Origin of the sequence: Streptomyces sp. WM6378, from assembly GCF_001279695.1 — a bacterium.
In the GTDB taxonomy this organism is placed as follows: Bacteria; Actinomycetota; Actinomycetes; order Streptomycetales; family Streptomycetaceae; genus Streptomyces.
Map to the genome: position 1 here is coordinate 115,111 of NZ_LGDD01000328.1, position 55,583 is coordinate 170,693.

At 71.2% G+C, this 55,583-nt stretch carries 57 protein-coding genes (2 of these 57 only partly in view); 24 read left to right on the forward strand and 33 right to left on the reverse strand.

The genetic code is table 11. The annotated features are described in order from the left end of the window. Window positions 1–850 carry the 3' portion of an alpha/beta fold hydrolase gene (locus ADK54_RS35575; RefSeq protein WP_053729928.1) on the forward strand. The gene continues 35 nt to the left of window position 1, outside the view, so 850 of the gene's 885 nt are visible here — the last part of the coding sequence; its start codon lies off the left edge, out of view; it ends in the stop codon at window positions 848–850. A gap of 151 nt (window positions 851–1,001) precedes the next feature. Here ADK54_RS35575 and ADK54_RS35580 read toward each other — a convergent pair whose 3' ends face one another. Continuing rightward, complete coding sequence (locus ADK54_RS35580; RefSeq protein ID WP_053729929.1) at window positions 1,002–1,931, reverse strand: NYN domain-containing protein; 930 nt, start codon at window positions 1,929–1,931, stop codon at window positions 1,002–1,004. Window positions 1,932–2,206: 275 nt separating this feature from the next. On the opposite strand from ADK54_RS35580, the gene ADK54_RS47005 reads away from it, so the two are divergent. Further along, window positions 2,207–2,359 (forward strand): hypothetical protein, encoded by a 153-nt coding sequence (locus ADK54_RS47005; protein ID WP_199827104.1) that lies wholly within the window; start codon window positions 2,207–2,209, stop codon window positions 2,357–2,359. A gap of 105 nt (window positions 2,360–2,464) precedes the next feature. Here ADK54_RS47005 and ADK54_RS35585 read toward each other — a convergent pair whose 3' ends face one another. From ADK54_RS35585 to ADK54_RS35595, 3 genes are all read right to left on the reverse strand, one after another. Further along, entirely contained in the window at window positions 2,465–3,070 is a 606-nt protein-coding gene (locus ADK54_RS35585; protein ID WP_053729930.1) for a MarC family protein, read from the reverse strand. Window positions 3,071–3,237: 167 nt separating this feature from the next. Then, the gene (locus tag ADK54_RS35590; protein WP_053729931.1) at window positions 3,238–4,098 is read right to left on the reverse strand and encodes a PHP domain-containing protein; all 861 of its coding nucleotides are present in this window, start codon (window positions 4,096–4,098) and stop codon (window positions 3,238–3,240) included. 112 nt (window positions 4,099–4,210) lie between these two features. Further along, on the reverse strand, window positions 4,211–4,849 hold the full coding sequence (locus ADK54_RS35595; RefSeq protein WP_053729932.1) for a DUF6758 family protein: 639 nt from the start codon (window positions 4,847–4,849) through the stop codon (window positions 4,211–4,213). A 240-nt stretch (window positions 4,850–5,089) separates the two neighbouring features. On the opposite strand from ADK54_RS35595, the gene ADK54_RS35600 reads away from it, so the two are divergent. Continuing rightward, on the forward strand, window positions 5,090–6,331 hold the full coding sequence (locus ADK54_RS35600) for an MFS transporter (protein WP_053729933.1): 1,242 nt from the start codon (window positions 5,090–5,092) through the stop codon (window positions 6,329–6,331). 91 nt (window positions 6,332–6,422) lie between these two features. On the opposite strand, the gene ADK54_RS35605 is transcribed toward ADK54_RS35600, so the two are convergent. Beyond that, window positions 6,423–7,007, reverse strand: coding sequence for a suppressor of fused domain protein (locus ADK54_RS35605; protein WP_053729934.1), 585 nt, complete (start codon window positions 7,005–7,007; stop codon window positions 6,423–6,425). Between the two features lie 468 nt (window positions 7,008–7,475). Here ADK54_RS35605 and ADK54_RS35610 point away from each other — a divergent pair, with 468 nt between their 5' ends. Beyond that, window positions 7,476–8,600, forward strand: coding sequence for a magnesium and cobalt transport protein CorA (locus tag ADK54_RS35610; protein WP_053729935.1), 1,125 nt, complete (start codon window positions 7,476–7,478; stop codon window positions 8,598–8,600). Between the two features lie 4 nt (window positions 8,601–8,604). Here the strand turns inward: ADK54_RS35610 and ADK54_RS35615 are convergent, their stop codons facing one another. After that, a complete protein-coding gene (locus ADK54_RS35615; RefSeq protein ID WP_053729936.1) occupies window positions 8,605–9,510 on the reverse strand; it encodes a DMT family transporter in 906 nt (301 codons plus the stop codon). 68 nt (window positions 9,511–9,578) lie between these two features. Between ADK54_RS35615 and ADK54_RS35620 the strand changes: the two genes are divergently transcribed. Then, entirely contained in the window at window positions 9,579–10,088 is a 510-nt protein-coding gene (locus tag ADK54_RS35620) for a hypothetical protein (RefSeq protein WP_053729937.1), read from the forward strand. 16 nt (window positions 10,089–10,104) lie between these two features. On the opposite strand, the gene ADK54_RS35625 is transcribed toward ADK54_RS35620, so the two are convergent. Next, a complete protein-coding gene (locus ADK54_RS35625; RefSeq protein WP_053729938.1) occupies window positions 10,105–10,863 on the reverse strand; it encodes a hypothetical protein in 759 nt (252 codons plus the stop codon). A 194-nt stretch (window positions 10,864–11,057) separates the two neighbouring features. On the opposite strand from ADK54_RS35625, the gene ADK54_RS35630 reads away from it, so the two are divergent. Genes ADK54_RS35630 through ADK54_RS35640 form a run of 3 tightly spaced genes read left to right on the forward strand, consistent with a single transcriptional unit; the run spans window position 11,058 to window position 14,075 of the window. Further along, window positions 11,058–12,335 carry a magnesium transporter MgtE N-terminal domain-containing protein gene (locus ADK54_RS35630; RefSeq protein WP_053729939.1) on the forward strand — a complete coding sequence of 426 codons (1,278 nt, stop codon included), beginning with the start codon at window positions 11,058–11,060 and terminating at the stop codon, window positions 12,333–12,335. Then, the gene (locus tag ADK54_RS35635; RefSeq protein ID WP_053729940.1) at window positions 12,322–12,897 is read left to right on the forward strand and encodes a DUF1003 domain-containing protein; all 576 of its coding nucleotides are present in this window, start codon (window positions 12,322–12,324) and stop codon (window positions 12,895–12,897) included. Before ADK54_RS35630 ends, ADK54_RS35635 begins: the two co-directional genes overlap by 14 nt. Before the next feature lie 44 nt (window positions 12,898–12,941). Further along, window positions 12,942–14,075 carry an Mrp/NBP35 family ATP-binding protein gene (locus ADK54_RS35640; RefSeq protein ID WP_053729941.1) on the forward strand — a complete coding sequence of 378 codons (1,134 nt, stop codon included), beginning with the start codon at window positions 12,942–12,944 and terminating at the stop codon, window positions 14,073–14,075. A gap of 43 nt (window positions 14,076–14,118) precedes the next feature. On the opposite strand, the gene ADK54_RS35645 is transcribed toward ADK54_RS35640, so the two are convergent. From ADK54_RS35645 to sigE, 6 genes are all read right to left on the reverse strand, one after another. Beyond that, the gene (locus ADK54_RS35645) at window positions 14,119–15,861 is read right to left on the reverse strand and encodes an FAD-dependent monooxygenase (RefSeq protein ID WP_053729942.1); all 1,743 of its coding nucleotides are present in this window, start codon (window positions 15,859–15,861) and stop codon (window positions 14,119–14,121) included. 252 nt (window positions 15,862–16,113) lie between these two features. After that, window positions 16,114–16,791: a hypothetical protein gene (locus ADK54_RS35650; RefSeq protein ID WP_053729943.1), complete on the reverse strand. Its 678-nt coding sequence runs from the start codon at window positions 16,789–16,791 to the stop codon at window positions 16,114–16,116. 151 nt (window positions 16,792–16,942) lie between these two features. After that, complete coding sequence (locus ADK54_RS35655) at window positions 16,943–17,395, reverse strand: sec-independent translocase (protein WP_053729944.1); 453 nt, start codon at window positions 17,393–17,395, stop codon at window positions 16,943–16,945. Between the two features lie 181 nt (window positions 17,396–17,576). Further along, window positions 17,577–19,424, reverse strand: coding sequence for a trypsin-like peptidase domain-containing protein (locus ADK54_RS35660; protein WP_053729945.1), 1,848 nt, complete (start codon window positions 19,422–19,424; stop codon window positions 17,577–17,579). 90 nt (window positions 19,425–19,514) lie between these two features. Then, the gene (locus ADK54_RS35665; RefSeq protein WP_053729946.1) at window positions 19,515–20,486 is read right to left on the reverse strand and encodes an anti-sigma factor family protein; all 972 of its coding nucleotides are present in this window, start codon (window positions 20,484–20,486) and stop codon (window positions 19,515–19,517) included. Beyond that, window positions 20,483–21,259, reverse strand: a complete 777-nt coding sequence (gene sigE / locus ADK54_RS35670) for an RNA polymerase sigma factor SigE (RefSeq protein ID WP_199827105.1) — start codon at window positions 21,257–21,259, stop codon at window positions 20,483–20,485. Before sigE ends, ADK54_RS35665 begins: the two co-directional genes overlap by 4 nt. Before the next feature lie 166 nt (window positions 21,260–21,425). Here sigE and ADK54_RS35675 point away from each other — a divergent pair, with 166 nt between their 5' ends. Next, the gene (locus ADK54_RS35675; RefSeq protein WP_053729948.1) at window positions 21,426–22,091 is read left to right on the forward strand and encodes an O-methyltransferase; all 666 of its coding nucleotides are present in this window, start codon (window positions 21,426–21,428) and stop codon (window positions 22,089–22,091) included. Window positions 22,092–22,202: 111 nt separating this feature from the next. Here ADK54_RS35675 and ADK54_RS44190 read toward each other — a convergent pair whose 3' ends face one another. Continuing rightward, window positions 22,203–22,370, reverse strand: coding sequence for a DUF3117 domain-containing protein (locus ADK54_RS44190; protein ID WP_003966491.1), 168 nt, complete (start codon window positions 22,368–22,370; stop codon window positions 22,203–22,205). Window positions 22,371–22,690: 320 nt separating this feature from the next. Between ADK54_RS44190 and ADK54_RS35680 the strand changes: the two genes are divergently transcribed. Beyond that, window positions 22,691–23,491, forward strand: a complete 801-nt coding sequence (locus tag ADK54_RS35680; RefSeq protein WP_053729949.1) for an enoyl-CoA hydratase/isomerase family protein — start codon at window positions 22,691–22,693, stop codon at window positions 23,489–23,491. A 28-nt stretch (window positions 23,492–23,519) separates the two neighbouring features. On the opposite strand, the gene ADK54_RS35685 is transcribed toward ADK54_RS35680, so the two are convergent. After that, window positions 23,520–24,101, reverse strand: coding sequence for a DNA-3-methyladenine glycosylase I (locus tag ADK54_RS35685; RefSeq protein WP_053729950.1), 582 nt, complete (start codon window positions 24,099–24,101; stop codon window positions 23,520–23,522). After that, window positions 24,098–24,493, reverse strand: coding sequence for a DivIVA domain-containing protein (locus ADK54_RS35690; RefSeq protein WP_053729951.1), 396 nt, complete (start codon window positions 24,491–24,493; stop codon window positions 24,098–24,100). The genes ADK54_RS35685 and ADK54_RS35690 overlap by 4 nt, the downstream gene beginning before the upstream one ends. Before the next feature lie 113 nt (window positions 24,494–24,606). Here ADK54_RS35690 and folP point away from each other — a divergent pair, with 113 nt between their 5' ends. Next, entirely contained in the window at window positions 24,607–25,491 is an 885-nt protein-coding gene (gene folP / locus ADK54_RS35695) for a dihydropteroate synthase (protein WP_053729952.1), read from the forward strand. 7 nt (window positions 25,492–25,498) lie between these two features. On the opposite strand, the gene ADK54_RS35700 is transcribed toward folP, so the two are convergent. Together ADK54_RS35700 and dapE are read right to left on the reverse strand one after the other, a co-directional pair. After that, window positions 25,499–26,260 carry a TIGR00730 family Rossman fold protein gene (locus tag ADK54_RS35700; protein WP_053729953.1) on the reverse strand — a complete coding sequence of 254 codons (762 nt, stop codon included), beginning with the start codon at window positions 26,258–26,260 and terminating at the stop codon, window positions 25,499–25,501. A gap of 114 nt (window positions 26,261–26,374) precedes the next feature. Further along, window positions 26,375–27,454, reverse strand: coding sequence for a succinyl-diaminopimelate desuccinylase (gene dapE / locus ADK54_RS35705; protein ID WP_053729954.1), 1,080 nt, complete (start codon window positions 27,452–27,454; stop codon window positions 26,375–26,377). Window positions 27,455–27,581: 127 nt separating this feature from the next. On the opposite strand from dapE, the gene ADK54_RS35710 reads away from it, so the two are divergent. After that, window positions 27,582–28,481, forward strand: a complete 900-nt coding sequence (locus tag ADK54_RS35710) for a hypothetical protein (RefSeq protein WP_234392349.1) — start codon at window positions 27,582–27,584, stop codon at window positions 28,479–28,481. A 301-nt stretch (window positions 28,482–28,782) separates the two neighbouring features. After that, window positions 28,783–29,238 carry a hypothetical protein gene (locus ADK54_RS35715; RefSeq protein ID WP_053729956.1) on the forward strand — a complete coding sequence of 152 codons (456 nt, stop codon included), beginning with the start codon at window positions 28,783–28,785 and terminating at the stop codon, window positions 29,236–29,238. Between the two features lie 77 nt (window positions 29,239–29,315). On the opposite strand, the gene dapC is transcribed toward ADK54_RS35715, so the two are convergent. Then, window positions 29,316–30,413 carry a succinyldiaminopimelate transaminase gene (dapC, locus tag ADK54_RS35720; RefSeq protein WP_053729957.1) on the reverse strand — a complete coding sequence of 366 codons (1,098 nt, stop codon included), beginning with the start codon at window positions 30,411–30,413 and terminating at the stop codon, window positions 29,316–29,318. 105 nt (window positions 30,414–30,518) lie between these two features. Continuing rightward, on the reverse strand, window positions 30,519–30,839 hold the full coding sequence (gene fdxA, locus ADK54_RS35725) for a ferredoxin (protein WP_018845645.1): 321 nt from the start codon (window positions 30,837–30,839) through the stop codon (window positions 30,519–30,521). A gap of 141 nt (window positions 30,840–30,980) precedes the next feature. Here fdxA and ADK54_RS35730 point away from each other — a divergent pair, with 141 nt between their 5' ends. From ADK54_RS35730 to ADK54_RS35750, 5 genes are all read left to right on the forward strand, one after another. Continuing rightward, window positions 30,981–31,976: a GNAT family N-acetyltransferase gene (locus ADK54_RS35730; protein WP_053729958.1), complete on the forward strand. Its 996-nt coding sequence runs from the start codon at window positions 30,981–30,983 to the stop codon at window positions 31,974–31,976. Window positions 31,977–31,993: 17 nt separating this feature from the next. Continuing rightward, on the forward strand, window positions 31,994–32,824 hold the full coding sequence (locus ADK54_RS35735) for a transglutaminase-like domain-containing protein (protein WP_053729959.1): 831 nt from the start codon (window positions 31,994–31,996) through the stop codon (window positions 32,822–32,824). Between the two features lie 304 nt (window positions 32,825–33,128). After that, window positions 33,129–33,776, forward strand: coding sequence for a C39 family peptidase (locus ADK54_RS35740; RefSeq protein ID WP_053729960.1), 648 nt, complete (start codon window positions 33,129–33,131; stop codon window positions 33,774–33,776). Window positions 33,777–33,932: 156 nt separating this feature from the next. Next, a complete protein-coding gene (locus ADK54_RS35745; RefSeq protein WP_053729961.1) occupies window positions 33,933–34,421 on the forward strand; it encodes a DUF11 domain-containing protein in 489 nt (162 codons plus the stop codon). Between the two features lie 101 nt (window positions 34,422–34,522). Then, the gene (locus ADK54_RS35750; protein ID WP_053729962.1) at window positions 34,523–35,023 is read left to right on the forward strand and encodes a hypothetical protein; all 501 of its coding nucleotides are present in this window, start codon (window positions 34,523–34,525) and stop codon (window positions 35,021–35,023) included. A 19-nt stretch (window positions 35,024–35,042) separates the two neighbouring features. Here the strand turns inward: ADK54_RS35750 and ADK54_RS35755 are convergent, their stop codons facing one another. From ADK54_RS35755 to ADK54_RS35790, 8 genes are all read right to left on the reverse strand, one after another. Next, entirely contained in the window at window positions 35,043–35,648 is a 606-nt protein-coding gene (locus tag ADK54_RS35755; protein WP_053729963.1) for a response regulator transcription factor, read from the reverse strand. Then, on the reverse strand, window positions 35,645–36,778 hold the full coding sequence (locus tag ADK54_RS35760) for a sensor histidine kinase (RefSeq protein WP_053730042.1): 1,134 nt from the start codon (window positions 36,776–36,778) through the stop codon (window positions 35,645–35,647). The genes ADK54_RS35755 and ADK54_RS35760 overlap by 4 nt, the downstream gene beginning before the upstream one ends. 68 nt (window positions 36,779–36,846) lie before the next feature. Continuing rightward, complete coding sequence (locus ADK54_RS35765; protein WP_053729964.1) at window positions 36,847–37,587, reverse strand: ABC transporter permease; 741 nt, start codon at window positions 37,585–37,587, stop codon at window positions 36,847–36,849. Continuing rightward, entirely contained in the window at window positions 37,584–38,519 is a 936-nt protein-coding gene (locus tag ADK54_RS35770) for an ABC transporter ATP-binding protein (protein WP_053729965.1), read from the reverse strand. Before ADK54_RS35770 ends, ADK54_RS35765 begins: the two co-directional genes overlap by 4 nt. A 219-nt stretch (window positions 38,520–38,738) precedes the next feature. Beyond that, the gene (locus tag ADK54_RS35775) at window positions 38,739–40,862 is read right to left on the reverse strand and encodes a hypothetical protein (RefSeq protein WP_053729966.1); all 2,124 of its coding nucleotides are present in this window, start codon (window positions 40,860–40,862) and stop codon (window positions 38,739–38,741) included. A 168-nt stretch (window positions 40,863–41,030) separates the two neighbouring features. Beyond that, window positions 41,031–41,420: a DUF6113 family protein gene (locus ADK54_RS35780; protein WP_053729967.1), complete on the reverse strand. Its 390-nt coding sequence runs from the start codon at window positions 41,418–41,420 to the stop codon at window positions 41,031–41,033. Between the two features lie 14 nt (window positions 41,421–41,434). Next, a complete protein-coding gene (gene mshB, locus ADK54_RS35785; protein WP_053729968.1) occupies window positions 41,435–42,322 on the reverse strand; it encodes an N-acetyl-1-D-myo-inositol-2-amino-2-deoxy-alpha-D-glucopyranoside deacetylase in 888 nt (295 codons plus the stop codon). A 70-nt stretch (window positions 42,323–42,392) separates the two neighbouring features. Continuing rightward, window positions 42,393–42,587, reverse strand: coding sequence for a DUF2304 family protein (locus ADK54_RS35790; protein WP_053729969.1), 195 nt, complete (start codon window positions 42,585–42,587; stop codon window positions 42,393–42,395). Window positions 42,588–42,778: 191 nt separating this feature from the next. On the opposite strand from ADK54_RS35790, the gene ADK54_RS35795 reads away from it, so the two are divergent. From ADK54_RS35795 to ADK54_RS35820, 6 genes are all read left to right on the forward strand, one after another. After that, the gene (locus ADK54_RS35795) at window positions 42,779–44,944 is read left to right on the forward strand and encodes a S9 family peptidase (RefSeq protein WP_053729970.1); all 2,166 of its coding nucleotides are present in this window, start codon (window positions 42,779–42,781) and stop codon (window positions 44,942–44,944) included. Window positions 44,945–45,290: 346 nt separating this feature from the next. Further along, complete coding sequence (locus ADK54_RS35800; RefSeq protein ID WP_053729971.1) at window positions 45,291–46,328, forward strand: ABC transporter permease; 1,038 nt, start codon at window positions 45,291–45,293, stop codon at window positions 46,326–46,328. Window positions 46,329–46,356: 28 nt separating this feature from the next. Next, complete coding sequence (locus ADK54_RS35805; protein ID WP_053729972.1) at window positions 46,357–48,138, forward strand: ABC transporter substrate-binding protein; 1,782 nt, start codon at window positions 46,357–46,359, stop codon at window positions 48,136–48,138. 70 nt (window positions 48,139–48,208) lie between these two features. Next, window positions 48,209–49,186, forward strand: coding sequence for an ABC transporter permease (locus tag ADK54_RS35810; RefSeq protein WP_053729973.1), 978 nt, complete (start codon window positions 48,209–48,211; stop codon window positions 49,184–49,186). 28 nt (window positions 49,187–49,214) lie between these two features. Then, entirely contained in the window at window positions 49,215–50,282 is a 1,068-nt protein-coding gene (locus tag ADK54_RS35815) for an ABC transporter ATP-binding protein (RefSeq protein ID WP_053729974.1), read from the forward strand. A gap of 20 nt (window positions 50,283–50,302) precedes the next feature. Then, the gene (locus ADK54_RS35820; RefSeq protein WP_053729975.1) at window positions 50,303–51,433 is read left to right on the forward strand and encodes an ABC transporter ATP-binding protein; all 1,131 of its coding nucleotides are present in this window, start codon (window positions 50,303–50,305) and stop codon (window positions 51,431–51,433) included. Between the two features lie 154 nt (window positions 51,434–51,587). Here ADK54_RS35820 and ADK54_RS35825 read toward each other — a convergent pair whose 3' ends face one another. The 5 genes from ADK54_RS35825 to ADK54_RS35845 form a co-directional block, all read right to left on the reverse strand. After that, window positions 51,588–52,628 (reverse strand): ABC transporter ATP-binding protein, encoded by a 1,041-nt coding sequence (locus ADK54_RS35825; RefSeq protein WP_053729976.1) that lies wholly within the window; start codon window positions 52,626–52,628, stop codon window positions 51,588–51,590. Next, window positions 52,621–53,595: an ABC transporter ATP-binding protein gene (locus ADK54_RS35830; RefSeq protein ID WP_053729977.1), complete on the reverse strand. Its 975-nt coding sequence runs from the start codon at window positions 53,593–53,595 to the stop codon at window positions 52,621–52,623. Before ADK54_RS35830 ends, ADK54_RS35825 begins: the two co-directional genes overlap by 8 nt. Before the next feature lie 11 nt (window positions 53,596–53,606). Then, entirely contained in the window at window positions 53,607–54,581 is a 975-nt protein-coding gene (locus tag ADK54_RS35835; RefSeq protein WP_053729978.1) for an ABC transporter permease, read from the reverse strand. Beyond that, window positions 54,574–55,497: an ABC transporter permease gene (locus tag ADK54_RS35840; protein WP_053729979.1), complete on the reverse strand. Its 924-nt coding sequence runs from the start codon at window positions 55,495–55,497 to the stop codon at window positions 54,574–54,576. The genes ADK54_RS35835 and ADK54_RS35840 overlap by 8 nt, the downstream gene beginning before the upstream one ends. 83 nt (window positions 55,498–55,580) lie before the next feature. Further along, on the reverse strand, window positions 55,581–55,583 hold the final stretch of the coding sequence (locus ADK54_RS35845; RefSeq protein WP_053729980.1) for a peptide ABC transporter substrate-binding protein. It continues 1,626 nt past the right edge of the window; 3 of the gene's 1,629 nt are visible here — the last part of the coding sequence; its start codon lies off the right edge, out of view; its stop codon occupies window positions 55,581–55,583.

Consider the following 55,583-nt stretch of genomic DNA (forward strand, 5'->3'; position numbering starts at 1 on the left):
TACGCGTGCGTACCGACTGGCCACCCCCCGCCAGGAGTTCGCCGTCCTGGACTCACGGCCCGACGGTGCCATGCGCGGCACTGTGCTGCTGGTGCCCGGGTACACCGGGAGCAAGGAGGACTTCCTCGGGCTCCTCGATCCGCTCGCGGACGCCGGGTACCGGGCCGTGGCGGTCGACGGGCGCGGGCAGTTCGAGAGCCCGGGGCCGCAGCGCATGTCCGGCTACACCCCGCGCGCCCTCGGCGGCGACGTACTCGCACAGGTCGCGGCGCTGGGCGACGGCCCCGTGCACCTCGTCGGCCACTCCTTCGGCGGCTTCGTGGCCCGGTCCGCGGCCCGCCTCGACCCGTCCCCGTTCCTCTCTCTGACGCTGCTGTCGTCCGGCCCCGGCCGGGTCGGCCCCGAGCAGCGCACCAAGATCCGGATGCTCCGGGCGGCGCTGCCGGTGCTTCCGCCGTCGTGGGTGTGGGCGGCGACGCAGTGGCTGGACGGCCGGGACCCGGCGTACGTTCCGGACCCGCCGGAGATCGAGGCGTTCCTTGAACGGCGCTGGTTCAGCACGCAGCCCGCCCAACTCATCGCGACGGGGCGGCAGTTGAGGGTGGAGCCGGACCGCACGGAGGGCCTCGCGGCGCTGCCGCTGCCCCTCCACGTGGCGTACGGGTCCGGCGAGACGGTGTGGGCGGTGAGCGAGCTGGCCCACATGGCCCGCAGCGTGAACGCGCGGCACACGGTGATCCGGGGCGCGGACCACTCCCCCAACGTCTCCCATCCGGGGGTGCTGGTGGGGGCGATGACGGAGTTCTGGTCAACGGTGACAACCGGCCCCACCGCGCCGGCGGCCCCCTGAGCGCTCCCGCGTCTTTGCCGTCCGCCTGCGGACCGCACCACGCGGCGGAGCCGCGATGGGGGTCCCCCCTGTTCGAGCGAAGCCGAGAACTTGGGGAAGCGACCAGCCCCTCGACGGGCCGCGGTCGAAGCGACCGCACCCCGCAGAACGCCTAGTACTGCGACTGAAGGTGCTGCCAGAACCCGTCCCGCAGGGCACGGCGCAAATCCGCATGCCCCCTCAGCGAGTACTGGAGAAGCCGCTCCGCCTCGATGAGCAGGTCCTGGTCCACCGGGCCGGGCAGGTACGGGTGGCCGGGCAGGAGCTCGGCAAGCGCCGCGCGGCCCCGCTCGGAGAGCCACGTCGCGGCGATCCGGGCGCCCACGAACCGCACGTCCTCGCGCGACGGCGCCGGCCCCTCCTGCTCGTACATCGTGACCGGCCGCCGAGTGACGTACGGCTTGCAGAAGTCGAGGTCGAAGGTGCGCTGACTGTCGACCTCCCAGAGCAGCGGTTCCGCCTGGTTGCGCCCCTCGGCGGCCTCGATGCCCCAGAGGTGGACGCGCGCGCCGTAGCCCTGCGCCGCCTCGACCGCCGAGACGAGGTCCTCGTCGCCGCCGATGAGCGCCGCGTCGCTGATCGCGCGGTGCCGGGCCAGCGACTCCAGGTCGGAGCGGATCAGGGAGTCGACGCCCTTCTGCTGGTTGTTGGCGTTGAGGTTGCCGAGCCGGACCTTGACGTCGGGGAGCTCGGCGATCGACTGCTGTTCGGGGGTGTGGATGCGGCGCCGGGCGCCGTCGTACCAGTAGACGCGCAGCAGCCGGCTGTCCGCGAAGATCGTGCGCGCCTTGTCGATGAAGGCCTCGATGAGCCCCTCCGCGTCCAGGTCGAAGGAGCGGCGGTCCTCGGTGCCGGTGACGAGGAGGCCGGCGGCCGCGTAGACATAGCCCGCGTCGACGAAGATCGCGTGCGTGGAGGGTGTCTTCGCGACTTCGGCGAGCATGCGCTGGAGCAGCTCGTTGGTGGCGTCCAGCTTGCGGTCCAGCTGTGCGGCGCGGTCGTCGGGCGCCTGGTCCGGCTGTGGTTCCTGGGAGTCGTCCATACGTTTTCCATTGTCGAGGTCGTGACGCGCGGGACACAACCGGGCACAACCGGTCGCCATCAGAGCCATATCCTTAGCAACTCGAAAAATTTCCTTAGCGTAGGGAATGTTTGCTGGAGGCAACCCGTTGAACAGGGCGGAACGCGTTGCACCGTAGCCACGCAATCCACTCTTAACGGGTGGGCAACCGCCCCGACGCCTCGTGGGAGCAGGCTGTTCTCAGCCCCCCGCACCAGTAGTTCTCCTAGCAGGAGGATCAGACGAAGGGAGAAGCCATGCGCTTCGAAATCATGCGCCTGGACGACGTCGACGGTATCGCCGTTGACAGCACCGTCGTGGACGCCGCCTCCGTCAACCGGATTGTGCAGCAGGCCGCCGCAATGGGTCAGCGCATCTACATCCGCCCGGCCACGTCCGTGGCCTCGTAACGCGTTAGAGGTAGTGCTCCCGCGAGCCGGTCGAACGGCCGCGGGTGCCGTACGTAAAGCGCCCCCGTACAGATCCGTACGGGGGCGCTTCGGCGTGTCAGGGGCTCAACTGCCGTGAATCACCTGGGTGATGCCGTTGATGATCTGCTGCACCGCGAGGGCCGAGAGCATCATGCCCGCGAGCCGGGTCACCAGGACGACGCCGCCGTCCTTGATGACGCGGATGATCAGCAGCGAGTACCGCATGGTCACGTACAGGACGACGTGGATCGCGATGATCGCCGCCCAGACCGAGACCTGCCCGGACACCGAGTCGTGGTTCTGGACGGCCAGGATGACCTGGACGATCGCGCCGGGTCCGGCGAGCAGCGGCATGCCGAGCGGCACGAGCGCGACGTTGACGTCCTTGGTCTGCTTGGGCTCGTCGGTCTTGCCGGTGAGCAGGTCGAGCGCGATGAGGAGCAGCAGCAGACCGCCCGCGATCATCAGCGCCGGGACGTCGATGTGCAGGTAGGTCAGGATCTGGTGCCCTACGAGGCCGAAGAGCGTGATCACTCCGAGCGCGACGGCGGCGGCCTGCCAGGCCATCCTGCGCTGGACCTTGGCGGCCCGGCCGGCGGTCAGCGCGAGGAAGATCGGCGTGATCCCGGGGGGATCCATGATGACGAACAGGGTGAGGAAGAGGGAGCCGAAGACGGCAGCGTCGAACACGGTGAGCCTTGCGAGGTGAGGGGCGTACAGAAGAGGGCCGGTGTGCTGCTGCGCAGGTCGGCCGGGCCCGGCCCCCGGGGCCGCGCGGACGTGCCGGGCGGGGGTTCGAGGAACGGGGATGCGGGGGCGGCGCCCCCGGGGTCGGGAGAGGCGCGCTCTCCCTGCGGTCAGGCGCTTCCGCCCGCACCCGGCACGGGGAAGGCCCCAGTGGCGCGGCGGGTGATCTCGCCGTAGATCTCGGGGTCGGTGGTGCACTCCCCGAGCCGTACGGGCTTGCGGCTGCCGTGGTAGTCGCTGGAGCCGGTGGCGAGCAGCCCCAGCTCGCGGGCGAGGCCGCGCAGCCGCTCCCGGGTGGGGGCGTCGTGGTCGGTGTGGTCGACCTCGATGCCGTCGAGCCCGGCGGCGGCCAGTTCGGCTATCGCCGACTCGGGCACCACCTGGCCGCGCTTGACGGCGAGCGGGTGGGCGAAGACGGTGACGCCGCCCGCGGCCTTGACCAGGCGGATCGCGTCGAACGGGTCGAGCTCGTGCTTGCCGACGTAGGCGCGGCCGCCGTCGGCGAGCCAGTCCGGCACGAAGGCGTCCGAGACGGAGTCGACGACGCCGAGTTCGACGAGCGCCTCGGCGACGTGCGGGCGGCCGACCGAGCCGTCACCGGCGATCCGTGCGACCTGTTCCCAGGTGACGGGCACGCCGAGCTCCTGGAGCTTGGCGACCATGCCCTGGGCGCGCGGCACCCGGTCGTCCCGCACGAGTTCGCGCTCGCGGGAGAGCTCGGGCTCCTCGGGGTCGAAGAGGTAGGCCAGCATGTGCAGGCCGACGCCGTCGATGCGGCAGGAGAGTTCGGCGCCGGTCACGAGGGTGAGCCCGGCGGGGAGCGCGGCGACGGCCTGCGCGTAGCCGCGGGTGGTGTCGTGGTCGGTCAGCGCGACGACGTCGAGCCCGGCGGCCGCCGCGTTGCGGACCAGCTCGGCGGGGGTGTCCGTACCGTCCGACGCCGTGGAGTGGGTGTGCAGATCGATGCGCACGACGCGTACTCCAGGGCATAAGGGGCGGATCAGGGGACAGTCAAGGATAACCGCCCGCCCACGCCTCCCCGCCCGCCCGTGAGCGGACCCGCCATCAGGACCGTCCGGACCGTCAGGACAGGATGCGCGGGGTCAGGGCCCCGCACGGCACCAGTTCCGTTTCGGAGCCCGCGTCGCGCAGATCGGTCAGGACGAGCTCGTCGTACATGAGGAGCCCGGACTGTTCCGGCCACACGATCGCCCACAGCCACAGGCCGCGCGCTTCGCCCGCGAAGACCGCGCGGTCGTCCGGGGTGCCCGTGACGTGCCACAGCGGGGTCGGCCGGCCGGCCGCGAGGAGCTTGGTGTGCGCGGGCTTGTCGACGCTCATGAACGGGCCGGGGTCGGGCGCGTCGATGCCCGCGTACCGCGCACCGAGCCCCACGCCCAGCTCCTCGGCGACCAGGATCAGCTCGCCGATGCCGCCGAGCGGGCCCGGGCCGGAGCAGGCGACGGCGGTCGCACGGCCGCCGCTGCGGTCGTCACCGGCGTACGCGACGCCCGTGAACAGCCAGCCGACGGGCAGCGGCCAGGGCATCCACACCGGCACCTGCGCCCGGCGCACGACGACCTCCAGGGCCTCGACACTGGGCGGGACCACCGGCTGGAGCGGAAAGACGGGCCCGTGCACATCGCACTGCCAGGTGTCGGCAAAGAGACCGGGCGCCCTGACCCGGCCTCCGCACTTCGGGCAACTGGGTTCGCCCCTCATAGAGCCCCACGGTCCTCCCCGGCCGTCGCCCCGTCAAGGACGATCACCCGTCCGGAGTGCGGTCCGCCTGTCGAGGCAGGCGCGGCACGGGCAGGGAGGCCTGGCGGTACGGGCCCGGAGGCCGCCCGGCGCCGCCACGGAGAAAGTAGTTTCATCTTGCACTCATTAGTGCTCCCTAAGTTATTGTGTGTATTGCACAACGATCTTGTGCCCACCATCCAACGGGAAGCGGGAGCAGCCATGCGGCAAGGAAAGGACCCTCTCGACGAAGGCGCAGGAGCCGGCAGCCTGCTGCGTCAGCCCAAGGCGGTCTGGGCGACCGCGGGCGCGTCCGTCGTCGCCTTCATGGGCATCGGCCTGGTCGACCCGATCCTGCCGTCCATCGCCAAGGGCCTGGACGCCACGCCCAGCCAGGTGTCCCTGCTCTTCACCTCGTACTTCCTGATCACCGCCGTCGCGATGCTGGTCACCGGCTTCGTGTCCAGCCGGATCGGCGGCAAGAAGACGCTTCTGGCGGGGCTCGCCCTGGTGGTCGTCTTCGCCGCTCTTGCCGGCACCTCGAACTCGGTCGGCGAGCTCGTCGGGTTCCGGGCCGGCTGGGGACTCGGCAACGCGCTCTTCGTCTCGACCGCGCTCGCCGTCATCGTCGGCGCCGCGGCCGGCGGCAGCGCGGCGGCGATCCTGCTGTACGAGTCCGCCCTGGGGCTCGGCATGGCGTGCGGCCCGCTGCTCGGCGCGGTCCTCGGGGACATGAAGTGGCGCTACCCCTTCTTCGGCACCGCCGCCCTCATGGCGATCGGCTTCATCGCGATCACCGCGTTCCTGAAGGAACAGCCCAGGCCCGCGCGCAAGACCTCGCTGCTCGATCCGATCAAGGCGCTCGGCCACGGCGGGCTCGCCTCGGCCGCGGCGTCCGCCTTCTTCTACAACTACGCCTTCTTCACGGTGCTGGCCTTCACGCCGTTCGTCCTGAACATGTCGCCGTACAAATCGGGCGGCGTCTTCTTCGTCTGGGGCGTGCTGCTCGCGGTGTTCTCGGTGCTGGTGGCGCCGCGGCTCCAGGAGCGGTTCGGCTCGCTGAAGGTGCTCGGCGGATCGCTCGTGCTGCTCGCCGCCGACCTGATCGCGCTCGGCTACGGCAGCCACACCACCGCCGTCGCCGCGACCGTCGCCTCCGGCGCCTTCATCGGCCTCAACAACACCGTGTACACCGAGCTGGCCCTCGGCGTCTCGGACGCGCCCCGGCCGGTGGCGAGCGCGGGCTACAACTTCGTCCGCTGGTTCGCGGCGGCAGCGGCGCCGTACTTCGCGCCGAAGATCGAGGAGTGGAGCGACATCCACGTTCCGTTCGTGGTGGCGGCCGTGGCGGCGGTGCTCGGGGCGGGGATCGTGTGGGCCCGCCGCACTTCGCTCACGCGCGAGGCGACTGAGCGTCAGCCTGCGCATGCTGCGGAGGACGGGGTTTCAGCCTTCGCGAACTGAGCGACCGGCCGGGAGAGTTGACCCTTGACTGCGGGCCGTGGGGGGGCTGGTCGCGCAGTTCCCCGCGCCCCTTTGACGTACGGGTAGCCGCCTAATCCAGCCCCACCGACTTCCGCAGCGGGTCGCGCAGGTCCGTGCCGCCGGCGAGCCAGCGCTCCTCCAGCTCCTTCGCGCCGCGCACCCGCTTCCACGCGGCCTCGTTCGTGGTCATGGGGAGCAGGGGCAGGAAGCGCACCGGGTCCATCGGGGCGTCGAGCTCCAGGTCCTCGACCAGGCCGCCCGCCTCGGCGACCAGGACCGAGCTGAACGGGGCGCCCGGCCACAGCGGTTCGCCGACGTCGAGCGAGGCGCCCGGCGCCACCACGAGGCCCTCGACCTGCGGGGATGCGGCGAGCACGGCGAGCGGGCGGAGCACCTTGTCGGTGTCGGCGAGCCCGGCGCGCACCGACAGGACCAGCTCCGCCCGCGGGCCCTTCACCGGGTCGGCCAGCGCCGAGGTGGGATCGGCCATCGGCTGGGCGGACATGCCGAGCGTGGCGTACCGGACGATGTCGCCGTCGGTGAACCGCAGCACCTCGATGCGGTCCGTACCGAGAAAGGTGACCGCCGCGCGCGCGTCCGGCTCGCCCAGCGCGGTGCGCAGGCGGGCCTCGACCAGAGCAAGAACATCAACCATGGGGCGAGCATAGAAGGCGTATGCAAGCGGCAAAGACGGGGCTTGACGCAACAGTGGGCTGATAGTCTTGGCCGCTGTTCAGGACAGCAGGAAGTCCCCCACGGGGGACCGGCTGGAGGAGGTGGGGCTGCGATGGATCGAAGTCGGCCTGGCAGTACCAACCGCTCTTCCACGCGCCTGCGTTGTTCCCGGTGAGCTGAGACCCTCCCTACCCGGCCCCCGGGTCCGGAAACATCCGAGTCTCCTGGCGTTTCGCCCAACGGAAGAGCACATCGCCTCGCCTTGTCCGTTTCAGTAGCGAACGCCGTCCCCGCGTGCCCCTGTGGTGCCGCCCGCTTTGCGAACGTGTGCGATTGGTGCCCTTCGGGGTCGATTCGACCCTCCGGCCCTCTTCTTCGCTGTACGTCCCCATTCCGGGCAGTTCCAAGTGCCATGCCCCACGACGGCCCTCCGTGAAGGAGTCCTGCCATGTCGATGATCCGTGACCTGCGCGCCGTGGTCCGCCCCGCGCTGCGCAAGACCAGCACCCCCTACAGCGGCTACGACACCACCCGCGACCCGTCGGCGAGCAGTGCCGTCGTGGACTGCGCGGTCTACCGCGACGGGCAGCGCGTCCAGTCCGTCGAGGACACGTCCTGCCTGACGCCCCGTGAGGCGATGCGGCGGGTGCGCGAGGGCGGGGGCTTCGCGTGGATCGGTCTGCACGAGCCGACCGAGGCCGAATTCGCCGGTATCGCGGCCGAGTTCGGGCTGCACCCGCTGGCGGTGGAGGACGCCGTCCACGCCCATCAGCGGCCGAAGCTGGAGCGCTACGACGACACCCTGTTCACCGTCTTCAAGACGATCCACTACGTGGAGCACGCCGAGCTCACCGCGACCAGCGAGGTCGTGGAGACCGGCGAGGTGATGTGCTTCACCGGGCGGGACTTCGTCATCACCGTCCGGCACGGCGGCCAGGGCTCGCTGCGCGCCCTGCGCAAGCGCCTCCAGGACGACCCGGAGCTCCTCGCCAAGGGCCCCTCGGCCGTGCTTCACGCGATCGCCGACCAGGTGGTCGACGGCTACCTCGCGGTCGTGGACGCGGTGCAGGACGACATCGACGAGGTCGAGATCGAGGTCTTCTCGGCCCCGGCCAAGGGCAGCCCGCGCGGCGTGGACGCCGGCCGGATCTACCAACTCAAGCGCGAGGTACTGGAGTTCAAGCGCGCGGTCTCCCCGCTGCTGCGCCCGATGCAGCTGCTCAGCGAGCGCCCGATGCGGCTCGTGGACCCCGACATCCAGAAGTACTTCCGCGACGTCGCCGACCACCTCGCCCGCGTGCAGGAGCAGGTCATCGGCTTCGACGAGCTGCTCAACTCGATCCTCCAGGCCAACCTCGCGCAGGCCTCCGTCGCCCAGAACGAGGACATGCGCAAGATCACGGCCTGGGCGGCGATCATCGCCGTACCGACGATGGTGTGCGGCGTGTACGGCATGAACTTCGACAACATGCCGGAGCTGCACTGGAAGTACGGCTACCCGATCTCGATGGGCCTGGTGGCCGTGGCCTGCTTCGCGATCCACCGCAGCCTGAAGCGCAACGGCTGGCTCTGAACGCTCAGTTGGTCCGGCTCGCCCGTACGACGAGGGCGAGTCCGGCCAGGATCACGAGCAGCGCCGGGTAGGCCAGGGCCGGGGGCTGCTGGCCGAGCCAGAGGGCCGCGATGAGGGCGGCGCCGGGGGTTTCGAGCAGGATCGCCGTGGAGGTGACGGACGGGCCGAGGCTCGCCACCACCCGGTTCAGGAGGGAGTGGCCGAGCAGCTGGGCCGCGAGCGTGAGCACCGCGAGCTTCAGCCAGGTCGCGCCGTCGTACGAGGTGAGGTCGGCCCCGCTGACGAGGGCGGCCGTCAGGAGCCCGGCGGCGGCCGTGCCGTAGCAGAGGTAGGTGTACGGAACGGTGTCCACGCTCTTGCGGACCTCGGCGCCGAGCAGCACGTAGCCGGCCGCCGCGATGCCGCCGCCGAGCGCGAGCGCGTCTCCGGCCAGGGCCCGGGTCGACAGGCTGAGGTCGACGCCCGTGAGCATGACGACTCCGGCGCACGCGGCAAGGGTGCCGGCCCACACCAGGCCGGGCGGGCGGTGGCCGCGCAGGCGCAGCGCGATGGTCGTCCATATCGGGGTGGTGGTGCACAGCGCGGTCGACGAGGCGACGGACGTCATGCTCAGGCTGGGCAGCCACAGCCCGAAGTGCAGCGCGAGGAGAGCGCCGGCGCCGACGGTGAGCCCCACCTCGCGCCGGGTCAGCGCGCGCAGCCGGGCGCGGTACTTGAACCAGGCCACCGGAGTCAGCACGCCGACCGCGAGGGCGTTGCGCCAGAAGGCGATGGCGAGCGCGGGCGCGGCGGTGGCGGCGATCAGCGGCGCGGACAGCGAGACGCTGGAGATCGCGACGGCGAGCAGGACGACGTCGATGCGGGGGACGCCCGCGGCGACCTGCGGCGCGGGGGTGGTGGCAGTGGTCACGGCGGAAGCGTAAGGGGCATGGCCGGATTACGGAACTGACTGTTCCCCGGGGCCTCTACTGTGGTGGCATGACGCAAACGTTGCTCGACCAGGCCCTCGTCGAGGAGGCCACGAAGAAGTCCGGGCTCATCTGGGTGCGCGGCACCGGGGTGGCCGAGCGGGCCCTGTGGCACGTGTGGCTCGACGGGGCGGCGTACGTGGTCGGGGGCGGCCCGGGCGAGCAGCCGCTGGAGGGCCTGGCGGACGGCGCCACGGCGGCGGTGACGGTCCGTTCGAAGGACAAGGGCGGGCGCCTCGTGGCATGGACCGCGAACGTCTCCGAGATCCCCTCGGGCACGGCCGCCTGGGACGCTGCGGTGGCGGAGCTGAAGGGCAAGCGGTTGAACGCCCCGGACGGCGAGGCGATGCCGGCCCGCTGGGCAGCGGAGTGCCGCCTCCTGCGCCTGACCCCGACGGGCGGGCTCGGGGCGATCCCCGAAGGCTCCCTGGCCACGGCCCCGGTCGCGTCCCCGGCGACGACGCGGCACGCGGTGCCCGCGGCGCTGCCGAGCCTGCTGTTCCGGCGGAAGCGGCGCTGAGCGGGGGCACCCCGGGTCAGGTCTTGGGCAGTTGCTGCCCGTAGTCCACCGTGTCTCCCTTGGCCGGAGCGGCCAGCGCGAAGTCCTTGTTCCAGTCGGCCAGTTCGAGGACGCCCGCCCCGCCCGCCCGCTCGAAGCGGAGGGGATAGGGCGTGCCCTGGAGGGAGACGTCGAGGGTGCCGCCCTCGCCGTCCTTGCCCGCCGCGATCCGTACCGTACGGACGTTGCCGACCTCGGACCGGTCGCCCTTGGACAGCGCGCCCTGCAGCCCGAGCATCCCCTTGAGCAGCACGGACTTCTCGGTGAACCCGCGCAGCTGCTGGTAGGCCGGGTCCCCCGACGGCACCTTGACGTACTTGTCGTCGAGCTTGCCCGCAGCCGAAGCCGCACCACCCGACTCGCTGTGCGACCAGAACCCCGCGTTCGCCTTGAGGAACAGGTCCTCCCCGACCCGCAGCAGCCCGAACGTGCTCTTCTGCGACGTGACCGTGCCCGTCCCGCCGCTGCTCTTCAGCCTCATGTCGATCTTGTACGAGCCGCCCTTGCTGACCAGCGTCCCCGAGAGCCGTACCGCGTCGGCCCCGTCCGCCGCCGTCCGCGCCCGGTTCTCGATCTCGGTCGCGGACAGCTTGCCGACGCCGTTGGTCCCCTCGTCGGGATCCGTACCGCACGCGGTGAGCCCCGCGGCGAGACCCGCGCACAGCGCGAGGGGCAGGGCGGCCCGGCGGGCCTGGACCCGTACCCGTACCCGTACGGACAAGGGGGATGAGGTCACCTGCGCACTGCCTCTCACATCGATGTAGGGGGGTCGGCAGACCGCACCCTACCCGCAGTGTCTACGCTGCCCGGCAGAGCGCCGTACGGCCGACCCGCAAGGGCGTACCGCGGCGCCACCGGCTAGCCTGAAACCCTTGTCCCGCAGCGATCGCGGTGGTGCGGAGCAACCCTGAACAGTAAGGAGGCGCTCGTATGGCGGCAGGCGCCCCCCGGGTCTTCGTATCGCACCTCTCCGGCGTCGCCGTCTTCGACCCCAACGGCGACCAGGTCGGCCGCGTGCGCGACCTCGTGGCGATGCTGCGGGTCGGCCGCCGGCCTCCCCGGCTGCTCGGCATCGTCGTCGAAGTGGCCGGCCGCAGGCTGATCTTCCTGCCCATGACCCGGGTCTCGGGCGTGGAATCGGGCCAGGTCATCACCACCGGCGTCGTCAATCTGCGCCGCTTCGAGCAGCGCCCGACCGAGCGCCTCGTCCTCGGCGAACTCCTGGACCGCCGGGTCACGCTGGTCGAGACCGGCGAGCAGGTGACCGTCCTGGACGTCGCGATCCAGCAGCTGCCGGCCCGCCGCGACTGGGAGATCGACAAGGTCTTCGTCCGCCGGGGCAAGGCGGGCGCGCTGCGCCGCAAGGGCGAGACGCTGACCGTCGAGTGGTCGGCCGTCACCGGCTTCTCCCTGGAGGAGCACGGTCAGGGCGCCGAGAACCTCGTCGCCACCTTCGAGCAGCTGCGCCCCGCCGACCTCGCCAACGTCATGCACCACCTCTCGCCCAAGCGCCGCGCCGAGGTGGCCGCCGCCCTCGACGACGACCGGCTCGCGGACGTCCTGGAGGAGCTGCCCGACGACGACCAGGTGGAGATCCTCGGCAAGCTCAAGGACGAGCGGGCCGCCGACGTCCTGGAGGCGATGGACCCCGACGACGCCGCCGACCTGCTCTCCGAGCTGCCCGAGGAGGACAAGGAGCGCCTCCTCACGCTGATGCAGCCCGACGACGCCGCCGACGTGCGCCGACTGCTCTCGTACGAGGAGCGCACCGCGGGCGGTCTGATGACGACCGAGCCGATCGTGCTGCGCCCGGACGCCACGGTCGCCGACGCCCTGGCCCGCGTGCGCCAGCAGGATCTCTCCCCCGCGCTCGCCGCGCAGGTGTACGTGTGCCGGCCGCCGGACGAGACGCCGACGGGCAAGTACCTGGGCACCGTGCACTTCCAGCGGCTCCTGCGCGAGCCGCCGTTCGCGCTGGTCAGCTCGGTGGTGGACAGCGATCTGAAGCCGCTGCCGCCGGACGCCTCGCTGCCTTCGGTGACCAGCTTCCTCGCCGCGTACAACATGGTCGCAGCGCCCGTGGTGGACGCGAGCGGCTCGCTGCTCGGCGCGGTGACCGTCGACGACGTACTCGACCACCTGCTGCCGGAGGACTGGCGCGAGACGGAGTTCCACGGGCCGGAGGGGGTACCGGATGGGCGGCACTGACCGGGCGGAGGAGCGCACCCGCGCGAGCGGCGCCAACGCGTTGCCGCGCGGCCGCACCCGCCTCGACCAGCCGCGCGCGCCGCGCGTGCGGCTGCTGCCGGAGTGGGACCCGGAGGCGTTCGGCCGGTTCAGCGAGCGGATCGCCCGCTTCCTGGGCACCGGGCGGTTCATCGTCTGGATGACCCTGATCATCATCATCTGGGTCCTCTGGAACATCTTCGCGCCGAGTTCGCTGCGCTTCGACAACTATCCGTTCATCTTCCTGACCCTCGCCCTGTCGCTCCAGGCCTCGTACGCGGCCCCGCTGATCCTGCTCGCGCAGAACCGGCAGGACGACCGCGACCGGGTCACCCACGAACAGGACCGCAAGCAGAACGAGCGGTCGATCGCGGACACCGAGTACCTCACCCGCGAAATCGCCGCGCTCAGGATGGGCCTCGGCGAGGTGGCGACCCGCGACTGGATCCGCTCCGAACTCCAGGACCTGGTCAAGGAGATGGAGGAGCGCAGAAACGTATTCCCGTCGGAGCGGACGTACGGACGTGACGAAGGCGACCGCTGACAGGGCTTTCCGTACTGTGCGGTAAGCGCCGTACCATCGGCTGTATGGCTACGGAAGACGCGGTGCTTGAGGCACTGGCGACGGTGAACGACCCCGAGATCCACCGACCGATCACTGAGCTCGGCATGGTCAAATCGGTTGAGATCGGTGCGGATGGAGCGGTTGCCGTCACGGTGTACCTGACCGTCTCCGGGTGCCCGATGCGCGAGACCATCACCAAGAACGTGACCGAGGCGGTCGAGCGGGTCGAGGGCGTCAGCCGCGTCGACGTGACGCTCGACGTGATGAGCGACGAGCAGCGCAAGGAGCTCGCGACGTCGCTGCGCGGCGGCACCGCCGAGCGCGAGGTGCCCTTCGCCAAGCCCGGCTCGCTGACCCGCGTCTACGCGGTCGCCTCCGGCAAGGGCGGCGTCGGCAAGTCCTCGGTGACGGTGAACCTCGCGGCCGCGATGGCGGCGGACGGCCTGAAGGTCGGTGTCGTCGACGCCGACATCTACGGCCACTCCGTGCCCCGCATGCTGGGCGCCGACGGCAGGCCCACCCAGGTCGAGAACATGATCATGCCGCCGTCCGCGAACGGCGTGAAGGTCATCTCCATCGGCATGTTCACGCCGGGCAACGCGCCGGTCGTGTGGCGCGGCCCGATGCTGCACCGCGCCCTGCAGCAGTTCCTCGCGGACGTGTACTGGGGCGACCTGGACGTCCTCCTGCTCGACCTGCCGCCGGGCACCGGTGACATCGCGATCTCGGTGGCCCAGCTGGTCCCGAACGCCGAGATCCTCGTCGTGACGACCCCGCAGCAGGCCGCGGCCGAGGTCGCCGAGCGGGCCGGTTCCATCGCCGTGCAGACCCACCAGAAGATCGTCGGCGTGGTCGAGAACATGGCTGGGCTGCCCTGCCCGCACTGCGACGAGATGGTCGACGTGTTCGGCACCGGCGGTGGCCAGAAGGTCGCCGACGGCCTGACCAAGACGACCGGCGCCAACGTGCCGGTGCTCGGCTCCATCCCGATCGACGTCCGCCTGCGCGAGGGCGGCGACGACGGCCGCCCGGTCGTCCTGTCCAACCCGGACTCCCCCGCGGGCGCCGCCCTGCGCGCCATCGCGGGCAAGCTGGGCGGCCGCGCCCGCGGCCTGTCGGGCATGTCGCTGGGGATCACCCCGCGCAACAAGTTCTAGGGCCTGCCCGGCGGATCTTGGGGCGCGCGGCACTCGCGCCCCCCTAAGCCCGGACGGACAGCACCGCGAGGTACTCGGCCAGCGCCTCCTTCGTACGCGAGAGGGGGAAGCGGGCGCCCAGTTGTCCGTCGGGGCGGACGATGAAGCCGGTCGGGCCCTCGGGGCGGTAGATCCGTGCGAACTCCCCCGCTGTGTCCAGGTATCCGGGAACCGGCAGCTCCGCGACGGCCGACAGGCCGGCCGGGGTGCCGGGCGCCTCCCGGGGTTCGGTCCCCGGGGCGACGACGGCCACCGTCCGCAGCCCCCGCGCCTGATGGGGAGTCGGCGCGGCCGTCCCGATGGCGCGGGCGCCTTCGAGCTCGGCGGCGGCCCGGGCGGCGACCGGATCGACGGGGTCGGTCAGGTAGAGGATCACGGCGTGCCCCGGGCAGCCGCGCAGCACGTCGAGCAGCCGCATCCGGTACGTGGTCAGTGGCGCGGCCAGGCCGTCGCAGTCCGGGGCGCGGTCGCCCGGCTGGGGCGCGTCGGCCGGGCCGTACGGGGTCGTGGCGAGCGGGCCGTCGCGGTACTCGATCAGCAACTGGGCTTCGCGGAGCATCAGCGTCCGCGGGTCGTCGGGGTCGGCCTGGACACCCTGGGCGGAATGCCGGACGGTCCGCCCCACGACCTCCTCGCCGACCGGGCGGCGCTCCGCGTCGTAGCTGGTGAGCAGGGCGGATCCGGCCGAGCCCCGCAGCACGAGGGCGAGCTTCCACGCCAGGTTGCAGGCGTCCTGGATGCCGGTGTTCATTCCCTGGGCGCCGGTGGGCGGATGGATGTGGGCGGCGTCCCCCGCGACGAAGACCCGGCCCTCGCCGTAGTGGTCGACGATCCGGTGGCTGATGCGGAACACCGAGGACCAGCGCATGTGGGAGAGAACGGCCGGGGCGGGGGCCAGGCGGTCGACGACGGCCTGGATGTCGGACAGCTCCGGGACGCGGTCGCCGCCGAGCCCGTGGGCCACGCCGTCCGGGGCCGCCCCGGTACCGCTGGTGGCTGCGGCGCCGCCCTTCGCCGGGCGTTCGGCTACGAGTTCGGGCGGGGCCAGCATGGACACGCGGTACCGGCCCGCACCGGGCAGCGGCACGCAGACCAGCAGGTCGTCGACCGTGCCGTCCGCGGCGCGGTGGCTGGCCTGCACGCTGTAGCCGGCCGGAAGGTCCCAGTCGGCCTCGATGTCGGCCAGCATGTAACTCGTGGGGAAGGCCCCGCCCTCGAAGGAGAGCCCGAGACCCTTGCGGACGGCGCTGTGCGCGCCGTCGCAGCCGATGAGAAACCCGGCCCTGACCTCCTCCTGGCCACCGGAGGCGGAGTCGAGGAGCGCGGTCACACCGTCCGCGTCCTGGCTGAAGGACAGCAGTTCCGTCTCGCGCTCGATGGCCGTGCCCAGGCCCGCGAGGTACTCCTCCAGGAGGCGTTCCGTCTCGTACTGCGGCAGCGCGGCGAACCCGTACGGCACTTCCGGCGGCAGCTCCAGTTCCATCCGCGGCTGCTCGACGCCGTTGACGTAGGTCAGCTGGCCGTGGAGCGGCACGGCCGCCTCGACGACTTCGCGGGCCAGGCCCATCCGGTCCCAGATCTCCAACGTGCGGGGCTGGACGCCCACCGCCTTCGCGTACGGAAGCCGGGCCGGCAACAGGTCGACGAGCCGGATGCGTACTCCGTGCACGGCGAGCCCGGCGGCCGCGCTCAGGCCGACCGGGCCTGCGCCCACGATCAATACGTCGGTGCTGCGGGTGTGCGCCACGGGTGCCTCCCGGTCTCCGCCTGCCGGCCCCGGTCCCCTTCCAGTGTGGCGCCACGAGAGCAGCGCGGCGCGGCAACCGGGGTCGTCCCGGTGCGGCCCGTACGACAGGGACCAACAAGCGCCTCGACCAGCATCCCGAGAGCGAGTGGAGCCCGCAGGACTACTGGACGCGGCCTTCCGCCACAGCGGCAAGGGTCGCCCCGCAGTGGCGAGGCAGCCCTTACGCGTACCTCCGCGCGCTCGGCGCCCCGCTCACTGGTACGACCTGATGTCCTTGACCACCGAGAAGGCCAGCCCGTACGCGCTCAGGCCGCGCCCGTACGCCCCCAGGTGCACGCCGTTCTGGGCCGGACCGGCGAGGATCCAGCCGAACTCCGACTCGCGGTAGTGGAAGTCCGCCGGCTCCCCGTCGACGGGCAGCGAGAGCGTCGACCAGTCGGGACCGTCCAGGTCGTCGGCGAGCTCCCAGGCAGTCTCGGTCTGCTGGTCCAGCCATTCACCGCGTCGGACGTGGTCCATCTGCGGGGGCCACGTGAAGGCCAGCAGCCCCGAACCGGCCAGCCAGGCCGCCGAGGAGACCGACGTGGCCTCCAGGACACCGCCGTCGCCGCTGTGGCGCACGGGGCTGGCGGGGACGCTCACGACCACGGCGAACCGCTCCCGGTCGGCTGCGGCCGCCGCCTCGGGCCGTATCGACGGCTCGTCGCCGTGCCCGATCGAGCCGTGCTGGACGGTGCCGTCCGCGGCCTGCGCCACCTGCATGAGCCAGCGTGCCCCGGTGAACGCCTCGTCGAGGCCGTACCAGGGGAAGGGTGCGCGCAGATAGCCGTCGAGCGTACGCCGGGCCACCGGCACTCCCTCCGGTGTGGACTGGGTGCCCTGGGGCGCCCCTTGAGCGGACTCCCCCGCTACCCGGCTTGTCGTCTCCATCTGCCCGGCCGCCTCCTGGATCAGTAGCGTCCGGAGCGGCCCGCCCCCGCGGGCGTCCTGGCTGCCGGACAGATGGAGGATAGCCACCTCGCCGCGGCTCGCCGGAAAAGCCCAAGTCGGATTGGCGTGTATCAAGTCTGATTGGCGTGTATCAGGTGGCGTCGGCGTCGAACGGGGGGCGCTCGCCCGGATCCAGCTTCTCGCGCTTCTTCAGCAGGTCGGGGGTGCCGCCCGAGCCGTTCACCGAGCCGTTGGCGGCCGTGGTGGCGGTGGCCGATTCGCGGCCGTGCACCGCGTCCGCGACCTCTTCCATGTCCTTGCGGAGGTCGAAGCTGTTGCGGATCTCCTTGAGCCCCAGGTCGTCGTTGTCCATGAGCTGCTTGCGGACGAACGTCTTGGGGTTGAGGTCCTCGAACTCGAAGTCCTTGAACTCCGGGCCGAGCTCGGCCCGGATGTCCTGCTTGGCGCTCTCGGAGAAGCTGCGCACCTTGCGGATGACGTTCGAGACGTCCTGGATCAGCTTGGGCAGCTTGTCCGGACCGAAGATGAGCACGGCGAGGACCACGAGTGTGACCAGCTCCATGGGCCCGATGTCGTTGAACACCCGCTGCTCCTCGTGTTCTCAGTGCTCGCGATCTCGGCGCTTGGTTCTCAGCCCCGCGTCCGGTCATGGACCGCTCCACGGTACCCGGCCGAGCTGTCGGCGCGGTACCCGCGGGGTGACCTTTGGGCATCGGTACGGGGCCGGTGGGGCGCCCGGCCCGCGGGCGCCCCGAAAGCCGGGGTCAGGACGAGGCGCCGAGCGTCAGAGTGAGCTCCTGCTCCTTGCCGTCCCGCTGGACCGTGAGCTTGAGCTGGTCGCCGGGGCGGTGCGCGCGGATCTTCACTATCAGCTCCTCGCCGCTGTGCACCCGCTGGCCGTCCACCTTGGTGATCACGTCCTGCGACCTGATGCCCGCCTTGGCGCCGGGGCCGTCGGTGGCGACGGCCTGCTTGCCGTCGCTGGCCTTGTCGCCGACCCGGGCGCCGTCGCCGGTGAACTTCATGTCGAGCGTGACGCCGATCACCGGGTGCGTGGCCCTGCCCGTGTTGATCAGCTCCTCGGCGACCCGCTTGGCCTGGTTGACCGGTATGGCGAAGCCGAGCCCGATCGATCCCGCCTGGCCACCGCTGCCCTCCGTGCTGCCGCTCCCGGCCGACCTGATCGCGCTGTTGATGCCGATGACGCGGGCCTTGGAGTCGACGAGCGGCCCGCCGGAGTTGCCCGGGTTTATGGGGGCGTCGGTCTGGAGCGCGTCGACATAGCTGACGTCGCTGCCGTCGCCGCTCTCGCCCCCGGCCGTGATCGGGCGCTCCTTGGCGCTGATGATCCCGGACGTCACCGTGTTGGAGAGGTCGAAGGGTGCCCCGATGGCCACCACCGGGTCGCCGACCAGGACGTTGTCGGAATTGCCGAGCGGCAGCGGCTTCATGCCCGATACGCCGTCGACCTTGACGACCGCGAGGTCGTACCCCGAGTCGCGGCCGACCACCTGGGCGGGCGCGCTCTCGCCCCCGCTGAAGGTCACCGAGATCTTCCCCGAGTCGCCCGCCGGCTGGACGACGTGGTTGTTGGTCAGGATGTGCCCGGCGTTGTCGAGCACGAAGCCGGTGCCCGTGCCGGACTCGGTGGCGCCGGTGACGTGGATGGTGACCACGCTCGGCAGCGCGCTCGCGGCGATCCCGGCGACGCTGTCCGGCGCCCGGCCCTGCGGCTCCTTGCCGGATTGGGGCAGCTTGACGCTGGTGATGCCGCCGTTGCGCTCGACGTACGCGCCCACCCCACCGCCGATGCCGCCCGCGACCAGGGCGAGCAGCACGGCCCCGACGAGCAGGGCCCCGCGCCGCGGCTTCCCCGGCTCGGGCCGCCCGACCTGCGTGAGCGGCTCCCCGGGCGCGCCCCAGGGGTCGTACTGCAGCCACTGCGAGGCGGGCGGAGCAGGAGGCGCCGCAGGCGCGGCGTAGGCGGACGGCGGCGCGGACCCCTGCTGTACGGGGGCCTGCGGCGTCGGCGCCGGGGCGGCGGCCGGGGCTGCCGGTGCCTGAGGTGCGGCACAGGCGGACTGCTGAGGCAGTGAGGTGCCCCCCGGCGGCGTCGGCACCGGCCGCTGCACGGGCGGCGCGGGCGCCCACGGCCCGGGGCCGCCGTAGGGCGGCGTGCCATAGGGATCCGGCGCGTGCAGGGGCTGCCGGGGCGCGACGGGCTCGGACTCGACGACCGGGTTGGTGATCGGCTCGGGGGCGGGCCCGGGGGGTGCGTCGTGTGCCGCGTGCGGGTCGCCCGCGTCGTCGCTCACCGGGGCCGGGGTGGCAGGCGGCGCGTCCTGGGGCGACGGGGCGACCGGGCTCGCGTCCCGGGCGGGCGGAACCTGCGGGTTCGCGTCCTGGAGCGGCTCCGCCGACGACACGTTCGCGGGCTGTGCCTCGGCCGCCGGCGCGGGCCGAGCCGCCCCGCCCACTGCCATCGGCGGAGCCAAGTCATAGGTGTCGGCCGGGACTTCGGCCGGGGCCGGGGCTTCGGTTTCGCGGGGGCGGCCTGCCTGCGGTCGGCTCCACCACTTCGGCTTCGGCCCGGTGGGCTTCTGCTCGTTCATGCTCTCCCCGCAACTGGCTTCCCTGCGTGCTCCGACGAGCACCCCTCCCCCGGATTCAACCAGGTTGCCGGGGGCGAGGGCAGGGCGCGGTCAGCGCCGGGCGGTGAGCGGGAGCCCGGAGGCGATCGGAGCCGCCAGATGCGCCACCGGGGCCGCCGACGGCGTGACGGCGAGCGCTCCGGTCGTGAGGTCCGTCGTGGTGAGCGGGAGCGTCGCCACCGCCGGCCGTATCAACGGGGGCAGGGACGAGCCGTTCAGCCGGGCCGCCGGGAACGCGCCGCCCAGCTGCTGGACGGGCCCGTTCTGCGCGGGCATGCCGCTCAGGCCGCGCGGGGCCGGGGCCGGGGGCTGTGCGGACATGGCCGAAAGGAGGCTTGCCGCAGCGCCGCCGCGACGGCGGTCCTCGGCCGAACTGCCGCTCGGCGCCGGGGAGTTGGAGCGGATCGGGACGACATTGCTGCCGCTGCCCGCCGCGCGGGCCCCGGACGTCGAGCTCAGCGGCAGGGTGCCACCGAGCGCGATCGCCGCAAGCGACACGGCACTGGCGGCGGCGAACGCGAATCTGCGGCCGCGCCATGCCGAGCCCGAGCGGTCCTGCTCGGGCCTGCCCACCTCGTGGATGCGGAAGCCGCCGCTCAGCCCGTCGGGCAGCACCGCCGCATGGGAGCCGACCGGGACGTAGCCGAAGCCGCCCGAGCGGGGAACGCGCGGGTCCCCGGGGCCGCCCGCGGTGGGGGTCAGCACCCCGATTCCTCCGAAGAACCCGTCGGCCTGGCGCCCCCCGCCGAACGGTGAATCGCCGTCGTCACCCCCGGATCCGGTGGGCCCGCCGGGCAGTCCCTGGAGCCGGGCGAGGAAGCCTTCGGAGGGCGGCGGCGGAGCCGCCCGGGCGAAGACGTTCTTCAGGTTGCGCTGGGCGTCGGCCTCCGCCTTGCACTTGGCGCAGGTCGCGAGGTGGGCCAGGACGCGCTCGCGGGCATCGTGGTTCAGCTCGCCGTCGACCAGGGCCGCGAGCCGGTCCCCGAGGTGCTGTTCCGCCGGGGTGGGACTCGTACCACTCACGCCGTCCCCTCTCCGGCCACCCCGAGAGCTCCCGGCGCCACCCCCGCCAGCGCGCGCTGCTGCTCGGCGCGGGCTTCGGGCGAACGGTGCTGGAGGGCCTTGCGCAGGTGGGAACGGCCGCGGTGGATCCGGCTGCGGACGGTGCCGAGCTTCACTCCGAGGGTGGCCGCGATCTCCTCGTACGAGAGGCCCTCGATGTCACACAGGACGACGGCCGCACGGAACTCGGGCGCGAGGGTGTCGAGCGCCTGCTGGACGTCGGCGTCGAAGTGGGCGTCGTTGAAGACCTGTTGGGGGTTGGGCTCGCGACTGGGCAGCCGCTCCGCCGCGTCGTCGCCGAGCGCGTCGAAACGGATGCGCTGGCGGCGGCGCACCATGTCCAGGAAGAGGTTGGTGGTGATGCGGTGCAGCCAGCCCTCGAAAGTGCCCGGCGTGTACGTCGACAAGGAGCGGAAGACGCGGACGAAGACCTCTTGCGTGAGGTCCTCCGCATCGTGCTGGTTTCCCGTCAGGCGGTAGGCGAGGCGGTAGACCCGGCCGCTGTGCGTGCTGACGATCTCCTCCCACGAAGGGGGAGTCCACGCCTGGGAATCCGCGTCGGCGAAGGTCGCGGTGGTTGCGGAGCTGGTAGCGCGGGAACGGTCAGCAATGTTGGTCACGGATTTCGGCTCACCCGCCGACCTGAGAAAGCGCCGCAGCACTCCTCCCCGATCCACAGGCGCAGCCGCACCTCCCCTGTCGGCTCTGGTGGTGTCCAGTGGAGCCCCTACCATAGCCACCTCGCCCGTTAGCTCCGGATAAGAATCTTTACGTGCATTTGGGACCGGCTTCCGGCCCCGTTCCCCGAACTTGTCCATGCGCTCCCCCCGCGGTTCCCCCTGCCCTCCATAACGCGCGGTCCCATCTGCGGGTTCCCGACTCCAGCGGATACAGTCACCGTTGCGCCAACACAGGGGACAGGAGAGGGCCATTACCGCCAACCGGCAGACGAGCTGGGCGTTCGCGGACGCCTTTGTCGCCGAGGACGACGCGCTGCGCTGGGCCCGTGACCGGGCCCGGGAGGCAGGCCTGCGTTCGGTGTCCCCGGGGACAGGCGCCGCGCTGCGGCTGCTCGCTGCCACGGCGGACGCGAAGGCGGTCGCGGAGATCGGCACCGGCACCGGCGTCTCCGGCATCTACCTTCTGCAGGGCCTGCGTCCGGACGGCGTGCTGACCACCGTCGACCCGGAGCCGGACCGCCAGCAGTTCGCCAAGCAGGCGTTCCGCGCCGCCGGCTTCGCGGGCAACCGGGCCCGGTTCATCCCCGGGCCGGCCCTGGACGTACTGCCGCGGCTCGCGGACGGCGGGTACGACCTGGTGTTCTGCGACGGCGACCGCATGGAGTCCCTGGACGTGCTCGCTGAATCGTTGCGCCTGCTACGACCGGGCGGGATCGTCTGCTTCGAGGGCGTCTTCGCCGATGGCCGTACGGTCGATTCGGGGGTCCAGCCGGCCGAGGTGCTGCGGCTGCGCGAACTGCTGCGCACGGTGCGCGAGAGCACGGAGCTCGTGGAGTCGCTGCTTCCGGTCGGCGACGGACTGCTCTGCGCGGTGCGCCGCGGCTGACCGGCCGCCCGCTCCCGCATGGCCCCGCACGCACAACACCGCCCCGGCACGGCACGCACTCACGTGCGTACCGAACCGGGGCGGTGAAGAGTCTGGGTCGAACCCGCTAACTCAGCCGACGACCTTCTTCAGGGCATCGCCGAGTGCATCGGCCTCGTCCGGAGTCAGCTCGACGACAAGCCGACCGCCGCCTTCGAGCGGAACGCGCATGACAATGCCCCGCCCCTCCTTGGTCACCTCGAGCGGGCCGTCGCCCGTCCGCGGCTTCATGGCCGCCATGCTCGTTCCCCTTCCTGAAACCAGCTCATCGTCAGCCGACGGCCCCCGGGATTGGGCACGCGTCACGGCATCGAACACATTGCTTCCAGGTCATTATCCCGCATCGCAGGACCCGATGACCAACATCGGTCTGCATCGCTTGAGCAACGCGCTCTATCAAAACCACTCAATTCGGCGATCCGCCTGCGATACTTCGCCGCCGCGCGTTCCTCCCCGCGCCCCGATTGTTTGACGCAGGTCACATGCCCACCACTCGCGATCTCCGCCATGCTGAGCGGATACGACACCGCAAGAAGCATCCGCGACGGAGGGGATCCACCATGGCCGACACCGTGCTGTACGAGGTGAGCGACGGGCTCGCGACGATCACGATCAACCGGCCCGAGGCCATGAACGCCATGAACACGGAGGCGAAGGTCGCGCTCCGCGAGGCGGTGCGGGCCGCCGCCTCGGACCCGGCGGTACGGGCCGTGCTGCTGACCGCGACCGGCCGGGCGTTCTGTGTCGGGCAGGACCTCAAGGAGCACGTCGCTTCCCTGACGGCGGACCGCGAGGCGGGCACGGGGCAGACCATGAGCACCGTGCAGGAGCACTACAACCCGATCCTGAAGGCGCTCACCGAGATGCCGAAGCCCGTGGTGGCCGGCGTCAACGGCGTGGCGGCGGGCGCCGGGCTCGGCTTCGCGCTGGCCGCGGACTACCGGGTGGTCGCGGACACGTCCGCGTTCAACACCTCGTTCGCCGGCGTCGCCCTGACCGCCGACTCCGGCGTCTCGTGGACGCTGCCGCGCCTGATCGGCCAGTCCCGCGCGGCCGACCTGCTGCTGTTCCCGCGCTCGATCTCCGCGTCGGAGGCGTACGAGATCGGCCTGGTCAACAAGGTCGTGCCGGCCGCCGAGCTGGCCGCCGAGGCCCTCGCGGTGGCCCGCACCCTGGCGGCGGGTCCGACCGTGGCGTACGGCGCGCTCAAGGAGTCGCTGGCCTACGGTGCGGGCCACACGCTGGCCGAGGCGCTGGAGAAGGAGGACGAGCTCCAGACGAAGGCGGGCGCCTCCGAGGACCACGCCATCGCGGTGGCCGCGTTCCTCGCCAAGGAGAAGCCGAAGTACGTCGGCCGCTGAGCCGGGCGGTTCGAGCCCGGGGGCGGCCTCAGGCGCCGCCCCGGGCCACGCAGTCCACGAGGTGGTCGTCGACCAGGCCGCACGCCTGCATCAGGGCGTACGCCGTCGTCGGGCCGATGAAGCGCAGGCCGCGCTTCTTCAGGGCCTTGGACAGGGCCGTCGACTCGTCGGTGACGGCCGGGACTTCGGACAGCGTGCGGGGGGCCGGGCGGGTCGCCGGGTCCGGGGCGTACGACCAGATGAGGGCGTCGAGCTCGCCGGGCGACCAGGTGGCGAGCGCCTGCGCGTTGGCGATCGTCGCCCCGATCTTGAGGCGGTTGCGGATGATGCCCGCGTCGCCGAGCAGCCGCTCCTCGTCGGCGTCGGTGAACTCCGCGACCGCCGCGATCCTGAAGTCGGCGAAGGCCCGCCGGAAGCCCTCGCGGCGGCGCAGGATCGTGATCCAGGAGAGCCCCGACTGGAAGGCCTCCAGGCAGAGCCGCTCGTACAGCGCGTCGTCGCCGTGCACCGGGCGGCCCCACTCGGTGTCGTGGTACGCCACGTACTCCTCGGCGGAAAGCCCCCAGGGGCAGCGCAGCAGGCCGTCGGGGCCGGGGATCGCGCCGCTCATCGCCGGGGTTCCTCGTCGGACGGCTCGGTCGCGGGGTCCTGTGCGGCGGGAGCTTGTGGCGCGGGGCCCTGGCCGCCGGTCACGAGGCGCTTCCGGCTGCCTTCGAGCGTGGTCTGGAGCTCGGTGATCCGCGCGTCCCGCTCGGCGAGCTCCGCGCTCAGCCTGCTCAGCACGTCGTCGACGTCCGCCATCCGGTAGCCCCGAAGGACCACCGGGATGCGCAGCGCCTCCACGTCGGCCCGGGCCACCGGGCGGTGCTCGGGCAGCGGATCCACCAGGTGCTCCGGCTCGGTGTCCGGCAGCACCGCGCCGTCGTCGCCACCTCCGCCCACCACGGCGAGGGTCACGGCGGCGACCACGACGACCATCGCGATCAGCAAGAACCAGAACACGAGCGAGCCTCTTCCCGACGCCGGAAACTGTTCGGGTCCGATCGTGCCATGCGGCACTGACAGTTAGGGTCGCAGGCGGACAACGGCCCGGACCACAGCAAAGGACACAGGGGATGCACAGCGGAACGGACCGCGGCACGCTGCGGCTGGGACGACGCGAGTTCGCCGCGTACGAACCGGTGGTCATGGCCATCGTGAACCGGACCCCCGACTCCTTCTACGACCAGGGTGCGACCTTCCACGACGAGCCCGCGCTCGCCCGCGTGGAGCAGGCGGTGGCCGAGGGGGCGGCCATCATCGACATCGGCGGGGTGAAGGCGGGCCCCGGCGCGGAGGTCACCGCCGAGGAGGAGGCGCGGCGCACGGTCGGCTTCGTGGCCGAGGTGCGCAGGCGGTTCCCCGACGTCGTCATCAGCGTGGACACCTGGCGGCACGACGTGGGCGCGGCGGTCTGCGAGGCAGGCGCGGACGTCCTGAACGACGCGTGGGGCGGCGTCGACCCGAAGCTCGCCCAGGTCGCGGCGCGCTACGGGGCCGGTCTGGTGTGCACCCATGCGGGCGGTGTGGAGCCGCGCACCCGGCCGCACCGGATCGCGTACGACGACGTGGTGGCGGACATCCTGCGGGTCACCGTGGGCCTCGCCGAGCGGGCCGTGGAGCTGGGCGTGCGGCCCGACGGGATCATGATCGACCCAGGCCACGACTTCGGGAAGAACACCCGGCACAGCCTGGAGGCGACGCGGCGCCTCCAGGAGATGACCGACACCGGGTGGCCGGTCCTGGTCTCGCTGTCCAACAAGGACTTCGTGGGCGAGACGCTGGACCGGCCGGTGAAGGAGCGGGTGATCGGGACGCTGGCGACGACGGCGGTGTCCGCGTGGCTCGGTGCGCGGGTCTACCGCGTCCACGAGGTGGCGGAGACCCGGCAGGTCCTGGACATGGTGGCCTCGATCGCCGGGCACCGCCCCCCGGCGGTGGCCCGCCGGGGGCTCGCCTAGGGCGCGGCTAGCGCCCCGTCTCCTTGGTGACCAGCGCGACCGCCTCGTCCACGTCGTCGGTGACGTGGAACAGCAGGAGGTCGCCAGCGGAGGCCTTGCCCTGGCCGACCACGGTGTTCCGCAGCCAGTCCACGAGCCCGCCCCAGTACTCCGTGCCGAACAGCACGATCGGGAAGCGGGTGACCTTGCGGGTCTGGACCAGGGTCAGGGCCTCGAACAGCTCGTCCAGGGTGCCGAGTCCGCCCGGCAGCACGACGAAGCCCTGGGCGTACTTGACGAACATGGTCTTGCGCACGAAGAAGTAGCGGAAGTTGATCCCGATGTCGACGTGCGGGTTGAGCCCCTGCTCGAAGGGGAGCTCGATGCCGAGGCCGACGGAGATGCCGTTGGCCTCCCGCGCGCCGCGGTTCGCGGCCTCCATCGCGCCGGGCCCGCCTCCGGTGATCACGGCGAAGCCCGCGTCGACCAGGGCCCGCCCGATCCGCACGCCCGCCTCGTACTCGGGCGAGCCGGCCGGCGTGCGGGCCGAGCCGAACACGCTGATGGCGCTGGGCAGTTCGGCCAGTGCGCCGAAACCTTCGACGAACTCGGACTGGATGCGCATGACCCGCCAGGGGTCGGTGTGCACCCACTGGGAGTCGCCCTCGGAGTCCAGGAGGCGCTGGTCGGTGGTGCCGGCCTGCACCTGATCGCGGCGGCGCAGCACTGGTCCGAGCCTTTGTTCCAGCCGCTGCTCCGCCGGAAACGGGCTTCCCTCGGGGTTGGCCATGCCGTGCTCCCTCCGCTGACGATGTTGCGCGTGCTCAGCCAGGGTAGGTCGACGAACGTTACGAATGGCGGAATTCAGGCAGGCCACCCCACTACCGAAGCCTTGAAAGAAGGCTCAGTCGGTCAGCCAGGCGTACAGCCGCCGCTCGCACTGCGTGATCCGGTCCACGACGACGTGTTCGTTGCGCTTGTGGGCCAGGAGCGCGTCGCCGGGCCCGTAGTTGACTGCGGGCACGCCGAGGTCGCCGAAGCGCGAGACGTCGGTCCAGCCGAACTTGGGCCGCGCGGTGCCACCGACCGCCGCCATGAAGGCGGCCGCCGCCGGGTGGGAGAGCCCGGGCAGCGCGGCCCCCGAGTGGTCGTCGATGACGAATTCGGCGATGTCGCAGTCCGCGAAGACCTCGCGGACGTGGGCGACGGCCTGCTCACCCGTGATGTCGGGCGCGTACCGGTAGTTGACGACGACCGTGCACTCGTCCGGGATCACGTTGCCGGCGACGCCGCCCTCGATGCGTACCGCGTTGAGGCCCTCGTGGTACTCCAGGCCGTCGATCACCGGGCGGCGCGGCTCGTAGGCGGCCAGCTTCGCGAGGATGGGCGCGGCCGTGTGGATGGCGTTGGAGCCCATCCAGCTGCGCGCGGAGTGGGCGCGCTCGCCCCGGGTCTTCAGCAGGACCCGCAGCGTGCCCTGGCAGCCGCCCTCGACCTCGGTGTCGGAGGGTTCGAGCAGCACCGCGAAGTCGCCCCGAAGCCACTCGGGGTGGGCCTCGGCGATCTTGCCGAGGCCGTTGAGGTGGGCCGCGACCTCTTCGTTGTCGTAGAACACGAAGGTCAGGTCCCGGTTGGGCGCGGTCACCGTCCGGGCGATCCGCAGCTGTACCGCCACGCCCGACTTCATGTCGCTCGTGCCGCAGCCCCACAGCACGCCGTCCTCGTCGAGGCGGGAGGGCACGTTGTCCGCGATGGGCACGGTGTCGATGTGCCCGGCCAGGATGATCCGCTCGGCCCGGCCCAGGTTCGTGCGGGCCACGATGTTGTTGCCGTGCCGGTCGACGGTGAGGTGCGCCAGCTTGCGCAGCTCGCGCTCGATGGCGTCCGCGAGGGGCTTCTCCTCGCCGCTCACGGAGGCGAAGTCGACGAGCTGGGCGGTCAGCGAGGGCGCGTCCGCGGTGAGGTCCAGGGTGGTATCGGCCATGGAGCCGACCCTAACTCCACCGGTGAGGCTCCCTTCGCGCTCCAGTACGGTGGGCACCGTGTCCGAGCCCATCGACCTCCCGCGCCCCTCCCGACGCGGCCGCCTCCTTCGTATCGGAGCGGCCCTCATGGTGCTGTTCGCGATCGCCGGATATCTGGTGGTGCAGTACGTGAGCGGGGGTCCGGGCGCGCCCAGATGCGTGGCGGGGACGGGCAGCGGGCAGGGGGCCACGTTCGAGATGAGCCCCGAGCAGGCCGAGAACGCGGCGACGATCACGGCCGTCGGCATCTCGCACGGGATGCCGGAGCGGGCGGTGACGATCGCGCTGGCGACCGCGCTCCAGGAGTCGGGGCTGCGCAATCTGAGCCACGGCGACCGGGACTCGCTCGGCCTGTTCCAGCAGCGGCCCTCGCAGGGCTGGGGCAACGCCGAGCAGATCATGGATCCGGTCTACTCGGCCGGGAAGTTCTACAAGCACCTCGCCGAGGTCCCGGGCTACTCGCGGCTCCCGCTGACCGTGGCCGCGCAGAAGGTGCAGCGCAGCGCCTTCCCGCAGGCGTACGCGAAGCACGAGCCGGACGCGGCGGTCCTGACGGCCGCGCTGACCGGCCGCGAGTCCGCCTCGCTGACCTGCACGGTCGCCAAGAACGTGCGGCCAGGCGACCCCGCGCAGGTGCGCGCAGGCCTGACGAAGGCGTTCGGCGAGGGCACTGTCGCGGCCGAGCAGCCGGCCGGCGCGGGCCACGACGTCGCCGTGCCGGTGCGCGTCACCGAGGGCACCGCCGCGGCGGGCGCCGACCGGGAGCAGCGCGGCTGGGCGCTGGCGCACTGGGCGGTCGCCCAGGCCTCCTCGCTGCACATCGCGCGGGTCACCTACGCCGGCCGCGCCTGGAGCGCGGACGACTCGGCCGACGGCTGGTCCAAGGCCCCCGCCGCCGCGACGGTTCCCGCCTCCACCGGGCAGGGTCCCGCCGCCGGCTCTTCGGGGGACGGTACGCAAGAGGTACGGATCACCCTCGCGCCATAACCGGCCGTCCGTTCGGCAAGGCACTCGACCGAAGTACCCCGCCATTCCCGGCGTGCGCTTTCGCACCCGCGTCCGGATGCCGATCCGCAGAATCGTCAATTCCCTTGAGAACAAAGGGATCTGACGGTCAATCAGGGAACGCTGCGGTGATTCATTTGCCCGTTTTTATCCAGAGTAGATAATGCGACGCATTACGAACTCTTTACCCATGGGCACCGCAACCTCTCCTCCCCTCACGGCGGTTGTCACTGCGTCCGAACGCCGGACAGTCACACATTTCCAACCCGTCTGAAGGAGCATCATGTCCCTCCCCCTGACCCGTCGGATCGCCCGCGCCGCGCTGCTCATCGCGGCAGGTGCAGCGCCCGTGGTCGGTGCGGCCGGCTCCGCAAGCGCCGTGGAACTTCCCCAGGCCGCCCCGAACCTCGGCGGCCTGACCCAGATGGACCCCAGCTCGGTCAGCAACACCGTCGACGGGGTGGCCCAGAAGGCCACCGGCCTGGCCGGCGACACGGGCGCCGCCACCGTCAAGAAGGCCGTACCGATGGCGGGCAAGACGGTCGGACAGGCGGGCAAGGTGGCCACCCCGGCCGCGCAGAAGGCGGCCGGTGACGCGGCGGGCAGCGCGGGCGAGATCCTCGGCTCGGCCACCCAGACCGCCACCCAGGGCGGCCTCCCCACCCCGCAGGGCGTGCCCACCCCGGGCCTGCCGAGCACCGACCAGCTCCCGCTGAAGGGCCTGCCGATCGGCGGCTGACCCACGGCGTCAGGTGATGCGAAGGGGCCCGGGGAGTGCAGACTCCCCGGGCCCCTTCGTGTGCGTACGCCTGCGGGCTACTGCCCGAGCCGCTTCACGGCCGCCTCGACGCGCTCGTCGGTCGCCGTGAACGCGACCCGTACGAAACGCGTCCCCGCCTCGCCGTAGAAGTCCCCGGGCGCCACCAGGATGCCGAGCTCGGCGAGGTGGGCCACCGTCTCCCAGCAGCCCTCGTCGCGGGTCGCCCACAGGTAGAGGCTGGCCTCGCTGTGCTCGATGCGGAAGCCGTGCTTGACCAGGGCCTCGCGCAGCGCCGCCCGCCGCGCCGCGTACCGCGCCCGCTGTTCCTGTACGTGCGCGTCGTCGCCCAGCGCCGCGACGGTGGCCGCCTGCACGGGGGCCGCGGTCATCATGCCGCCGTGCTTGCGGATCTGGAGCAGCTCGCCGAGCACGGCCGCGTCACCGGCGATGAACGCGGCCCGGTAGCCGGCCAGGTTGGAGCGCTTGGACAGCGAGTGGACGGCCACGATGCCCTCGTAGCTGCCGCCGCACACGTCCGGGTGCAGCACCGAGACGGGCTCGGCCTCCCAGCCGAGCTCCAGGTAGCACTCGTCCGAGAAGATCAGCACGCCGTGCTCGCGGGCCCACGCCACGATGCGTACGAGCTCGTCCTTGGCCAGGACCCGGCCGGTCGGGTTGGACGGCGAGTTGAGCCAGAGCAGCTTGAGGTTCGTGGGGTCGAGCTCGGTGGGGTCGTCGTAGACGACGGCCTCCGCGCCGCACAGGCGGGCGCCGACCTCGTACGTCGGGTACGCGAGCCGCGGGTAGGCGACCTGGTCACCGGCCCCCAGGCCGAGCTGGGTGGGCAGCCAGGCCACCAGTTCCTTGGAGCCGACCACCGGCAGGATGTTGGTGTGCTCGACGGAGCGCGCGCCGAGGCGCTTCTCCAGCCACCCCTTGATCGCGTCCCGCAGCGCGGGCGTGCCCCACACCGTCGGATAGCCCGGCGAGTTCGCGGCCCCGGTCAGGGCCCGCTGCACGAGCTCGGGGACCGGGTCGACGGGTGTGCCGACGGAGAGGTCCACGATGCCGTCCGGGTGGGCCGCGGCCGTCGCCTTGTACGGCTCCAGCTTGTCCCAGGGGAAGACGGGAAGGCGCGAGGAGACTGCGCTCACGAAAGGGGCTCACTTTCTCGTACGTACGGTGCTGCGGGCGGCCGGGCCGGGAAACACCGCGGCCCCGCACGGCAGCTGAGCCGTACGGGGACCGGGGAAGCGCGATCAGCCGTTCTGCGGCGGCAGCGCTGCGATGAAGGGGTGGTCCCGCTCGATCAGGCCGAGCTTGGAGGCGCCACCGGGCGAGCCGAGCTCGTCGAAGAACTCGACGTTCGCCTTGTAGTAGTCCTTCCACTCGTCCGGGGTGTCGTCCTCGTAGAAGATCGCCTCGACCGGGCACACCGGCTCGCAGGCGCCACAGTCGACGCATTCATCCGGGTGGATGTACAAGGACCGGGAGCCCTCGTAGATGCAGTCGACCGGGCACTCTTCGATACACGCCTTGTCCTTGACGTCGACACAAGGCTGCGCGATGACGTAGGTCACGCTGTCGTTCCTCCTCGATAGGGCGCGGCGGGCCGATCTGCGGCTCCGTCCACGTGGCGCGCGGGAGCGCGGCGTCGTCGATGCCCACACCTAGTATCTCCGGTTCGGGGCACGATCCGAACAGGAGGGGCGGAGAGACCTGTGGAATTCACCACCGGCGGACGGCTTGAGGTCCGAATTACGGCTGCCGATACGGGCAAACGCGTATCAGTCCGGCGCCTGAGCTCCAGTGGAACTCCAGGCTCCCTGTTCACGGACACGGTCGGCGTACTCACATCATGGGACCACGGTGTGTTGTCGATCACACGAAAGAGCGGTGAGACGGTGCGCATCGAGGAGTCCACGCTCGTCGCGGGCAAGGTCGTCCCCGCGGCGCCGGCCCGCCGTCGCGGTCCGGCCGCCTCCTTCGAGGAGCTCGCGCCGGTCCTGGCGCGCGCCTGGCAGTCCGTGGAGCGCGAGCGGCTCGGCGAGTGGACGCTGCGGGCCGCGGCCGGATTCACCCGCCGGGCGAACTCGGTCCTGCCGCTGGGCGACCCCGGTCTCCCGCTGCCGGACGCGCTCGCCCGCGTACGCGACTGGTACGCGGCCCGCGGGCTTCCCGCGTACATCCAGACCGCGACGGGCGCCGCGGGCACCCAGGAGCGGCTCTGCGCCGATCTTGAAGAGGCGGGCTGGGCGCGGGAGGTGAGCGCCGAGGTGCGGATCGCGGCGCTCGCGCCGATCGGCGACCTGGACGCGGACGTGTCCCGGGTGCGCCTGGAGCGCACGGTCGACGAGGCGTGGCTGAGCCGCTACCAGCGGTCGGTGACCCCGGGCGAGCACGTCCTGAAGGTCCTGAACAGCGGCCCCTCGGTGTGGTTCGCCTCGGTCCCCGGCGACGGGGCGGCGCCCGCGGCGATCGGGCGGTGCGTGGTGGACGGCCGCTGGGCGGGCTTCATGGCCGTCGAGGTGGACCCGGCACTGCGCCGCCAGGGCCTCGCGACCGCCGTCATGACCGCGCTGGCGCGCCGCGCCCTGGACGAGGGCGCCTCAGCCGCCTGGCTCCAGGTGGAGGCCGACAACGACGGGGCCCGCGCGCTCTACGAGGGCCAGGGTTTCGCGACGCACCACAGCTACCACCACTTCCGATCTCACTGACCGGGTACGAGGCTGACATGAATCCGGAAGGCACCGACTGGCGGCGGGAGTTCGCCGAGGAGGCCCGCTCGGAGCGCCCCGACGTGGTGACGCTCTGCCTCCTGCTCGGCGCGGTCGCCGATCCCGCGCTCGGCCAACGGGGCATCGACGCCGCCCACATCGAGCTGGACCGGCTCGCCGGGCTGCTCCCCTACGGCCTCAACGGCTCCCGCCCCTGGGCCCTGGCGATGGCCGAACTCCTCGGCGCCACCTGCGGCTTCCACGGCAGCCCGCCCGACTACCAGCGCCTGGAGTCGTCCCTGCTGCACGAGGTCCTCCGACGCCGGCGGGGCCTGCCCATCCTGCTCTCGGTGGTCTGGATCGAGGTGGCCCGGCGGGCCGGGGCGCCGGTGTACGGGGTGGCGCTGCCCGGCCACTTCGTGGTGGGCTTCGGCCCGCGCGACGACCGGGTGCTCGCCGACCCGTTCGACGCGGGCCGGCTGCTGACCGGCGCGGATGCGGAGCTCCTGGTGGCGGGGGCGACGGGCGCGCCTTTGGACGAGTCCATGCTGAATCCGGCCGCGCCCCTGGACGTCGTCCTGCGCATCCTGAACAACATCCGCGCCTGGGCCGCGGCCCGCCCGGAGCGCAGCGACGTTGCCCTGTGGGCGGTGGAGCTCTCCCTGCTGCTCCCCTCGCACCCGGCCCGACTGCGCTTCGAGCGGGCCCAACTCCTGGTCCAGCGCGGCGAATTCCTGGCGGGGGCGGCGGAGCTCGACCAATACGCGGACGCGGTGGAACCGGTCGAGCCGACCGCCGCGGAATCGATCCGCCGACGGGCTCGGGCGGCCCGGGCCATGCTCAATTAGCTCACGCAGCGGGGTGGGTTCGCTTGGGCGCGGGCCCGCCCCAGTGCGGCTGCCTTGCGCAGTTCCCCGCGCCCCTAAACCCCCCTTTGGCCGCGGACCGTGCGTGGCCGGTCGCGCAGTTCCCTGCGCCCCTGGCAGGGTCGGTGCTGGCCCGCACCGGGGCATTTCAGCCCGTCATGGGGGTCCCTCCTGGCCCTTGAGGCCTTGGGGGAGTTTGAGGACGAGCGCCTTTCGGGCGCGAACGGGGTCTGGGGCGGAGCCCCAGCGCATCCCGCTGGGCCGCAGCCCCGCCTAAAGTCCCCCCATGAGCGACCGCCACCCCCGCACCGTCCACCCCGTCCCCTACCACTCCCAGTGGGCCTCCCCCGAGCTGGTGGAGGCGATCGTCGCGGGGGCGCTCGACGCGGCGCGGGATCCGTTGTGGCGGAAGTACGGGGCCGAGACCCCCGAGGAGTACGCCTGGTGGTCGTGGCGGCTCTGCGGAGTGGCGTGTCTGCGGATGGCACTGGAGTACTGGCAGGGCTCCGCGCCGACGCCGATGGAGCTCGCCGAGGAGTGCGTGGCGGCGGGGGCGTACGTCCGGCGCGGCGACGGGCTCGACGGGCTTATCTACGCCCCGTTCGCCGAGTACGCCCACGCGCGCTGGGGCATGCAAGCGGCGGCGCGTCCGCATCTGCCGATGAACGAGATCCCTCAACTCATCGCGTCCGGACACCTGTTGATGCTCTCCGTCCACCCATCGATCCGCGAGCTCGCGCCGGCCCCGGAGCGCCGGGGCGGCCATCTGGTGCTCGCGGTGGGGGCGACCGAGGACGCCCTGGTCTTCCACAATCCGTCCGGATTCCAGGGCCGTTCCCAGGAGTTCGTCCACATCCAGTGGGCCGACCTTGAGCGGTTCTACGCGGGGCGGGGGGTCGCCATGGGGCCGGGGACCGGGCGGCCCGGGCACTGAACCCGCCACATCCGGCCAATCCCCGCGCCCCGCCGGAAAACCCTGCCGGAACGGCGACCAGCGGTCACAATCTGTTGACGCACCCTCAACTGGGCGTCCCCGATGGCCTGTTGGGGACAGCTCAGCCATGTCACCCCGACCTCGCCTGGAGTCCCCTTGTCACGCCTCAGACCCATAGCCGCCCGCCTCGCCCCCGCCCTGCTCCTGCCCCTCCTCGCCACGCTCGGCCTCGCCGCCCCGGCCGGCGCCGACCCCGCGCAGGCCGACCTCTCCGTGACCCTGGACGCCTCCCCCAAGGGGCTCGGCATCAACGCGGCCACGTTCACCGCGAACGTCACCAACGCCGGGCCCTCGGCCGTCAGCGCCGCCCGGGTGTGGTTCAGCTATCCGGCCGGGTTCACGGCGCCGTCCGCGTCCGGCTGCACGCTCGACAAGACCAACCGGACCGCCGTCTGCGCGCTCGGCGCGATCCCGTCCGGCGCCACCGTCTCGAAGAAGCTGACGCTGCACGCCGGCCTCCTGGCGAGCGGCAGCCTCCCGGTCACGGCCGCCCTGGTCGACCTGGCCCCCGCCGACCCGGACCCGGGCAACAACTCCGCGGTCCACGTGTGCTCGGCCCTGACCCTGCTCCTGGTCAGCTGCTGAACCATCCGGGGCCCCTGGGGTTCGCGTCATGGATCACGGGGGTCCCACGGTGCACGATGGGGGTGGCGGATCTTCACCCCCGACGCGGGACAGGAGGGCGCATGCAGACCAACACGGCGATGGCCGGGCTCCTGGCCCGCACCGACGTCTCCGGGCTCGGCGCCGACGACGTCCCGGCGCCCTTCCGCGACGTCGTACGCCAGGGATGGACGACGAGCCCCGGCGGGGCCCGGCTGCTCGCGGCGCTGGTCGACACGACTCGTGGGACGTACGTCGACGCCGTGCAGGAGGAGTACTCCGTCAACGGGCGCGGGATGAGCGACGAGGGCCTTCCCGCATCCGGCCCCGAGCGGGAGCGGGCCCTGCTGCGCAGGTGCCTCGCCTATGCCCGGCTCGCCCTGCTCGGCGCGCACGAGCGGTTCGGGGACGCGCGCGTGAAGGGTTACGTCTCGCTGTCCACCGGCGGGTTCTACGAGGACACCGTCACCGCGTACGTCACCTTCTGCGCCGAACACCCCGGCCTTCCGCGCTACCTCGGCCCCATCGAGGGCTACGAGGAAGAGGCCGTCGCCGAGCTCGTCCTCGCCGACTTCGAGGACTGAGCCGACCGGCCCCCGGGGGCTACAGCCAGCCCTTCTCGCGAGCTATGCGGACGGCCTCCGCACGGTTGCGGGCCGCCAGTTTCTGGATGGCCATGGAGAGGTAGTTGCGGACCGTGCCCTGCGAAAGGCAGAGGGCGGCGGCGAGTTCGGCGTTGGTGGCGCCGCCCTGCGCGGCCCGCAGCACGTCGCGCTCGCGATCGGTCAGCGGGTTCGCGCCCTCGGCCAGCGCGGCCGCGGCGAGCGTCGGGTCGATGACCCGCTCGCCGTCGAGCACCTTCCGTACGGCCGTGGCCAGTTGGGCCGCCGGGGCGTCCTTGACCAGGAAGGCGTCCGCGCCCGACTCCATGGCGCTGCGCAGATATCCGGGCCGCCCGAAGGTGGTCAGGATGACGATCTTCACGTCCGGCAGCTCGCGGTGCAGTCGCGCCGCCGCCTCGATGCCCGTCATGCCCGGCATCTCGATGTCGAGCAGGGCCACGTCCACCGTGTGTGCGCGGGCCGCCGCGAGCACCTCGTCGCCACGGGCGGCCTGCGCCACCACCTCCATGTCCGGTTCGAGACCGAGCAGCGCGGCGAGGGCCTCGCGGACCATGGACTGGTCTTCGGCCAGGAGGAGTCGGATCATGATCCGGATACTAGAGGGGTCGTGGACGGGTCGGGAATCAGCGGGATCCGGGCGACCAGCGTGAAGCCCTTGCGGCCGGAGTCCGTCTCCAGGACTCCGGACACCTTCTCCAGGCGTTCCGCGAGGCCGGTCAGGCCGTTGCCCGGGACCGGGGACGCCGGGCCGGGGCCGGGCTTGCCGTCGTCCTGGACGCGCAGTTCGAGGAACCGGCCGTCCAGCGTCTGGCGTTCGCCGATGGTGACCGTGCAGTGCCGGGCGCCGCTGTGACGCACGACGTTGGTGGCGGCCTCGCGCAGCACCCAGGCGAGCACCTCCTCCTCGGCGGCGGGCAGGCCCTCGGGCGCCTTGGTCGGCACGTCGGCCTCGATGCCCGCCGCGCTCAACGCGGTGCGGGCGCCCGCGAGTTCGGCGGGCAGGGTGGCCCGGCGGTAGCCGCTCACGGCGGCCCGTACGTCGACGAGGGCCTGCCGGCTCACCTGCTCGATGTCGGCCACCTGCTGGGCCGCCTGATCGGGGTGGCCGGGCAGCATGCGCCCGGCCAGCTCGCTCTTCAGCGTGATGAGGGACAGGGAGTGGCCGAGCAGGTCGTGCAGATCGCGGGCCATCCTCAACCGCTCCTCGTTCGCGGCCAGTTGGGCCACGGTGGCCCGGGCCTCGCGCAGTTCCACCGACGTACGGATCAGATGGCGCACGCCCGTCATGGCGAAGCCGCCCAGGATCGCGGGGATGACCAGGCCCGGCACGACGTCGCCGACGTGGGTGGCGCGCGTCCCGATCACGGTCATCGTGGCGGTCGTGACCAGGATCGACCACGTCGCGAGGGTCATCGGAAGGGTGGCCCCGCAGGAGACGGACACGTACACGAAGAGCACGAGCCAGGGCGAGCCGAGCGTGAGGGAGAGGACGACCGCGAGCGCCGCCAGGAAGCCTAGGAGGCCGTAGACCGTCGCGCGGGCCGGGGGGCGGGCGGTGTGGCGCAGGACCAGGGCCAGGTAGACCGTCACGAAGGTGGCGAGGCCCAGCCAGCCGAGCACGGTCGCCGCGGTGGTGTGGTCGCCGTCGAGCAGGTCGCCGATCGGGGCGCCCATGAAGGCCAGCCAGATGCCGACCCACATCAGCTTCTGCCACATCTGGCGGCGCGTCTCGGGAGTCAGCCCGATCCGCACCGCCGGCTCCTTGTGGCCCTGGTTCAAGGGACTCACGCCTTCAGGGTGTCCTTCCGGTACAGCCATGCCGCGCCGCCCGCGAAGAGCAGGAAGTAGAAGACGAGGATGGCGAGGTCCTTGCCGTGCGGGGCGTCGCCCAGCTCGATGGCCTGTCCAAGGGCAGCGTACGCGTGCGTGGGCAGCCACTCCGCGATGTTCTGCAGCCACTGCGGGAAGACGGTGCTGGGCATCCACAGGCCGCCCAGGATCGACATGCCGAAGTAGATGATCATCGTGATCGGGCGTACCGCGTCACCGCTGGCGATGTAGCCGATCGCCACGCCGAGGGCCGCGAAGCAGAGCGAACCGGCCCAGATGGCGACGGTGAGCGCGCCCCACTGCCAGGCCTCGAAGCGCACGCCCTTGGTGCCGGCCGCGACGAGGAAGACGACCACGATGCAGGGCAGGGTCACGACGGCCGCGCTGGCGATCTTCGCCAGGACGTAGCCGCGGCCCGGCAGGGTGGTCAGCCGCAGCTGCCGCACCCAGCCCTTCTCGCGCTCCTTGGCGATCTTCTCGCTGTTGCCCATGAGGACGGCGGTGATCGCGCCGAACGACGCCATCGAGACCATGTACAGGGCGGGGAAGGTGAGGTCGGTGCCCTTGACCTTGTCGGTGCTGTTCTGCGAGGCCGCGAACAGCAGGTACAGCGCCGACGGGTAGATCACCGAGAAGAACATGAACTTCTTGTTCCGCAGGGTGCGGGTGATTTCCAGCTTGATCAGGGTGTTCATGCTGCTTTGGCCTCCTCGGCCGAGGTGATGGCGACGAAGGCCTGCTCAAGGCCGAGGCCCGCGACTTCGAGGTTGCGCGGGTAGAGGCCGAGCCCGTACACCGCGTGCATCGTCGCGTCGGCGTCGTGCGACTGGATGCGGACGGTGCGGCCCGAGATGTCGATGGTGGAGAGGAAGGGGAGCTCGCGCAGGGCGGCCTCGTCGATGGCGCCTTCGAGGTCGAAGCTGACCCGGCGGGCGCCGGCCTTGGCCTTGATCTCGGCCGCGGTGCCGTCCGCGAGGAGCTTGCCCTTGTGCAGGACGAGCACCCGGTCCGCGATCGCGTCGGCCTCTTCCAGGTAGTGCGTGGCGAACAGGACCGTACGGCCCTGGGCGGCCTGCTCGCGCATGGTCGCCCAGAACGCCTGGCGGGCGGTGACGTCCATGCCGGTGGTCGGCTCGTCGAGGACGATCAGGTCGTTGGCCCCGGCGGTCGCAAGCGCGAAGCGGACGCGCTGCTCCTGGCCGCCCGAGAGCTTGTTGACCTTGCGGTCGGCTATCTGCGCGATCCCGGCGCGGTCCATGACCTCGGCGACCGGGTACGGCTTGGGGTGCAGGTCGCAGCCGAGCTTGACCAGCTCTCGTACGGTCACGTCCTCCATCAGGCCGCCGCTCTGCAGCATCGCGCCGACCTTGCCGGCGTTGATGGCCTGCGAGGGCGTCATGCCGAAGAGGCTGACCGTGCCGGAGTCGGCGTTGCGCAGGCCGAGCAGCAGGTCGAGGGTGGAGGACTTGCCGGCTCCGTTGGGACCGAGCAGGGCGACCGTCTCGCCGGGGTGCAGCCGCAGCGACAGGTCGGCCACGGCACGGACGTCGCCGTAGCTCTTGTTCACGTTCTCGAAGCTCACCACGGACTGTGCGGTCCGCTCGGCGGGAGGTGCTGTCTGCGTCATGGGTCCAGATTCGCCCAGCCGCAGGTCACAACGGCAGTGCCGGGCGTCGTAACTCCCGCATGACGGATGTCATGGATGCAGGCATGACACCGCCCCCGCACCGCAGGGGTACGGGGGCGTCGCGTGCCTCAAAGGGGCGCGGGCAACTGCTCGACCTGCCACGGACGGCCCGCACTGGAATCCTCGCATCCCGCGGGGCTCGCCGCACCCGCGGAGCCGCTAGCTCGGATTCAGATCGATCGTGGCGGTCCGCTCGGCCGGGGTCTTGCCGAGGAGCGCGGCCTTCATCGCGTTGGCCACGTCGTCCGCGGACACCTCGTGCTTCTGGCCGCCCTGGTTGACCATGATCCCCTTGAACGTGGAGCCGATGAGCTCGGTGATCGCGGCCTTGTCGTAGACCTCCACCAGCTTCCCCCCGTTCGGCTTCATCGAGAGGATCTTGGGGAGCGACTTCGACGGGCCGAAGGGCAGCGACTTGGCACCGGCCTTGATCGTGACGATCCCGGACATGGCGGGCTCCGCGAAGTCCTTCATCGCCCGGTCGATCTCGGTCTGGCTGATGGTGGGCTGGCGGATCGCGACCGGCAGCGACACCGGGTCCGCCTTTCCGGTCTGCACCATCGTCCGGTACGCGTCCTTCACCGAGATCATCGAGCGGTTCACGTCGAGCGCCTTGCCCGCCTTGCCCGGCACGGCGACGGCCTTGCCCGGCACGAACTTGATCGTGCCCTCGGTCGCCGAGCCCGAGGCCCCGGCGAGGTCGGTCAGGGCGACGCCGAGCTTCTCCTCGTCGACCGGGATGACCGGTTCGGCGACCCGTTTGCCGCCGAAGAGCGCGCCGATGACGGACACCGGGTTGTAGTCGGCGCCCGCCGCGGCCCGCACGGTCGCCTGGCTGTCCAGCGAGAGGCCCGCGATCTCCGGCTTCAGCTGCGCCTGCTTGCCGTCGACCGTGAGGTTCAGCGGCTGGTTGGCGCGCTTGCCGAGGGTCTGGTCGAGCTTGGAGACGGCCGCCTCCTTGGTGCCGCCGCCGATGTCGACGCCGAGCACCGTGGTGCCCTTGGGGACCTCGGAGTGGTTCAGGACGAGACCGGCGCCGTACGCCACGCCGACCAGGGCGACCAGGCCGCCGCCGAGCAGGGCCAGCTTGGAGCGGCCCTTCTTGGCGGGCGCCGCGGGGGCGCTGGCGCGCTGCGGCTTGGCCGGGGGCTCGGCCTCGTCGAAGTCGGCGCCGGGGGGCGGCGTGAGGTTCGGGCCGCCGGGGCCGGGCGGGAAGGACGCGCCGCGGTGCTCCGGCGGGATGACCGGGATGCCGCTGGTCAGGGTGTCCCCGGAGACGTGGCCGCCGGGCGACGTGGGCGCCGCCGGGTTGACGGCCGGGCTCGCGAGCGGGTTGCCCACGGTGTGCGTGAGCGGGCTCGGCGCCGGGGCCTGCGGGGTGAGGATCGCCGTGTCGTCGGACAGGACGGGGGCGGAGAGCTGCCCCCCGGGGGCGAAGGGGTGACTGCCACCCACGCCGCCGCCCGCACCGGGACCCTGGGCCGGGTTCCGGCCGAAGTCCTGGCCGGGGCGTACGCCGTCGCCGCCGGGCCGGGGACCGTCGCCGAACCCCATGCCGGGGCCCGGCCCTTCACCCGGGCCTCGACCCAACTCGGGCCCCTGGCCCGGGAGTTGACCGGGGTCCGCGCCGAAGACCGAGCCCTCCGTGGTGCGCGGGTTCAGCCCGGCGCCCTGGCCCATGCCCGTGCGGTTGCCGACGGGCCGCACGGGCAGCGCGGCGTTCCCGGTGACGGGCCCCGTGGTCGGGCCGGACGGCGGGCCGGGACGCGCCCCGTCCGCACCGGCCGGGCCGTCAACGCGGCCGGATCCGTCGGCATTCGGGGACCCCGCGCCCGAACCGTCCGAGAAGTACGGAAGGTCGGGCCGCGGCGTGCCGGCCGGCGGCGTCGCCGAAGAGGAGGGGGCCGCCGGGGACTTGCGCGGGGCGAACCAGTTGCTGGTGGGCCGCTCTTCGGCGGCCGGCTCCTCGGACTCAGGCTCGGCGGTCTCGGGCCTGGGCACCGAACCGGTGCGCTCGCTCACGCCTTCCGCGTCCGCCGGCTTGGCGGTGTCGCTCATGGGCGTACGCACCACGACCGGCGGGATGGGCCGCGAGCCCGGGATGTTGATCCGGATCCGCGTCGTCAGCGTGGTCTCGGTCTTCGGCTCGTCCGGCTCGGCTGCGGCTTCAGGAACGTCCCGGCCCGCGGCCGACGGGGTTCCGTACGGCGGCGTGCCCGAGGGGTACCCGGCTGCGCCGCGCCCCTGGGGGCCGGAGGACGAACTGTCAGTTTCACGACTCAAGGCTGGTTCTCTCCCGATTGGCTCCGCCACCCGGTCTCGTTCTTGTGATGCCTCTGTACGGGCGGCTCGGCGGCGCGCACCACCATACTGGCCGCCGTCGTTCCGTACGGGGCGGGCCGGAGAAGGCGCGCCCCGTCCCCTTCTACTGCGTCGTCGCACCTGCGCACGTCACTCGCCAAGTCGGGCGGCCTGGCCACCGGGTTGCGCGAATCCACCGATCGTGGCGCAGATCACAGCTGCAACCATCCCGCCGAGCAGGAAGACGTACGACCCGGCCCCGGCGCCGAACACGAAGTCGCCTTCGGGGCGGGAGGCGGTCAGCAGGATGACGGCGACCAGCCAGCCGGCCGCGGGCGCCCCCACTCCGCCCCGGCCGCCCATGAGTTGCGTTCCGGAGTAGAAGAGCCCGACGGCTCCGGCGAGGGACAGTGCGAGACCGCCCGGGAACCAGGCCGTCTGCACGAGCGCCCCGGCGACGCCGACGAGCGCGCCGAGCACGACGAGCAGCAGGTACAGCGCGATGCGCGCGGCGCCGCCGCCCGTCCTCGTGTCATCCATGGCGGTACGTTTACTCACTTGCCCACACCTTCAAACAGGTCGTGCTCGCGCTGCCCGGCGGGAACTCCCGGGACGCCCGCCGCCAATTGGTAGTACTCGGTGGTGAAGATCGGCTGGGCCAGGTGGTTGGAGAGCGCGAAGTAGGGCCCCTGGGCGGTGATCTGGGTCTCGTGCGCGCGCATCGCGGCGCCCTTCGCCGCGGCGTACGCGGTGCCGTCGATCTCGGCCGTGATGTCCGGCTCGTCCACGACGCCCGGTACGTCGTCGATGGCGGCGATGCCGGGGAAGTCCGCGTTGGCGGCGCGCAGCTTGGCGAAGGCCCGCTCCGCGACCGGGCGGGGCACCCGGTTCCAGTAGATCTTCGCGACGGTGTGCGGCTCGCCCAGGTCGCGGCGGTAGCCGGACTCGGCGGCGAGTTCGGCGGCGCGCATCGCGACCCGGTGCGCCTGGATGTGGTCGGGGTGCCCGTAGCCGCCGTCGGGGTCGTAGGTGACGAGGACCTGCGGGCGCACCGAGCGGATCACCTCTACGAGGTACGCGGCCGCGTCGTCCACGTCGGTGTTCCAGAACGCGTCCGCGCGGTGGTTCTGCTCGACGCCCATCATCCCGGAGTCGTGGAAGCGGCCCGGTCCGCCGAGGAACCGGTGGTCGGTGACGCCCAGTTCCTTCATCGCGGCGGCCAGTTCACCGATCCGGTGGGCGCCGAGGCCGCCCTCCTGGTCGGGTGCGAGATGGGCGAGCTCCGGCGGGATGACCTCGCCCTCCTCGCCGAGGGTGCAGGTCACCAGGGTGACGTGCGCGCCTTCGGCGGCGTACTTGGCCATGGTGGCGCCGTTGTTGATCGACTCGTCGTCCGGGTGCGCGTGGACCAGGAGGAGACGGCGGGCGGGGAGTTCCGACATGGGCCCAGCCTACGAGGCCGGGGCCGGGCCGCACCCCCGCCGCCCGGGTTCAGGACAGGCCGCGGGCCCCTTAGAACTTGATCCCGCCGATCATCCCCGCCACGTTGCTGGTCACTTGGCTGATGGTGGGGGCGATGGACGAACTCGCCAGATAGAAGCCGAGCAGCATGCAGACCGCCGCGTGTCCGGCCTTCAGCCCGGATTTCCGGACCAGCAGGAAGACGACGATCGCCAGCAGCACCACCGCCGAAATCGAGAGTGCCACGGCGGTTCACCTCCATCTGTTCCGGTGGTCGGACGGACCCAGCAGTGCGCATACAGCCAGCAGGTTCATACCCACTGAGCGCTACGGATCATAACTTTCCGTGGGAACGCATTGATCGGGGCACGGGCGCACACGGGGCGCACGCGGCTCGCACCTGGGCGGGCCGCACCGGGGGCGGCTAGGTTCCCCTCATGACGACGACCGCATCCAGGCACCCAGAGGACCCCGGGCAGCTCTCGTTCCCCCGGCACTCAGCACGGACCCAGCGCTTCACGCTCGGTGCGCCCCGCGCCTTCACCGTGTCGCCGGACGGCGAGCGGATCGTCTTCCTGCGCTCGCCGTCCGGCACCGATCGCAGCAACCGGCTCTGGGTGCTCGACCTGGTGCGCGGTGGTACGGAGCGGATCGCGGCGGACCCCGGCGCGCTGCTCGGCGGCCGGGGCGAGCAGCTCTCCGCCCAGGAGCGGGCGCGGCGCGAGCGCAGCAGGGAGGGTTCGGCCGGAATCGTCGGGTATGCCACCGACGCGGCCGTCGAACTCGCCGCGTTCGCGCTGTCCGGCCGCCTGTTCACCGCCGAGCTGCGCGCCGGGACCGCCCGCGAGCTGCCGGTGCCGGGCCCGGTGCTCGACCCGCGCCCCTCCCCCGACGGGCGCCACGTGGCCTATGTGGCGCGGGGCGCGCTGCGGGTCGTGGGGGCCGAGGGCGACGACGACCGGGCGCTCGCCGAGCCCGAGTCGCCCGAAGTGACGTACGGGCTCGCCGAGTTCATCGCCGCGGAGGAGATGTCCCGCTCGCGCGGCCACTGGTGGAGCCCCGACTCGGACCGCCTCCTAATCGCCCGTGCGGACGACTCGCCCGTGCGGCGCTGGTGGATCGCGGACCCGGCCAACCCCGGCCAGGAGCCCGTGCGGGTCGCCTATCCGGCGGCGGGCACGCCCAACGCCGAGGTGCGGCTCTTCCTGTACGCGCTGGACGGCACCCGCACCGAGGTCGTCTGGGACCGGGCCCGCCACCCCTATCTCGCCCGGGTCCACTGGTCGCCCGACGGGGCGCCGCTGCTGCTCGTGCAGTCCCGGGACCAGCGCACCCAGCTCCACCTGGCCGTCGACCCCGCGTCGGGCGCGACCCGCACCGTGCATGTCGACGAGGACGCGGACTGGCTGGAACTCCTGCCGGGCGTCCCGGCCTGGGCGCCCGACGGGCGGCTCGTGCGGATCGCCGACGAGGGCGGGGCGCGGGTCCTGGCCGTCGGCGACCGGGCCCTGACCGGCGGGCAGTTGCACGTCAGGGCGGTGCTGGACATCGGCGAGAGCGACGTCCTGATCTCCGCGTCCGCGGGCGTGAAGACCCCTTCGGCGGCCGCCGGTGCTCCCGAGGTCGGCGAGATCCACGTGTACCGGGTCAATGAGCTGGGTACGGAACGCGTCTCGGACGGCGCGGGAGTCCACTCGGCCGTGCGTTCCGGGGCGATCACGGTGCTCAGCTCCGCCCGGCCCGACCGGCCGGGGACGGACGTCAGGGTGCTGCGGGACGGCAAGGAACTGGCCAAGATCGTCTCGTATGCCGCGACTCCCGGCCTCTCGGTGCGGCTTCGGCTGACGGAAGGGGGCGCACAGCGGATCCCGTGCGCCGTTCTGCTCCCGTCCCACTACCGCGAATCCGACGGGCCGCTGCCCGTACTCATGGATCCGTACGGCGGTCCGCACGGACAGCGGGTGGTGGCCGCGCACAACGCGCACCTCACCTCGCAGTGGTTCGCCGACCAGGGCTTCGCGGTGGTCGTCGCCGACGGCCGGGGCACCCCGGGCCGCTCCCCCGCCTGGGAGAAGGCGGTCAAGAACGACTTCACCCTCGTCCTGGACGACCAGGTCGAGGCGCTGCACGGCCTCGCGGGCGCCTATCCCCTGGACCTCGGCCGGGTGGCGATGCGGGGCTGGTCCTTCGGCGGCTATCTGTCCGCGCTCGCCGTGCTGCGGCGGCCCGACGTGTTCCACGCGGGCATCGCGGGCGCGCCGGTGACGGACCTGGAGCTGTACGACACCCACTACACGGAGCGGTACTTGGGGCTCCCGTCCGAGAACCCCGGGGTGTACGACTCCAACTCCCTCGTCAGGAACGGCGAGTTGACGAGCCGGCCGAGCCCGGCCCGTCCGCTGATGGTCATCCACGGCATGGCGGACGACAACGTGGTGGTGGCCCACTCCCTGCGGCTGTCCTCCGCGCTCCTGGCGGCGGGCCACCCCCATGAGGTGCTTCCGCTCACGGGCGTGACGCACATGACCCCGCAGGAGCAGGTCGCCGAGAACCTGCTGCTGCTCCAAGTCGACTTCCTGCGCCGCTCGTTGGGGCTCGGCTAGCCACGGGTGACGGCCGGCCGGGCCGCGAAGAGCGGCCCGGCCGGCCCACGGCACCCGCACGGCCGTACGGTGCTCACCGTGCCATGTCCGTATATCGGCGCCGCGACCGGCATGTTGCCCCCGTGTTACGGAAATTGATGGGCATTTAGCACGAGATTCCGGATAAGCCGGGAGCCTGTCAAGCACGCGTCCGCACCGAAGAATGAAATCTTGCGCCAAGTAAAGCGATGAGTTCATCTCGGCCTGCACCAACCCCTTGACTCGCACCGCCGCACGCATGAATGTTCCGGTCAACAAATGACGCAACAGCGCCGCTGAATCCTTCCTGCGCGGAGGGCAATGCGAAATGTCAAGTTCCACAAGAGCTGCCATGGAGCCATCCGACCCGCTTCCCGGAGAGGGTGACGCCACCGGCCCGGCCGACGGCATCGAAGTAAAGACAAGCGAACTTGTCGGGCGCTCACCCGGGCGTCTCGCGTGGATCCGGTTCAAACGCGACAAGGTCGGAATCCTGTGTGCCTTTACGGTCCTCGGATTCATCCTGGTCGCAGTGGCCGCTCCACTCATCTCCAAGCTGTACGGAAAGGACCCCTACCAGCTGTACGGGCAGGACCGCGGGCTGCTGAACAGCTACGGCATTCCGCTCAAGCCCAACGGCGGGATCGACGGCGACTTCTGGTTCGGCATCGAACCGAAGCTCGGCCGCGACGTGTTCACGCTTTTGATCTACGGCATCCGCACCTCGCTGCTCATCGCCCTCGCGGTCACCACGATCGCGGTGGTCATCGGCGTCCTCATCGGCCTGGTGCAGGGGTATCTGGGCGGCCGGACCGACTACTTCCTCGGCCGGTTCTCGGACCTGATGCTGTCCTTCCCGCAGCAGTTGTTCTTCATCGCCTTCACCCCGGTGATCGTGGCCCTGTTCGTCTCGCCCACCGAGGAGGAGCCCGCCTACGTGCGGGTGGTGGCGCTGATCCTGGTGCAGCTGGTCCTCGGCTGGATGACGATCGGCCGGCTCATCCGGGCCCAGGTCCTTTCGCTGCGCGAGCGCGAGTTCATCGAGGCGGCCCGGCTCAGCGGCGCCTCGGGCTGGCGGATCATCCGCAAGGAGCTGCTGCCCAACATCTGGTCGACCGTGCTCGTACAGGCGACCTTGCTGCTCCCGGTCAACGTCACCGCCGAGGCGGGACTTTCCTACCTCGGCGTCGGGGTCCACAGCCCGACTCCCGACTGGGGCCTGCTCTTCCAGTCCGGGGCCACGTACTACGACTCCGATCTCACCTTCATGTTCTTCCCCGGCATCGCGATGGTCGTCTTCGTCGTCGCGTTCAACCTGCTCGGGGATTCGGTCCGGGACGCTCTCGACCCCAAGACCGTGCGCTGAAGCCGATCATCCTGACAGGCAGGAACTCATGAGAATAAACAAGGCGCGCCAGGTTTCCGCGGTGTTCGCGGTGGGGGCACTGGCGCTGACGGCCGCGTGCAGCAGCGGCGGGGCGAGCGACAACGGCAAGGGCCCGGACACGGGCAAGCAGGCCTCGGTGCAGAACTTCGGCGTGGGCACCAAGGCCGACTCCACAGGACCGGCCGTCGCGGTCGACGGCGCGAAGTCCGGCGGCACCGCCTACAGCCTCGACCAGGCCGGCTTCGACTACCTGGACCCGGGCCAGCAGTACGTGAGCGACCAGCTGTCGGTGCAGTTGCTCTACAACCGCTCGCTGACCGGCTACAAGATCGACCCGAAGACCGGCAAGACGATCGTGGTCGGCGACCTCGCCACCGACACGGGCACGCCCTCCGACGGGTCGAAGACCTGGACGTACACCCTCAAGGACGGGCTGAAGTTCGAGGACGGCACGCCGGTCACCACCAAGGACATCAAGTACGGCATCGAGCGGCTCTTCGCCGACTACGAGACGCAGGGGCCGCAGTACGTCCAGAAGTGGATCTACGGCACCGACTACCGCAAGAAGTACACCGGCCCCTACGACGGCAAGGAGATCCCGGACTCGCTGATCTCGACGCCCGACGACAAGACGATCGTCTTCCACTTCCTCCAGCCGCACGCGGACACCCCGTACGCGATGGCGATGCCCAACATCTCGCCGGTCCCCAAGGCCAAGGACGACAAGCAGAAGTACAACAACCACCCGGTCTCCACCGGCCCGTACAAGATCGCGAGCTATCAGCCGGGCAAGTCGCTGTCCTTCGTGCGCAACACCAACTGGGACCCGAAGACCGACCCGATCCGCAACGCCTATCCCGACAAGTGGGAGTTCCAGCTCGGCATCCAGGAGCCGGGGCTCACCAACCGGCTCGCCGCGGACACCGGCACCGACAAGTACGCCATCAACATGGCGCAGTCGGCGGATCCCTCGAAGATGCAGACGTTGACCTCGGACCCGCAGTACAAGGGCCGGACGGTGAACGAGTACCAGCCCTACGTCGAGGTGTTCAACCTCAACACCAAGCGGATCACCAACCCGAAGGTGCGCCAGGCGCTCCAGTACGCCTTCCCGCTGCAGCAGGTCCAACAGGCCATGGGCGGCGGCGCGCAGGGCGACCTCGGCACCTCGCTGCTCAGCCCGACGGTGTCCGGCTACAAGAAGTTCGACCCGTTCGGCAAGCTCGCCAAGCCCATGGGCGACCCCGACAAGTCCCTCCAGCTCCTGAAGGACGCCGGCGTCACCACCCCGTACAAGATCTCGCTGGCCTACGCGAACACCCCGAAGTGGGACACCGTCACGCTGACCATCCAGAAGGCCCTGGAGAAGGCCGGCTTCAAGGTGGACCGCAAGGCCATCGACACGACCTCGTACTACACGGTGGTCGGCAAGGTGAACACGCCGTACGACATGTACCGGGCGAGCTGGGGCGCGGACTGGCCCAACGGGTCGACGGTCGTGCCGCCCACCATGGACGGGCGCAACCTCGTGGACGGCACCAACAACTACTCGTTCCTGAACGACCCGAAGATCAACTCCGAGATCGACCGCATCAACCAGATCACGGACCTGCCCAAGCAGGCGGCCGCGTGGGAGCAGCTCTCCGAGTACGCGCTCCAGACCGACGCGTCGCAGATTCCGTTCCTCTTCGACAAGTACTACAACCTGTACGGCTCCGGACTCGGCGGCGTCACCTACAACCAGGTCTACGGGACGATCAACCCGAATTCGATCTTCGTGAAGCAGTAGCACGTGCGGCTCGGTTTCCCCGGCCCCGAGGCGGGCCGGGGAAACCGCATAGCGACGGAAGAGTCAGCCGATGTTCCGTTTCCTGGTGCGCCGTGTGCTCGGTGCCATGGTCATCCTGGTCCTGATCAGCATGATCACGTATTTCCTCTTCTTCTTCCTGCCGTCCGACCCGGCGCTGCTCTCCTGCGGAAAGCAGTGTGATCCGCAGAACGTCGCCCTGATCCGCAAGAACCTCGGGCTCAATCTGCCGATCTGGACGCAGTACTGGCACTACATGGTCGGCATTTTCGCCGGCCGTCATATGCCGATCGGCAATTGCCCGGCGCCCTGTTTCGGCTATTCCTTCGCCAATCAGCAGCCGGTCTGGGGCACGATCGCCGACAGTTACCCGACGACGCTGACCCTCGCGGTCGGCGGCGCGGCCGTCTTCCTCACCATCGGCGTCTCGCTCGGCCTGATCTCGGCCTGGCGCCAGGGCACGGTCTTCGACCGGGTCGCCAGCGCCACCTCGCTGCTCGGACAGTCGGTGCAGATCTACTTCATCGGACCGCTCGCGATCCTGTTCTTCTCCACCAAACTGGGCTGGCTCGACCGGGGCCACGACGTGGACTGGGCGCACGACGTCTGGGGCTCGGTCACCGGAATGATCCTGCCCTGCCTCGTCCTCTCGGTGATCTTCTGGTCCAACTACAGCCGCCAGACCCGCTCGTTGATGGTCGAGCAGCTCTCCGAGGACCACATCAGGGCGGCCCGCGCCAAGGGCATGTCGTCCCGTTACGTCTTCATGCGGTACGCGCTGCGGGGCGCGATGGCCACCATCATCACCATCTTCGGCGTGGACCTGAGCGCGGTGCTCGGCGGCGCGATCATCACCGAGGTCACCTTCGGCCTGCACGGCCTCGGGCTGCTCTCGGTGGAAGCGGTGCTCCGCAGCGACCTGCCCCTGGAGATGGCCGTGATGCTCATCGGCGCCTCCCTCATCGTCGTCTGCAACATCGTCGTGGACCTGGCGTACGCCTTCATCGACCCCCGGATCAGGCTCGCCTGACGCCCGCAGACCTTCAGGAGAACCACCTGTGTCCACCCTGAGCCGGACCGCCGCCGAACCGGTCTCCGCACCGGCGTCCTCGTTCCTCTCGGTCCGCGACCTGTACGTCCACTTCGCCACCGAGGACGGCACCGTCAAGGCCGTAGACGGCCTCTCCTTCGATCTGGAACGCGGCTCCACGCTGGGCATCGTCGGCGAGTCGGGCTCCGGCAAGTCGGTGACCAACCTCGCGATCCTGGGTCTTCACAACCCGCGCAACACCACGATCCAGGGCGAGATCCTCCTCGACGGCCAGGAGCTGACCGGCGCCACCGAGCGGCAGCTCAACCGGCTGCGCGGCAAGAAGATGGCGATGATCTTCCAGGATTCGCTGGCCGCGCTCTCGCCGTTCTACACGGTGGGCCGGCAGATCGCCGAGCCCCTCATGAAGCACACCGGCGCCTCCCGCCGCGAGGCGCGGGCGCGGGCCGTGGACATGCTGCGCAAGGTCGGCATCCCCCAGCCCGAGCTGCGTGTCGACGACTATCCGCACCAGTTCTCCGGGGGCATGCGGCAGCGCGCCATGATCGCGATGGCACTGGTCTGCGACCCGGAACTGGTGATCGCGGATGAGCCCACCACCGCGCTCGACGTGACGGTCCAGGCCCAGATCCTGGACCTCCTCAAAGACCTCCAGCAGGAGACCGGCGCGGCGATCATCATCATCACCCACGACCTCGGGGTGATCGCCAAGACCGCCGACCAGGTGATGGTGATGTACGCCGGCCGGTGCGTGGAGCGGGGCACCGTCAAGGAGGTCATGCACCAGCCCCAGCACCCCTACAGCTGGGGGCTGCTCGGCTCGGTACCGCGCCTGGACTCCTCGGTGGAGACCCCGCTGATGCCGATCCCCGGCGCCCCGCCGAGCCTGCTCTCACCGCCGCCGGGCTGCCCCTTCCACCCCCGGTGCGGCTTCACCGGCGAGGTGGCGGACGGGGCCTGCCACACCGTCCGGCCGGATCTCCCCGAGAACCAACGACGTGGCTCCGCTTGTCATTTGACGAGCCATCAGAAAGAGGCCATCTTCACCGAGCAGATCCGCCCCAGGCTGCGCTGACAAGGATGCGGGACATCGCCATGAGTGAGAAAGCCACCAGCGTCGCCGAGCAGCGGGGCAGCGCGCCCGGGTCCGGCGGCACGGGCCCGTTGCTCGAAGTGACCGGCCTCGCCAAGTACTTCCCGATCAACATGGGGTTCCTCTTCAAGCGGCACGTCGGCGATGTGCGCGCCGTGGACGGGATCGACTTCAGCATCGGCCGGGGCGAGACCCTCGGCCTGGTCGGCGAGTCCGGCTGCGGCAAGTCGACCACCGGCCGCCTGGTGACCCGGCTCCTGGAACCCACCGCCGGAAAGGTCGTCTACGCCGGGCAGGACATCACCCACGCCTCCCGCCGGGCCATCGCGCCGATCAGGTCCGAGATCCAGATGATCTTCCAGGACCCGTACGCCTCGCTCAACCCGCGCCAGACGGTCGGCGACATCATCGCCAACCCGATGGAGGTCAACGCCATCAAGCCGCCCGGCGGCGTGGAGCGGCGGGTCCGCGAGCTCCTGGAGACCGTCGGCCTGAACCCGGAGCACTACAACCGCTTCCCGCACGAGTTCTCCGGCGGGCAGCGTCAACGCATCGGCGTGGCACGAGCGCTGGGCCTTGAGCCGAAGCTGATCGTGGCCGACGAGCCGGTCTCGGCGCTCGACGTGTCGATCCAGGCGCAGGTGGTCAACCTGCTCCAGGACCTCCAGCGCGAGCTGGACATCGCGTTCCTCTTCATCGCGCACGACCTGGCGATCGTGCGGCACTTCTCGCAGCGGGTCGCGGTGATGTACCTGGGCCGGATCGTCGAGGTCGGCGACCGCGAGTCCATCTACCGGCGCCCGCGCCACCCGTACACCCACGCCCTGCTCTCGGCGGTGCCGGAGGCCGTGGTGGACGAGGAGGGCGAGGCCCGCGAACGCATCCGGCTCGCCGGGGACGTGCCCTCACCGGTGGACCCGCCGTCGGGCTGCCGCTTCCGCACGCGCTGCTGGAAGGCGCAGGACAGGTGCGCCTCGGAGACTCCCCCGCTGGTACGCATCGGGGGCAACCGGGAGGGACATTTGACGGCATGTCACTTCCCAGAGGAGCCGACGATCACGGCGCGGGACGAGGACGTCGTCCTCGACCCCGCTCTCGCCGCGATCGAGGAGGCGACGGATACGGCCCATTGACCCGAGCCTGAGCCTCCGCTCGGAGTCGAGGCCCGCGCCCGCACACCCCGATTACCGCCGCGGGCGCGGGCTTCGGCGTCAGCCTGCGGACCGTGCCGGGCTGGTCGCGCAGTCGAAGGCGGTTCAGGGGCGCGGGGAACTGCGTAAAAGTCCCCTACCCCAGCCCAGCGTCCGGCGGCACGACCCGCTTCTCCTCCGCGAAGTGGCAGGCCGAGGGATGGTGGGCCGGGCCCTCGGCAAGGCGGAACTCGGCCGGCACCACGAGCAACGGCACCTCCAGAGCGCACCGCTCCTGCGCCTTCCAGCAGCGCGTGCGGAAAGGACAGCCCGACGGCGGGTTCGCGGGCGAGGGCACGTCCCCGGTCAGGATGATGCGCTCGCGGTGCTCGCGCGCGGAGGGGTCGGGGACCGGCACTGCGGAGAGCAGCGCCTGGGTGTAGGGGTGGGTGGGGTGGTCGTAGATCTGCTCGTCGCGGCCGATCTCGACGATCCGGCCGAGGTACATCACGCCGACCCGGTCGGAGATGTGCCGCACGATGGACAGGTCGTGGGCGATGAAGACGTACGAGAGGGAGAACTCGTTCTGGAGGCGGTCCAGGAGGTTGACGACCTGCGCCTGCACCGAGACGTCGAGCGCGGAGACCGGCTCGTCCGCGACGATGATCTCGGGCCGGAGCGCCAACCCCCGTGCGATGCCGATGCGTTGACGCTGGCCGCCGCTGAACTGGTGGGGGTAGCGGTTGATGTACTCCGGGTTGAGCCCGACCACGTCGAGCAGATCCTGGACCTTCTGCCGGCGGCTCCCCTTCGGCGCGACCTCGGGGTGGATCTCGTACGGCTCCCCGATGATGTCGCCGACGGTCATGCGCGGATTGAGGGAGGTGTACGGGTCCTGGAAGACCATCTGGATGTTGCGGCGGACCGCCTTCAGGGCCCGCCCGGACATCCGCGTGATGTCCTCGCCCTTGTACTTGATCTGCCCGGCCGTCGGGCGTTCCAGGTTGACCAGCATCTTGGCGACCGTCGACTTGCCGCAGCCGGACTCGCCGACGATGCCGAGCGTCTCGCCGGCCGCCAGGTCGAAGGAGACCCCGTCGACCGCCTTGACCGCGCCGATCTGCTTCTTGAAGAGGATGCCCTGGGTCAGCGGATAGTGCTTGACCAGGTCCCTGACCTCCAGAATGGCCTCAGCCATCGAGGGTCTCCTTCCAGAAGAAGCACGCGCTCTGCCGGTCGGCGGCCACGTCGAACAGCGGCGGCACATCGGTGCGGCAGACGTCCTGGGCCATCGGGCAGCGCGGGTTGAAGGCGCAGCCCGGCGGGATGTGCATCAGGTTGGGCGGCAGGCCCTTGATCGCGTACAGCTCCCGGCCCTTCTGGTCCAGGCGCGGGATCGATTCGAGCAGCCCCTTGGTGTACGGGTGCGCGGGCTTCTTGTAGATCTCGTGCACCGGGGCCTGCTCGACGATGCGGCCCGCGTACATCACCGCGATCTTGTCGGCGACGTCGGCGACGACACCCAGGTCGTGGGTGATCAGGATGAGCCCCATGTTCAGCTCGCGCTGCAACTCGGCCAGGAGGTCCATGACTTGAGCCTGGACGGTGACGTCGAGGGCGGTGGTCGGCTCGTCCGCGATGATCAGCGAGGGTTCGAGTGCCATCGCCATCGCGATCATGATGCGCTGACGCATGCCGCCGGAGAACTGGTGGGGGTACTGGCCGACCCGCTCCTTGGCGGCCGGGATGCGCACCCGGTCCATCAGCTCGACGGCCTTGGCCTTGCCGTCCTTCCTGGACATGCCCCGGTGGACGGTGAACATCTCCGAGAGCTGGTCGCCCACGCTGAGCACCGGGTTCAGGGAGGACAGCGCGTCCTGGAAGATCATGGCCATCTCGGAGCCGCGGATCTTGCGCCGCTCGTCCTCCTTGAGCTTCAGGAGGTCCTTGCCCTGGAAGAGGATCTCGCCGCCTGCGATGCGTCCGGGCGGCATGTCGAGGATGCCCATCACGGCCTGCGCGGTGACGGACTTGCCGGAGCCGGACTCGCCGAGCACGGCGAGCGTCTCGCCCGCGTCCACCGAGTAGTTGACCCCGTTGACGGCCTTGGCGACCCCGTCCCGCGTCTTGAACTCCACCTGGAGATCACGTACTTCGAGCAGCATGACCTGGCTCCTCAACGCAGCTTGGGGTCGAGGGCGTCGCGCACCGCGTCGCCGAGCATGATGAACGCGAGCACTGTGACCGCAAGCGCCCCGGCCGGCCAGAGCAGCATGTGCGGGGCGTTGCGGATGTACTGGGAGGCGGCCGAGATGTCGATGCCCCAGGAGACGGTGGGCGGCTTGAGGCCGACGCCGAGGTAGGACAGCGTCGCTTCGAGCGCGATGTACGTACCGAGTGCGATGGTCGCCACGACGATGACCGGGGCCACCGCGTTGGGCGCGATGTGGCGGAGCAGCATGCGGGAGTTGGAGGCGCCGAGCGCGCGGGCCGCCTGGACGTAGTCGTTCTGTTTGGCGGTGATGACGGAGCCGCGGGCGATGCGGGCGATCTGCGGCCAGCCGAGCAGGATCATGAAGCCGATGACCGGCCAGACGGTGGCGGAGGTGACCACCGACAGGAAGACCAGGCCGCCGAGGACGACGGGGATGCCGAAGAAGATGTCGGTGACGCGGGACAGCAGCGCGTCCCAGCCGCCGCCGAAGAACCCGGCGAGCCCGCCGACGAACGAGCCGAACAGGGCGACGCCGACGGTGGTGCACACGCCGACGGTGACCGACGTGCGGGCGCCGTAGACGGTCCGCGTGTAGACGTCGCAGCCCTGCCCGTTGTAGCCGAAGGGGTGTCCTGGCTGGGAGCCCTCCTGCGCCTTGGCGAGGTCGCACTGGAGCGGGTTGCCGTCGGCGATCAGCGAGGGCCACAGCGAGATGACGACCAGGAAGAGGATGACCAGGCCAGAGATGATGAAGACGGGGTTGCGGCGCAAGTCGCGCCAGGCGTCCGACCACAGCGAACGCGGCTTCTCGGAGGGGCCCGTGCCCAGCGGCCCGCCCGGCGTCTTCTCCAGCGTGATTGCCTCACTCGCCGCGAGGTCCATCGCCCCGCCCGCCCCCGTCCCGGCGATCGCTCCGTCGTCGTAGGGCTCAGGCATAGCGGATCCTCGGGTCGAGTACGGCGTACAGAAGGTCGACGATGAGGTTGGCGATCAGGAAGACCAGGACGAGCACGGTCACGAAGCCGACCACGGTCTGGGTGCTCTGGCGCAGGATGCCCTGGTAGAGCTGGTAGCCGACGCCGTGGATGTTGAAGATCCGCTCGGTGACGATCGCGCCGCCCATCAGCGCGCCGACGTCCGTGCCGATGAAGGTGACGACGGGGATCAGCGAGTTGCGCAGCAGGTGCTTGGTGATCACCCGGCGCCTGGGCAGGCCCTTGGCGACGGCGGTGCGGACGTAGTCGGCGCGCGAGTTCTCGGCGATCGAGGTCCGGGTGAGCCGGGTGACGTAGGCCAGCGAGACGGACGCCAGCACGAGGCCCGGGATGAGGAGTTCGTTGAACGGGGCCTCCGGCGAGACCGTGGGTTTGATGACCCCCCATTCGACGCCGAGCAGCAACTGGAGCAGCAGGCCCGTGACGAAGACGGGGATGGCGATGACGATGAGGGTCAGCATCAGGACGACGGTGTCGACGGGCCGCCCGCGCCGCAGCCCCGTGACCACGCCGAGGCTGATCCCGATGACGATCTCGAAGAGGATCGCCACGATGGTCAGCCGGATGGTGACGGGGAAGGCGGCGGACATCAGCTCGGTGACCTTCTGCCCGTTGAACGCGGTCCCGAAGTCGCCGGTGAACACGTTCCCCATGTACGTCAGGTACTGCTGCCACACCGGCTTGTCGAGGCCGAACTCCTTCTTGAGCTGGGCGGCGGTGGCGGGGTCGCAGGCCTTGTCGCCGCACAGGCCGGCGATCGGGTCCCCCATCACGTTCACCATCAGGAAGATCAGCAGCGTGGCCCCGAAGAAGACCGGGATCATCTGGAGCAGACGCCGGATCACATACCGTCCCATGAGGCCCTCCGCGGGTCGTCGGAACTCTCAACGGGCAGTGCCCGGCGTGGAGTTGAGCACGCCGGGCCGTGCGCCCTACGGCATCA

Coding starts and splice junctions, on each gene's coding strand:
- ADK54_RS35580 (WP_053729929.1), bottom strand. CDS start 1,931: ATGGACGACTCCCAGGAACCACAGCCGGACCAGGCGCCCGACGACCGC.
- ADK54_RS47005 (WP_199827104.1), top strand. CDS start 2,207: ATGCGCTTCGAAATCATGCGCCTGGACGACGTCGACGGTATCGCCGTT.
- ADK54_RS35595 (WP_053729932.1), bottom strand. CDS start 4,849: ATGAGGGGCGAACCCAGTTGCCCGAAGTGCGGAGGCCGGGTCAGGGCG.
- ADK54_RS35600 (WP_053729933.1), top strand. CDS start 5,090: ATGCGGCAAGGAAAGGACCCTCTCGACGAAGGCGCAGGAGCCGGCAGC.
- ADK54_RS35605 (WP_053729934.1), bottom strand. CDS start 7,007: ATGGTTGATGTTCTTGCTCTGGTCGAGGCCCGCCTGCGCACCGCGCTG.
- ADK54_RS35610 (WP_053729935.1), top strand. CDS start 7,476: ATGTCGATGATCCGTGACCTGCGCGCCGTGGTCCGCCCCGCGCTGCGC.
- ADK54_RS35620 (WP_053729937.1), top strand. CDS start 9,579: ATGACGCAAACGTTGCTCGACCAGGCCCTCGTCGAGGAGGCCACGAAG.
- ADK54_RS35630 (WP_053729939.1), top strand. CDS start 11,058: ATGGCGGCAGGCGCCCCCCGGGTCTTCGTATCGCACCTCTCCGGCGTC.
- ADK54_RS35635 (WP_053729940.1), top strand. CDS start 12,322: ATGGGCGGCACTGACCGGGCGGAGGAGCGCACCCGCGCGAGCGGCGCC.
- ADK54_RS35640 (WP_053729941.1), top strand. CDS start 12,942: ATGGCTACGGAAGACGCGGTGCTTGAGGCACTGGCGACGGTGAACGAC.
- ADK54_RS35650 (WP_053729943.1), bottom strand. CDS start 16,791: ATGGAGACGACAAGCCGGGTAGCGGGGGAGTCCGCTCAAGGGGCGCCC.
- ADK54_RS35660 (WP_053729945.1), bottom strand. CDS start 19,424: ATGAACGAGCAGAAGCCCACCGGGCCGAAGCCGAAGTGGTGGAGCCGA.
- sigE (WP_199827105.1), bottom strand. CDS start 21,259: ATGGTAGGGGCTCCACTGGACACCACCAGAGCCGACAGGGGAGGTGCG.
- ADK54_RS44190 (WP_003966491.1), bottom strand. CDS start 22,370: ATGGCGGCCATGAAGCCGCGGACGGGCGACGGCCCGCTCGAGGTGACC.
- ADK54_RS35680 (WP_053729949.1), top strand. CDS start 22,691: ATGGCCGACACCGTGCTGTACGAGGTGAGCGACGGGCTCGCGACGATC.
- ADK54_RS35685 (WP_053729950.1), bottom strand. CDS start 24,101: ATGAGCGGCGCGATCCCCGGCCCCGACGGCCTGCTGCGCTGCCCCTGG.
- folP (WP_053729952.1), top strand. CDS start 24,607: ATGCACAGCGGAACGGACCGCGGCACGCTGCGGCTGGGACGACGCGAG.
- ADK54_RS35700 (WP_053729953.1), bottom strand. CDS start 26,260: ATGGCCAACCCCGAGGGAAGCCCGTTTCCGGCGGAGCAGCGGCTGGAA.
- dapE (WP_053729954.1), bottom strand. CDS start 27,454: ATGGCCGATACCACCCTGGACCTCACCGCGGACGCGCCCTCGCTGACC.
- ADK54_RS35710 (WP_234392349.1), top strand. CDS start 27,582: ATGGTGCTGTTCGCGATCGCCGGATATCTGGTGGTGCAGTACGTGAGC.
- ADK54_RS35715 (WP_053729956.1), top strand. CDS start 28,783: ATGTCCCTCCCCCTGACCCGTCGGATCGCCCGCGCCGCGCTGCTCATC.
- ADK54_RS35735 (WP_053729959.1), top strand. CDS start 31,994: ATGAATCCGGAAGGCACCGACTGGCGGCGGGAGTTCGCCGAGGAGGCC.
- ADK54_RS35740 (WP_053729960.1), top strand. CDS start 33,129: ATGAGCGACCGCCACCCCCGCACCGTCCACCCCGTCCCCTACCACTCC.
- ADK54_RS35750 (WP_053729962.1), top strand. CDS start 34,523: ATGCAGACCAACACGGCGATGGCCGGGCTCCTGGCCCGCACCGACGTC.
- ADK54_RS35755 (WP_053729963.1), bottom strand. CDS start 35,648: ATGATCCGACTCCTCCTGGCCGAAGACCAGTCCATGGTCCGCGAGGCC.
- ADK54_RS35760 (WP_053730042.1), bottom strand. CDS start 36,778: ATGTGGCAGAAGCTGATGTGGGTCGGCATCTGGCTGGCCTTCATGGGC.
- ADK54_RS35765 (WP_053729964.1), bottom strand. CDS start 37,587: ATGAACACCCTGATCAAGCTGGAAATCACCCGCACCCTGCGGAACAAG.
- ADK54_RS35770 (WP_053729965.1), bottom strand. CDS start 38,519: ATGACGCAGACAGCACCTCCCGCCGAGCGGACCGCACAGTCCGTGGTG.
- ADK54_RS35780 (WP_053729967.1), bottom strand. CDS start 41,420: ATGGATGACACGAGGACGGGCGGCGGCGCCGCGCGCATCGCGCTGTAC.
- mshB (WP_053729968.1), bottom strand. CDS start 42,322: ATGTCGGAACTCCCCGCCCGCCGTCTCCTCCTGGTCCACGCGCACCCG.
- ADK54_RS35795 (WP_053729970.1), top strand. CDS start 42,779: ATGACGACGACCGCATCCAGGCACCCAGAGGACCCCGGGCAGCTCTCG.
- ADK54_RS35800 (WP_053729971.1), top strand. CDS start 45,291: ATGTCAAGTTCCACAAGAGCTGCCATGGAGCCATCCGACCCGCTTCCC.
- ADK54_RS35805 (WP_053729972.1), top strand. CDS start 46,357: ATGAGAATAAACAAGGCGCGCCAGGTTTCCGCGGTGTTCGCGGTGGGG.
- ADK54_RS35810 (WP_053729973.1), top strand. CDS start 48,209: ATGTTCCGTTTCCTGGTGCGCCGTGTGCTCGGTGCCATGGTCATCCTG.
- ADK54_RS35820 (WP_053729975.1), top strand. CDS start 50,303: ATGAGTGAGAAAGCCACCAGCGTCGCCGAGCAGCGGGGCAGCGCGCCC.
- ADK54_RS35825 (WP_053729976.1), bottom strand. CDS start 52,628: ATGGCTGAGGCCATTCTGGAGGTCAGGGACCTGGTCAAGCACTATCCG.
- ADK54_RS35830 (WP_053729977.1), bottom strand. CDS start 53,595: ATGCTGCTCGAAGTACGTGATCTCCAGGTGGAGTTCAAGACGCGGGAC.
- ADK54_RS35835 (WP_053729978.1), bottom strand. CDS start 54,581: ATGCCTGAGCCCTACGACGACGGAGCGATCGCCGGGACGGGGGCGGGC.
- ADK54_RS35840 (WP_053729979.1), bottom strand. CDS start 55,497: ATGGGACGGTATGTGATCCGGCGTCTGCTCCAGATGATCCCGGTCTTC.